Below are 57671 nucleotides of genomic sequence, written 5' to 3' on the forward strand. Positions count from 1 at the left end.
CTAAAACGCCCTTATTTTCAATGCTAATGGCTCCAAAATCTCTCGCCCATGTGTCATTTGTATCAATTCGTGCGGTATTCACATTAGATAAATTTTTTAACCTTTCATAACCGATATTATCGTTAGTATGAACACACACTAAAACCTTTGTGTAATTTGCTATGGTTTGAATGATGTTTAAAAAGCTCTCTCTAGCTTCTTTGATACAATACGCCCAGTCGCCAAACTTGTGGGGAAATGCCATTAAAATCGCTTGGTTTCTTTCAAATTCCGCTAACATTCTTTTCATTGAAAATCCTAATAAGGTATAATTTTAAGAAACTATAACACATTAAAGATAAAAGTAATGATTTTAAGTATTGAAAGTTCTTGTGATGACAGCTCTTTAGCTCTTACTAGCATAAAGAGTGCCAAACTCATCGCTCATTTTAAAAACTCTCAAGAAAAGCACCATAGTCCTTATGGAGGCGTTGTGCCTGAACTTGCATCACGCCTTCATGCTGAGAGTTTGCCAATATTATTAGAACGCATTAAAATGAGCTTGAATAATGATTTTTCTAAGCTTAAAGCCATAGCTATTACGAGCCAGCCGGGTTTGAGTGTAACTTTAATAGAGGGTTTGATGATGGCAAAAGCCTTGAGCTTGTCTTTAAATTTGCCCTTAATTTTAGAAGACCATTTAAGAGGGCATGTGTATTCGCTCTTTATCAATGAAAAGCAAACTTGCATGCCTTTAAGCGTGCTGTTAGTCTCTGGGGGGCATTCTTTGATTTTAGAGGCTAGGAGCTATGAAGACATTAAAATCATGGCTTCTAGTTTAGATGATAGCTTTGGAGAGAGCTTTGACAAGGTTTCTAAAATGCTAAATTTAGGCTATCCGGGAGGTCCTATAGTAGAAAAATTAGCCCTTGATTACTCGTATAAAAATGAGCCTTTAATATTTCCTATTCCTTTAAAAAATAGCCCAAATTTAGCGTTTAGCTTTTCAGGTTTAAAAAACGCAGTGCGTTTGGAGATTGAAAAAAACGCTCACAATTTAAATGATGAAGTAAAAAGTAAGATTTGCTATCATTTTCAAAGTGTAGCCATAGAGCATTTAATCAAGCAAACCAAACGCTATTTTAAAACTAAACGCCCCAAAATTTTTGGCATTGTGGGGGGAGCGAGTCAAAATCTAGCCTTGAGAAAGGCGTTTGAAAATTTGTGTGATACATTTGATTGCAAGCTTGTTTTAGCCCCCTTAGAATTTTGTAGTGATAATGCGGCTATGATAGGGCGAGCAAGCTTAGAAGCCTATAAAAAAGGGCAATTCACCCCTTTAGAAAAGGCGGATATTTCGCCAAGAACGCTGTTGAAAATGAATTAGTAATGCTTTAAGCGTTTTTGTGCGATTTGAAAATATTCTTTTTCTAATTCTGTGCCAATGAATTTTCGCCCTAAGTTTTTGCATGCAACACCAGTTGTGCCACTCCCCATAAAGGGGTCTAGCACAATATTATTAGGGTTGGTGTGTATAGAGATAATTTTTTCCATTAAGGCTAGGCTTTTTTGTGTGGGGTGTTTAGTTCTTTCAATTCCGCTCACTATGGGGCTTTTTAAAATTAAAGAGCGTAAGTATTTTTTATTTTCAGGTTTATTAAAAGTCCATTTAGCTCCCTTTTTAACTGCCCATAGGGCAAATTCAGTATCTTGCACATAGCGCCGATTGATATTTCTAGGCATTGGGTTAGTTTTGACCCATTGGATAAAATCTTTTACTAAAAAGTCATTTTGTTCCAAAGAATCGGCAATATAGCTTATAAATCTATAAGAGCAAAAAATAATCATAGAGCCGTTTTTCTTAACTAGGGGAGAATATAGCCTAATCCATTCTAAAAACTTAAAATCTTTATCCCATTCCCCAAAATCTATGCCCTTTCGCTTAGCGCTATGCATGGTAGAAAAATTATTTTTAACAGAAATGTTATAAGGAGGGTCAGTGATAATAGCATCTACTTTTAAATTTTGTTTTTGAAAATCTTTGATAATTTCAAAAGCATCTGTGTTATAAATTTGTGTCATGTGCTCATGCTTTTTAAAAGAGCTTTACCCAAAGCTAGGGCTAAAAGAGGGGGCACAGCATTGCCGATTTGTTTGCAAATGCTTGTCTTATTCCCATAAAAAATATAGTCATCACTAAAACTTTGTATTCTAGCAGCCTCTCGTGGTGTGATAGAGCGGTGTAATTCTGGGTGTGAATTTGTGCCATTGCTTGGGGTGTCAAATCTTGTGTCTATGGTGGGGCTTACTTTATCCCAACTTAAACGCCCCCATGTGCTTTTAAATTGCTGTTTTCCATGTAGGTTTTTGGGCAAACATTCTTTACCTTGTTCGTTGGGAATAAGTTTTAATTTTTCTAAGGCTATTTCACTATGATTGGTTGCCTTATGATTGTAGAGCTTATTGCTATTTTTTCGCATTAATGCTTGGTAGGTTGATTGGATTGGTTTTGAATAATCACTTTCAAATGCGCCTTCATTGGAATTGAGATAAGCTAAATCGCTAATTGCTTCTTTCACGCTCACGATTTGCAAGGGCTCTAATAAGTTAAAATCAAAATTAAAATACCTAGCCCCTACAATAAAAGCTCTTTCTCTGCTTTGAGGAACGCCATAATCTCTAGCATTTAGAATGTGATAGCTTAACTGATACCCTAAAATATTAAATTTTTCTTTGATTTCTTTTAGAAAATATCCCTTGGCACATGAAATTAAGTTTTTCACATTTTCAATAATAAAAATTTGTGGTTTTATGGCTTTCACAATGTCTATATATTCTAAAAACAAGAAATTTCTAGGGTCTTTTAGACCTAAATTTTTTCCTTTATTAGAAAAGCCTTGACAAGGAGGTCCGCCAATTATCATATTGATTTTTAAATTTTTAGCGTGTTGTATAACTTGCGATTTAATTTCTTGTTCTGTAATGTCCCCACAAACCCCAATGGCATTTTTATGGTTATTTTCAAAAGTCATTAAAGCTTGTTTGTCAAAATCTAGCCCTATTAGAGTTTTAAATTCTTTTAAGTGTTCTAATCCAGTACTAAAACCTCCGGCGCCACAAAATAGGTCTAAAACCTTATAATTCATTTTAGGCTTTCATAAATATTATGAGTAAGCATTGAGAAACTATCTGTGTTAAAACGCAATTTTGCAAACTCTAAATTATCTTTGTTGTGCTTTAAAATATTTTCAATTAATTGCTTTTGATATTCCTCACTACTAGCCCCTTTTTTTAAAGCTCTATGGCAAATAGGGCAAAGCTTGGTTAAATTCTCAAAAACATCTAGTTCTTTGTTTTTACCCAAAGAAATAACATGGTGTATTTCGGTATAGTAGGAACTAGGGTTTTGAGTGATTCTATATAGAGGTATTGAAATAAAACTTCTTTCTTTTATGTTGTAATCATCACAACAAGCACTACAGAGATTTGGGGTTAAAAGACGATATTCGTTGATAATTTTACTATCTCGTTTAAATTCTTCACTATCTTAAATAAAGTCTAATTGTTTTCTTAAGTTTTTAATGCTTTTTTTGTCTAAAACTTTTTGATATACATTCTTAAGATAAAAATGGGTGCGGTTTAAAAAAATACTATCACGATAAGTAGTTGTTGGTTTGGAATTCAGCTTGAAAAAAATGCCATCAATAATAAGGGTGTTGTTAAAAATATGATTAGCAATTTGTGCTTTATAAGGATTAAATAATCCAATATGGTATAAATACCAATCCAAATAAATCCTAAATTGGGGGTTACGCTGATTAATGCCTTGGATATACTCAGGTTGCAGTTCTCTAAAATTAAAATTTAATACTTCATTAGGGATATTAAAGTTATAGGCCAAGTAATTGAGCTTTTTAAATTCTAAAGCGTTATGAAAAAAATAATCTTGAGTCAAGTAATTGCGTCCTGTGTCAATACTGCCCCTACTTTCAAAAAAACCGCTTAAAAATAGTTTTTGATTAGGGGTTATCAAAATAGAATTTTTAGGATTAAAAAAATCATTGTCTATGAGTAGGTTTAAAAGCTTTTTGTAAAACGAACTTTCATCTAAATCTAAATCATTTTCTAAGGCAAAAACAAAAGTGCCTTTAATTTTTGTAAAGCTCTTATTGTTAAATTGCCAAATTTTATGTATGCTTAAGTCATTAAGAGTATTTAAAACTTGTGCGTTGCTTTCTTTGCAATCACTAGCAGATTGTGAAGTTCTATAAGAACACACTCCATAGATATAGCCATTTTTAATTTGGAAACGGCTAAATAGAACTCCTAGATTATAAATGGGTCAATCTGTGAGAAGAAATGAGAAACTAGCATTTTAACCTTTAGCAATGCTAGTTAAAAAATTGTTTTTAGAGAGAGTTACCCCCCCCCCCCCTAATATCGCATAGGGTTGAGAATGCCAATAAGGCATAAAGATATTAGCTTGCATTTAATTACCTCAATTCAAATGCGCTTAGTATAGCCTCATTATCAAGGTTTTAGATAAAAAGTTGAGGTTATTAAAATAGGAATAAAAGATAATAACTAGATAAGAAATATATTTTATAATGTGTAAAATTTATAAAAGCTCAAAGATAAGCAATAAAATTACGAGCTAGATTGCTAAAAGAGGGGCTTTAATAGCTGGTATAAAGATAAGTATTTAATTATGGTTTATAAGATTTTTATTCAGATTTTTTATAAGATTGATTAAGGGCAATTAGGGGTAAAACAGCAAGAAAGAAGAGCCAAAAAAGCTCTTCCAAAAAAGCTCCTTATGGTAAGAGAAATTATCTCTTAGAGAATTGCGGACTTCTTCTAGCCTTTCTTTTACCATATTTCTTACGCTCAACTACTCTTGAATCTCTAGTGAGTAAGCCTTTAGGTTTTAAAATCGCTCTGAAAGCAATGTCATACGCATTCAACGCTTTAGAAATACCATGTCTTAAAGCCTCAGCTTGAGCGCTATAGCCCCCACCAAAAACCACCGCTTTAATGTCTACAGATTGCTCTTGTTTGGTTAAAAGTAGGGGTTGCATGACTTTCATTTTAATCGCCTCATGCCCACCTAACCATTGGTTTAAGCTTTGGTTATTGATAGACATTTCGCCTTTTCCAACGCTTAGCCAAACTTTAGCGATAGCCGTTTTTCTCTTGCCGGTAGCATAGATTTTTTTCATTTAGCGTCCTTTTTGCTGATTTGTGCAGTATGTGGGTGCTTATCATCACGATAAACTTTGAGCTTTTTAATCATCGCTTTTCCTAATTTAGTCTTAGGGAGCATGCCTCTAACAGCTAGGTGGTAGAGTTTTTCAGGGGTTTTTTCTAACATTTCTTGAAGAGTCTTACTCTTAGTGCTACCAAAATAGCCTGAATGAGTGAAATACTCTTTATCTTCTAATTTCATACCAGAGAACTTAACTTTATCCGCATTGATAACTACTACAAAATCCCCACAATCCACATTAGGGGTATAAAAAGGGCGGTGTTTGCCTCTTAAAAGCACGGCAATTTCAGTGATTAAGCGGCCAAAAACTTTGTCTTTAGCGTCTAAGATAACCCAATCACGGACGATGTCATTGACTTTAGCAGTCTTTGTCATAGGACTTCCTTTAATTAATTTAAAAGCAAGCATTATAAGGATATTAGCTTATATTTAGCTGAATTTCAGCAAAAACTAAGCAAAACTCATGGGTTTTCAAGGCTCAAATTTTAAGGTTTGTAGCTAGGATTTTTAAAGCATTTCTAATGAGCGCTCTTGATATTCTAAAAGGATTTTGCCCTCACTCCCAAGAATATAGCGTTTGTCATACTCACGCCTTACCATGCCCTTTAAAACGGTGCGCTGAACTTGGTATTTGTCTTCTTGTAGCATTTCTTCTACAAGCGCATAATATTGTATATCTTGCACGATAATTTCTGAAATTTTAGCGCTCTCTTTATCAAAAAATTCTTCATTAGCGCAATATTCACTCACTAGAACAAGCACACGATTATATACATCAAGGGCAATATTAGAATTAAGGGTTTTTTCTATATAAATTTTTATTTTTTTAAGCTGTTCTTCTAAGTCTTCATTAGCCTTGCTTGCTAGGGCTAAAATACTTAAGATTTGTATAGTGGTGGTAAGTTTGCTATTTAGAGAGCGTGTGCGCCATTTAATAATAAATCGCTTAAGCCAAGAGAGTTTAGTAGATAGGCGACAAGGCAAAGTGTTTTTTTTGGTTTTGGACATGCAATGGTTTCTCTAAAATTTATTTTTATGGTTATTATATACTTATCAAACAAACTAGAGAGGAAAAGAGTATGCAAACATTCAAAAAAGGCGTTGTGTTAGAGGCTAAATCTATTGGTTTGAAAGCTTTAGAGCCTCTTAAAAAATTGGGGGATTTTAGCTTTTATGAAACAACTTTAGCTAATGAAGTATTGGAGCGCTCCAAAGAGGCTGAAATTCTTGTGCTTAATAAAGTGGTGTTAAATAGAGAGCTTTTAAAAAAATTGCCAAAACTTAAACTGATTTGTATTACAGCAACAGGCATGGATAATGTGGATTTAAAAAGCGCCAAAGAATTAGGTATAGAAGTTAAAAATGTGAGCGCTTATTCTACAGAATCTGTAGCCCAACACACTCTAGCTTGTGCGCTTTCTTTGCTAGGTAGGTTGAGCTATTATGATAATTATTGCAAAAGTGGGGAATACTCACAAAGTGATACTTTCACGCATATTGGTGGGCATATGGGCTTAGTAAAAAATAGCCAATGGGGCATTATAGGACTAGGAAATATTGGTAAAAGGGTAGCAAAACTCGCTCAAGCCTTTGGAGCTAAAGTGGTGTATAGCTCTACAAGTCAAGTAAAACGCCAAGAAGATTATGAAGAAAAGCCTTTAGAAGAATTATTAAAAACAAGTGATATTATCAGTATCCATGCGCCATTGAATGAAAAGACCAACAATTTAATCAGTGCTAAAGAGCTTGAGTTATTAAAACAAGGCACAATTTTAATCAACATGGGGCGAGGGGGCATTGTGAATGAAAAGGATTTAGCTCAAATTTTAAAGCCTAAAGATTTATATTATGCGAGCGATGTCTTTACTCAAGAGCCTTTAAAAAAAGAGCATGTGTTTTTAGAGCCTAGCATTCAAAAACATTTGCTTTTAACCCCCCATGTAGCATGGGGCTATAGCGATAGCTTAAAAACTTTAGTAGAAAGAACCAAAGAAAATATCCAATCCTTTTTGGCAAAGTCTTAACCTTGCTTATCAATAGGGGGGTAAATAAAATTATAAATGCTTGGTTTTATGCTTTAAAACTCTAATTGTTAAGCTAAGTGCAATCCCACTAATCAAATGATTTTTAAGTTGTTAGCCTTGTTAGGTGGTTTGTGCTATAGCTTTATTCAAAAGAGTTTTTAATACCTTGCATTAAAGAAAACTCTAAAACTAGAATTTTAAAAGCCACACAGAGACAAAGCAAATATAGGGCTAGGCTTGATTAAATTAAAATGGGTGTTATAGGGGGGAAGAGCGTTTAGTAAAGATTATCAAAGGCTCGCAAGAAAGGATAAAAGTTTTTATAAAAAGATTACTAAAATAAGATTAAAAGCAAAACTAGCCAGCAACCAACAAAGAGATTATAAAATAAGACTGCTAAAAAACTAAAAAGCAACTACAAGATAAGATAATAGTTTAAGGGGCTAAAGCCCTTAAGGGCATTCTAGCGTTAGCTAGAGTGCTAAAATTATTCCTTAATGACATCAATTTTAAAAGTATGGATTTCATTATCTAAAAAGATTTTAACCACAATCACACCGGGTTTTTTAAGATTTTTAGCATTGACAACAATAAAGCCTCCTTTAGCCTTGCTCTCTACATTAAGCGTGTTGTTTTTAAGATAATTGATAGCTAAGATTTTGAGGGCTTGACGGCTTTCTTGCATAACTTGTTGTTCTTCTACATCGTCCATCATCATCATGCCTAGCCCTGGCCCATACATTCCCATACCTCCATACATGCCATTATAAGCGAGAAAGCTCCCTTGTCCGTAGTAATACATAGGCGGAGCAATCACATTCACATTATCAACCGGGGCTTGAGGAACAGAAATATTAAAGCTTTCTAAAATGCTTTCAAAATCAAAACTAGAATTCATCACTTGTCTTAAACTCAAAACGGGCAAATTGATGTTATTGATAGTAACTGAAATTGCCTTGCGGTTGAAAACCACTGAATTACCCTCTAAAAGTTGGGCTGCGACATAAAAAACTAGGGGCGATTCACTAACGCCTTTAAACTTGCTTTGAGCGATTTCTAGCTGGACTTTGGATTTTGTCTGTGTGGAAGTAAGCACTTGAATGCCATTATTGTATGAGCTGACATTTTCAGGCGTGATTTTAAAGCTTGCACACCCACTTAAAGCAAGCAATAGAATAATAAAAGAGGGAATGAGTTTTTTCATGCCTTTCCTTAGTAATTTAAAATCAGTTTAAACAATGCGGTTATTATAGTGTGATTTGGCTTAATTTGACCCCTTAAGCAAATAGGGGGTTATACAAAATTAGCTTAAACTCTCTAGCCATGAGAGGATAGAGGGCTTAATAGTGTGAAGTCTTAGAATTTCTTGATGTTTAACATCTCTTTGGAATAAATCATCAAGGCGCTTGCTAGAGGGGGCATCATAACAACATCTAAGCGTATCTAGTGCGCCTCTATCATTCTTTTGTTGCTTGGTGAGCGCACTTAAAGTGGTGCTTGGGAATTTCTCATAAGAGGCGGTAGAAGAAATGAGCGTTTTTTCTTCACTATGTAGACTCGCATATAGCGCAGTTGCGGTATGTGGGTCAATTAAATAGTGGTGTTCTGCATAAACTTCTTGAATGGTTTTTAAGCAATCACTATCAGAGCAAGAAGCTGAGCTAAAACTCTCTTGCAAGCGTTTTAACTCATTAGGCATTAGATTATAATATTGGTAATCTTCTAAAGATTTCATGCATTCATTCGTGCGCTCAACTCCAAAAAGCGCATAAAGCAAGCGCTCCACATTAGAGCTTTTTAGAATATCCATAGCTGGCGAATAGGTCTTTAATAAAGAGCGAGATTGCAAATTATAACGACCGGTTTGTATAAATTCTTTTAAGACATCATTAGCGTTAGTTACAATTTTAATACTAGAAAGAGGTAAGCCCATCATTTTGGCATAATAAGCCCCTAGAGCATTTCCAAAATTCCCGCTAGGTATGGCTAAAACGATGGGTTCTTTAGCGCTAAGCGCTCCCTTTCTATATAGCTCTAAATAACCCCAAATATGATAGACAATTTGAAAGGCAATGCGCCCAAAATTCACGGAATTTGCCACGCTTAATTCTAGGTGTTGAGCCTTTAAAATCTCTTTAAAATCCTCATCTTTTAAAAGCTCTTTTAAGGCATTTTGAGCATCATCAAAGTTCCCTTCTATGCCAAAAATTTTAAGATTTTTAGCGTTTTGGGTTGTCATTTGTAATTGTTGCACAAGGCTTGTGCCATCTTTTGGATACAAACAAACTACAAAAATATTGGGCATATTCGCTAGGCTTTCTAAAGTTGCTGGGCCTGTATCACCACTTGTAGAGACTAGCACTAAAAAGCGCTTATTCTTTTCTACAGCTAGGCTAGAGAGTAGGCTACCAAAAGGTTGTAATGCCATATCTTTAAACGCAAGGCTTGGCCCATGATAGAGCTCTTGGACAAATAGCCTTTCATTGAGCGCAAAAATAGGGGCGGGGTTAGAGGGGTTATCAAAATTTTCATAGCGCTCTAAAGCCTTTTTTAACATATCTTTTGGCACTTCTAAATTTAAGCATTCAAATACATGCTCTACTAATTGCATATAGCTACAATTCAAACAATATTGCCAATCTAGGGGCTTAAAATCCTCTATAGTATAAAGTCCGCCTTTAGGCGCACTAGGATTTAATAAAGCATCTATAAAGCTTACATCTTTAGCTTTATTAGTGCGAGTGGGGATAAAAGGCATAAATTTCCTTCTTACTAGATTTTGAAATTAGAATGTGTAAGCATACCCTAAAAGGTAAAAATTTAAGCTAAAGCCTAAGTGTGTGAAAAAATTAAAAAATTAAATATACCAAGAGATAAGAAATAATTTTTTAATATATTCTACATTTTTTATATTTCTTGTAAAATTTATATGTTATATGTTATATGTTATATGTTATATGTCGGCTTGATGTCTTTATTACACTTATAGAATTTTTATAGTAGAATAAACAAATGGTTTTTTAAAATTTTATAAGAAAGGATGCACCTTGTTTAAAAATATGGGTATTGGGAGTAAGATTATTTTATGCACCACTATCATTGTTATAGTGTGCGTTAGTTTGCTTGGTATTTCTATCAATACTAAGGTTAAAGAAAATTTAAAAGAAAACGCCATAAGCGCTATGCAAAACAGCTTGCATATTAAAGTTAGAGAAGTTCAAGGCGTTGTGCAAACGATTTTTGCGGGTCTTGATATTATCAAAAATACGCTTGTAGATGATTCCAAAAGAGAAACTAAAATCAAACTTTTAAAGAATTTTATTGCGGGCAATGACCATGTGGCTGGAATCTCTATGTTTTTTAAAGACAGAGAAGATTTGAATGTGATGTTGCTTCAAGATGGCGGTAGTCTCAAAATTGTAGATGCAGATTTAGCCAAAAACGCTCTCATAATGAAAGCCTTGAAAGAAAAAGAGATAGCAAGAAGTAAGCCTTATTATAAAAGAATGCCTAATGGCGCTGAAGTATATGGCGTAAATGTCGCTACTCCTTTATTAGATGAAAACAAGAGAGCTATTGGAGCGGTAATGATTTTTGTCTCTATTGATAGCTTTAGTAATGAAATCACTAAAAATCGCAGTGATTTGTATCTCATTGGTGCTAAGGGTAGGATACTTTTAAGTGCAAATAAGAGCTTGCAAGATAAATTTATCAGTGATATTTATAAAGACGCTAGAGAGGCTGTTAGAGATGTGTTAAACGCTCAAGAAAGTGGCACTAGCTCTATCACAGAATATCTTGACCCCTTTAGTCATAAAGAAAATTTCTTAACCGCAGAGGCGTTTAACTTTTTGGAAAAAGCGGGGCATTCAAGAGATTCCTTGAATTGGTTAGTTGTGAGAGTGGTGGATAAAGATAGTGTTTTTGCTAGTGCTAATGCTGTGCGTTTAGTAGTGATTGTGGCTAGTGTGCTGATGATTATTGCTCTAATTATTGCGATTGCTATTTTGGTGCGCACCATTATTGTGAAACGCTTAGAGGTTGTCTCTGTTACTCTAACTAATTTCTTTAAGCTCTTAAGCAATCAAGCTAAAGCGAGTGATATTAAATTAGTAGAGACTACTAGCCATGATGAATTAGGGCGCATGCAAGAAGATATTAATAAAAATATTAAGCGCACTCAAAGCATTTTGCAAGAAGATAATCAAGCTGTGCAAGATACCATTAAGGTGGTAGAAGTGGTTAAGGGCGGAGATTTCACCGCAAGGATTAATGCTGAGCCAGCCAATCCAGCGCTCACTCAATTAAGAGATGCCCTCAATGGCATTATGGACTATTTGCAAGAAAGTGTTGGTTCGCATATGCCAAGCATTTTCAAGGTCTTTGAAAGCTATCAAGGCTTAGATTTTAGAGGTAGGATTGAAAATGCGAGCGGTAGAGTAGAGTTAGTAACTAACGCTTTGGGACAAGAGATTTCAAAGATGTTAGGGACTTCTTCTAATTTTGCTAAAAGCTTAGCGACTAATAGCGCTAACTTGAAAGAATGTGTAGAGAGTTTGGAAAAAGCCTCTAACTCTCAGCATGCAAGCCTTATGGAAACTTCACATGTGGTAGAAAATATCACTTCTTCAATTCAGAGTGTGAGTAGCCAAAGTGAGGCGATGATTGAGCAGGGGCAAGATATTAAGAGCATTGTAGAAATTATTAGAGATATTGCTGACCAAACTAACTTGCTCGCTTTAAATGCCGCTATTGAGGCTGCAAGAGCAGGCGAGCATGGAAGAGGCTTTGCGGTGGTGGCTGATGAAGTAAGAAAATTAGCTGAAAGAACTCAAAAGTCTTTGAGTGAGATTGAGGCTAATATCAATATCTTAGTCCAAAGCATTTCGGATACAAGCGAGAGTATTAAAACTCAAGTTAAGGGCGTAGAAGAAATTAATGTTTCTATTGATGCTCTAAGACAAGTTACTGAGGGTAACTTAAAAATTGCTAGTGATTCACTAGAAGTTGGTAATGATATTGATAAAGTTGCTAGCGACATCTTAGAAGATGTGAATAAAAAGCAATTCTAAGTTCATTGAATGTTGATACATATTTGTTGTTCGGTGGATAATCTCTATTTTCTAAAAAAGGCTAAAGAGGCGTTTAAGGAAGAAAAGATTATAGGGTTTTTCTATAACCCTAATATCCACCCCTACAGCGAATATCTTTTACGATTGCAAGATGTGAAACGCACTTGCGAAATGCTAGAGATTGAATTAATAGAAGGCGCATACGAATTAGAGCGCTTTTTGGATAAAGCAAAGGGCATGGAGCTTTTAGGCGAAAAAAGTGCGAGGTGCATGGAATGCTTTGATTTGCGCCTAGAAACAACCGCCTTAAAAGCGCTAGAATTAGGACAAGAAAAATTTACTACAACCTTGCTTACAAGCCCTAAAAAAGACCCCTCTCAACTCATCTCTAAAGGTCAAAGCATAGCTCAAAAATATGGCTTAGAGTTTGTTGTTTTTAGAAACGATAATTTTGAAAATTTTAATAGCCAATTAGATTTGAATTTGCAAGGTTTAGCTAGAGAAAATGAGCTTTATAGACAGAATTATTGCGGGTGTCAATTCGCTCTAAAAATTCAAAAAGAATCTCAAAATAGAAGTCCTTTTGAGCTGTATTCACCCCTAAAACGCCAAGTTTTGCCCGCTAGTGTGGAAGAGAGAATGGAAGTTTTTGAAAAACTAGAGAGTGATAAAAAGAATAAAAGTAAGTCCTTTTTAGCCCAAAAGACTATCCAAGCTTATCGTTTATTAAGTGGGGGCGTATGGCTTTCTAAAAATTCTAAACCCTTGAATTGCTACATTCTAGCTCGCTCTAAAAGCAAATCTAAAATCAAAATCAATGATTTGAAATGGATACACTCTCTGCGCTTAAAAACCATTGTAGGCTATAGTCAAAGAGATGAAACGCTTTTTTTAACCTTGCAAGGCATAAACACTCTAGCTAGAAAGTCTTATGCTAATTTAGAAGAGCTTAATGCCAATCCTTTGAGCTATGAAGAGGAGCTGTTTATAAGAGGGCTTGTAGCGGGCTTTGAAAGCATTAATCCTATTATTGTTTTAGAAGAAGAGCAAAAAAGAGTGCTTTTTGTAGAGATTAAAAGCACTTTTCAAGAAGAAAAAGTCTTTTACTTGCTTTAAGGCTATAAGCCTTAAACTAACATGCTTTTTAAGGCGATAGCCCTATTTCTAAATAATTCATTTGTATAATAAAATAATATAAAATTCTAAATAACAATATTTTAATAGGTAATTTTGTCAATTTGCCCTAGAATGCGTTTTGGCTTGCTAGGATAGATTTTAAAAATCAAAAAACGATTTTAGGGGCATTTCAACAAGGGTTTAAAACACTAAAAACCTTTTAAGGTAGAATGATAAGCTGTAGTTTTAAAATGATTTTATTAAAATAAGATAATAAAAAGCACTTAAGGCATTTTGTGCGCTTGATTGGTGTTTTTTAGTGGTTTTAAAAAATATCATTGATAAAAGCTAGTCTTTGATTGCATGAATATTATGGTGTAAAAAGGGGGATAAAAGAGCCTTTAAGAATAAAGGCGTTTAGCTAGTAAGTGTTATTAGAATATCAATCAAGGGGCTAAAATAAATCATAAAATCATAAAAAATTCTCATTTAAAGAAAAATAAAATATATCTTTTATATTGATATAAAATATTGTTTGTTAGAGTTATTAACCATGTTTTAAGATAATAGAATGGTTTGTCAGTAAAATGTTTTAACAGAGCCTAAGATACAAAAAGCATTAAAAAATACTAAATAAGATAATGACCTCAAGGGGCTAAAACCCTTAAAGCCATTTGTTTTTAAGCTTAATATTCTTCAAAAATCTTTTGGATTTCTTCTACATTCTTGGTTTGAGTTAAAGCGAGTTGCAAAAGGATTCTAGCTTTTTGTGGGTTGAGATTATCGCTTGAGACTAAATGATAGGCTTTGTTATCAATCTCGCCCACACTTGTAGTTTCTCCGCTACCCACTCGGCTTGAACGCACGATGATTACGCCTTTTTGACTAGCTGTTTGCATAGCTTTTAAAAGGCTTTCATTCACATTGCCATTGCCAACCCCAGCAATAATAATGCCTTTAGCGTGGTGTTCTAAACTCGCATTAAATAGGCTCACATCGCTATTTACATGCGTATAAATAATATCTACTTTAGGTAATAATACCTTATCTTTAGCTAATTTTTCTAGCTTACTGATAGAAAATTGGCTTTTAGTAGTGTGCTTTCTTAAAGGTTGCATATAATAGCGCACCTTTGCATAATACACACTCCCTATAGCGCCACTATTTAAAGCTTTGAATGCGGAAGTGTGTGTGGTATTAGTCTTAGTAACTTCTCTAGCACTAAAAATGCTATCGTCCATTACAACTAACACGCCTTTATTAGCACTTTCTTTATCAATAGCGACACTTACAGCATTATATAAATTCAATGCGCCATCAGCGCTCAAAGAAGACGCATTACGCATAGCCCCAACTAGCACAATAGGCTTATTAGAATGCACGACTAAGTTTAAAAAATACGCGCTTTCTTCTAAAGTATCTGTGCCATGCGTAATCACTACGCCTTGAATATCCTTGTTATCTAATAGCTCTTGAACTCGTTTAGCAAGTTTAAAAAGCACTTTTTCATTCATATCTTGTGAGCCAATATTTGAAATTTGTTCTCCCTTAATATGAGCGAGCTTTTTGATATTAGGAACGGCATTGATAAGTTTTTCAACGCCTAATTCCCCACTTTTATAACTGCTTGTGCTATCATTAGCGCTACTTCCTGCAATCGTTCCTCCTGTTGCTAAAATTGCAATCGTTGGTAAATGCTCAGCCATTAGTAACCCCTTGAAACAAAAAATCATTAATAAACATTTTAAAAATACTTTCATGGCTATCCTTTTTTGCTAATTAAAGATGCCTTTTAAGTATAGTATTTTGTTGGTAAATTGTAAGAGTAGAGTTTGAAAAATAAAGCTTTTTTTGAGTATAGTTTTAAGCATAGTTAGTTGTTTTATAAAATTAAGTTTAGAAAGGATTAACTATGGATATTGTTTTTCAAATTATAGTGTTACTTTTTGCGCTTTTTTTAGGGGCAAGACTTGGGGGCTTAGGGGTAGGCTATGCGGGGGGTTTAGGTGTGCTTATTCTTTGCTTATTTTTGGGGTTAAATCCGGGTAAAATCCCTTTTGATGTGATTTTAGTGATTATGGCAGTTATAAGTGCCATAAGTGCTATGCAGAGTGCTGGGGGCTTAGATTACTTAGTCAAAATCGCTGAAAAATTTCTAAGAAAGCACCCCAAACAAATTAACTATTTAGCGCCAAGCGTGGCATATCTTTTAACTCTTCTAGCTGGCACAGGGCATACGGCATTTTGCTTGATGCCTGTAATTATTGAAGTGAGTCAAAATCAAAATATCAAACCCAAAGTGCCTTTAAGTTTAGCAGTAGTAGCTAGTCAAGTGGCTATTACAGCAAGCCCTGTAAGTGCGGCAGTAGTATTTATGAGTGGCATTTTAGAGCCTTTAGGGGCAGGCTATCTTACGCTTTTAATGATTTGGATTTCTACAACCTTTCTAGCTTGCATAATCACTGCGTTTTTAATGAGTTTTACGAATTTGAGATTAGATAGCGACCCCATTTATTTGGAGCGTTTGAATAAGGGTTTAACAAAAGCGCCTATAACCCACACCATAACAGAAGTAAGTCAAAGTGCTAAATTATCCGTATGGATTTTTATTTTAGGGATTGTGGCGGTGGTTTTTTATGCGAGTGCGATTTCTAAAAATATCGCTTTAATTGAGCCGGTGATTTTAGGTAGAGATTATGCGATTGTGTGCTTTATGCTAAGTGTAGCTACCTTGATTGTGCTATTGTGTAAGGTCAAAACGAGTGATATTTCTCAAACAAGCGTGTTTAAATCTGGCATGCAAGCATGCGTGTGTGTGCTAGGAGTAGCATGGTTAGGAGATACTTTTGTAAGTAATCACATAGATGAAATCAAGCATTATGCCTCTTTTTTAATCAGAGATTATCCATTCTTGCTTGCTATAGCGCTCTTTTTTGCCTCCATGCTTTTATATTCGCAAGCTGCTACAGCTAAAGCACTTATTCCAAGTGTGATTGTGGCACTAGGCATTAGTGCGAATAATACTGAACACTTGTATATTATCGTAGCCTCTTTTGCAAGCGTTTCAGCATTATTTGTTTTGCCTACTTATCCTACTTTACTAGGAGCGATTGCTATGGATAATACCGGCACAACTAAAATGGGAAAGTATGTGTTTGACCATTCGTTTTTAATTCCCGGAGTTTTAATTGTATTTTTTAGTGTGGCATTAGGCTTTGTTATTACCCCTATACTTTTATAAGCTTTTTGCCATAAGGGGGGTAAAAGTAGCGTGCAAGTTTTTAAGTCAATTTGCATTACAATATGCAAATAAAGTTATTTAAATAAGGATTTAATCATTAGCATGCAAGCTTTAGCATTAAAATATCGCCCCAAGCATTTTAGTGAGCTAGTGGGGCAAGATAGCGTAGCCAAAACCCTATCTTTAGCTTTAGAAAATAATCGTTTAGCCAATGCGTATTTATTCAGTGGGTTAAGGGGTTCGGGTAAAACAAGCTCTTCTAGGATTTTTGCTCGAGCTTTGATGTGTGAAGAAGGGCCAAAGGCTATTCCTTGCGATACATGCGTGCATTGTCAAAGCGCTTTAGAAAATCGCCATATAGATATTATAGAAATGGATGGAGCGTCTAATAGGGGGATTGATGATGTGCGTAATTTAATAGAACAAACCCGCTATAAGCCAAGTTTAGGACGCTATAAAATCTTTATTATTGATGAAGTGCATATGTTTACCACTGAGGCGTTTAACGCACTTTTAAAAACCTTAGAAGAACCCCCTAGTCATGTAAAATTTCTTCTAGCAACTACTGATGCTTTAAAATTGCCTGCAACTATACTTAGTCGCACCCAACATTTTAGGTTTAAGAAAATCCCTGAAAGCTCTGTAATAATACATCTAAAGCATATTTTAGAATTAGAAAATATTGCTTATGAAGAGAGTGCTTTGGAGCGATTAGCTAATAGCGGTCAAGGGAGCTTAAGAGATACGCTCACACTTTTAGAACAAGCTATTAGTTATTGTGATAGCGATATTACGCATAAAAAAATCGCTGAAATGTTAGGAGTGATTGATAGAAGTGTTTTAGAGGAATTTTTCCAAGCTTTGTTGCGCCAAGACAATACTCTTTTAGAGGAACGCTACACTTTGTTAGAAACTTATGAAACAGAGAGTGTGCTAGAAGAGATGAGCTTGTTTTTGAAAAACAAGCTATTAGAAAATTCGCATGCTTATCCTTTGATTTTAATGGAGCGTTTTTTTAAAATCCTTATGGATAGTTTTAGCTTGCTTAAAGAGGGGGCAAATTCTAGCTTTGTGTTACTATTATTAAAAATGAAAATGCAAGAGGCTTTGAAACTTAAAGCTTTAGAAGACGCTATTTTAGAGTTAGAACAAAAAAATCAATCTTCTTTATCCTCATTACAAGCCCCTTTAAACACTCCTTTATCCTTAAAAAGCAATGTTGCTCCTACTTCAATAGAGCCTACACTACCACCAATAGAGCCACAAAAACCTATCTTAAACACTACCACGCCTATGCTATCAGCTAAAGAGCAGATTTTTCATAATCTTTTTAAGCAATTGCAAAATAAGATTTATGAGCGTAATTACGATTTGGGTGTTGTATTTGAAAAAAATATTCGTTTTGTAAGCTTTGAAGATAAGGTGCTAACTTGGGAATCTTTAGCCAAAGATGAGGATAAGGCGCTTTTGAGCGAACATTTTGCTATTTTAAAAAAGCTTATTAGTGAAGTGTATGGCGAGGGAGTGAAAGTTGCTTTAGGCACAAATAAGTCAATGCAAAAACCTGTTGAAGAAAACCTTGAAAAACCTAAAACATTAGAACAACCCACACCTATTGCACCTATAAAAGAACCTAACCCTACGCCTGTAAAAGACATAAAAGAGCCTATTATAGAAGAGGTTAAAGAGCCTAGTGAAACAGCCATTTTGCAAGAGTTTATAGAGGATAACAAAAGCCTTATTGCGGATATTAAAAGCGAGCTTGGCGCTATGAATGTGGAGCTATTATGATACAAGCAAATTTAAATGAGCTAGATAAGATAGCGCATGAAATTTTAAAAGACAATTTTTTAGGGGTAGTGGTTTTAAAGGGTGCTGTTGGGAGTGGGAAGACCACTTTAGTGCAAGCTTGTTTAAAGTATCTTAATTTAGAAGTCCAAGTTACTTCGCCTACTTTTAGCTTAATGCATGCTTATAGTGAAAGTGTGTTTCATTATGATTTTTATATGCGCCCCTTAGAAGAGTGCTTAAAACTTGGCATGCTAGAGTGTTTGCTAGAAGAGGGGGTGCATTTTGTAGAATGGGGCGATGAATTTTTAGAAAAAATTCTTAAAAAACACGATATACCTACTAAAATTGTAGAAATTAGCACCAACAATGATAGCCGTTTTTACACCATAAGGTAGGGTTGTGGATATTTTAAAAGCCGAGCATTTAAGCAAGCAAATTAAAAAAACTAAAATCGTGCATGATGTTTCCTTAGAGGTTAAGAGTGGGGAGGTTGTGGGCTTACTTGGGCCTAATGGTGCAGGAAAAACAACCACATTTTATATGATATGCGGGCTTTTAGAGCCTAGTGGTGGGAATGTCTTTTTAAATGATATTAATTTAGCCACTTACCCTTTGCATAAGCGTTCTAATATGGGTATAGGCTACTTACCCCAAGAATCAAGCGTGTTTAAAGAATTAAGCGTAGAAGAGAATTTAGCCTTAGCTGGAGAGACGACTTTTAAAAATTCTAAAGAAAGTCAAAAAAAGATGGAACAAATGCTTGATGCTTTTAATATCCAAGCTATTAGAGGGCGAAAGGGCATGAGCTTGAGTGGGGGAGAGAGAAGAAGAGTAGAGATTGCAAGGGCTTTGATGAAAAACCCTAAATTCGTGCTTTTAGACGAGCCTTTTGCTGGGGTTGACCCCATTGCTGTGATTGATATTCAAAAGATTATTGAAAGCTTGATTGAATTAAATATTGGCGTATTGATTACAGACCATAATGTGCGAGAGACTCTAAGTGTGTGTCATAGAGCGTATGTGATTAAAAGCGGAACGCTTTTAGCAAGTGGCAATGCTAATGAAATTTATGATAACGCTTTAGTGCGTAAATATTATTTAGGGGAACATTTTAAGGCGTAGATATGGCAATATTACGCACTTCTCTTAGCCCTAAAAACAAGTTAAACGCTACTTTAAAAGGTTGGCTACCTATTTTACAAAGCGAGCTTGAAGATTTAGAAGAGACTTTGCAATCTTATAGTGCTGATAATCCTTTAATCAAAATTGAAAGCCAAAGAATGAAAACCTTTAGCGAACGCTTTGATTTTAAAAAACGCCCTAGCTTGCAAAATCTAAGCGATAAAATTGAAAGTCTAAATATTGCAGAAAAAGGGCTTTATGAGACTTTAGAAGAACAGCTTATCCCCCCATTATTTCCTACTCAGATTTCTTATGAAATTGCATTAGATATTATTCAAGGTTTGAATAATGAGGGCTATTTTGAAGAAGATATACAAGAGAGAGCTAAAGCTTTAAAAGTGGATAGTGAAGTTTATGAGAAGGTGCGTAAACGCTTTAGTTATCTTAGTCCAGCTGGCATTGGGGCAAGAGATATTAAAGAGAGCTTTTTGTTTCAATTAGAAAATAGAGAGCTTAATGATAATGCTTTATACGAAGAAGTTAAAAATATCATTTTGCATTTAGAAAATCATCATCAATTTTCAAAAAATCCTTACTACGAAAAGGCCTTAAAAATCTTAAAAACTTTTAAAAACCCCCCAGCGATTGAATTTTTAGAAAAAGAAAAAGAAGTCATTCCGGAATTATTTATCGTTGAGGTTGATGGCGAAATAGTGGTGCGTTTAAATGATGAGAGCTATCCTAAAATTAGCCTAGAAGAAGAGCGTTTAAAAGATTCTAGCTATTTGAAAGAAAAAATGCGTGAGGCTAAGGATTTGATAGATGCTTTAAATTTAAGAAAAGCGACCATTCAAAAGATTGGCTTAATGCTTTTAGAATACCAATATGATTTTTTTAAGGGCAAGGAATTAAAGCCTTTAAGACTTGTGGATTTGGCTGAAGAATTTAACCACTCCCCAAGCACCATTTCAAGGGCTATTTCTAATAAATATTTGGCATGTGAAAGGGGGGTCTTTCCCATTAAGAGTTTCTTTAGCACCGCTTTAGATAATAGCGATATTTCAAATGCTGTGATTAAAGATTATCTTTTAGAATTAATTAAAAATGAAAATCCAACTAAGCCCTTAAGTGATGCCAAGATTTTAGAAATGATTGAAGAAAAATTTAATCTCAAAATGGTAAGAAGAACCATCACAAAATACCGCCAATTACTCAATATCGCCTCTTCAAGCGAGAGAAAAAAGCTCTATTTAATGCGTGCTTAAAACCTTTTTTGTAAAAAGCATTGATTAAACAAAGCTTTTAATTATCAATGGTTGAAAAAGTGGGGTTTTTAAATTATTTAAAATCCCTAAACAACACCCCTAAATCTAAGCCAAGTAGTTGGGTGTGTGAGCGTAGTTTAAGGATATTTTGAGCGCCATTAATCAAATCAGCGCTAGAAATACCATGCGAAATAGAGATTTTAGCCTCCAAAAAGGCGCTCAAGTGGTCGCACACCTTTAAAAGCTCCCCACAAACGCCTTGATATTCATCTTTATTAAAAGATTTAAACAAGTCTTTGGCATTTTTAGCCACAATGATTTGATTTTGTGTGTCTTTATAGCGGTTAGAAAATTCGTTTTCAGTAAAATACTTTAAATCTTCTTGCACGCTTTTTGAGACAAGCGAATAGACTTTATTTTGCATTTCTTTCTTTTCAATATCTTTTATGCAGTCATCAAGCCCTATTACACTGCGTTTAATGGGGGTAATAATATCTCGTGTAAGAATTTCGGGCAAATCATGAAATAGTCCGCCTAAGAAGTGATTGATACGCATATTCTTACAAGCATTCAAATCAAAGCTTAATAAATACCCCATAATTGCTACGCATAAGGTATGCCCTAAGACACTCGTTTCTGGCACTCTTGGGGTTTGACTCCAGCGCTTTTGAAAACGCAATTGCCCAAACATGCTCACAATTCTTTTTAAATCTTCTCTTTCGCCAAAAAGCCCCTCAAACAAATGCTCGTTATTGCGCAATTCCTTATCAATAGCGTCTTTAATGTTTTTCACACCATACATATTAGGGTTAAATTGATAGATGATTTCAAATTCCCATTTGGAGGCGTAAAAATGAGCGCTCTTTAAAATCTGCGCCTCTAAATTATTGGGGGTTTGGCTCAAATACTCTTGTAAGGTTTCTAAAGAAAAGTAATCCTTAATTTCATCATTTAAATTTTGGGCTACATAATGGGCTAATTCTTTGTTGTGCGTTTTTTTAAGCTCATAAAAAATTGGGGGCTTAATATCTGTTAGCACAATGCGAGCAAAAAATTCAAAGCAAAAATATTGAATCAATTTTTCAAAATCTATCACTTCGCCCCTATCTTCTAAATCTTTAGCAAGCAAATACATAATCATCGCTTTATGGGCTTGTTTGTCTAATTCCACAAATTCTAAAGGGCAAGCTTGGTCATTCCAGCGTCTAATAGAAGCAGATACAAAGAGGCGTTTTAGTAATTTAGGTTTAAGTTTTGGAGTTTTTAGCGAAGAAAAATAGCGAAAAAGATTGATTTTAATAGGGTGTGCGCCATAGGGCATAAATAGTTTTCCTTATTATAGTATTCAAATCATGCCTTATTATACGAGAATTAAGGCAAAAATGAGTTTTTGTTTTGGCGGTTAGCTTACAAAAAGATTTTTTTAAGGTATTTTTGTGGTTTTATTTTGTGTTGATTAGATTCGTGATTGGCTTGATTTTAAGCAAGTATTGAATAATTAAGAATATAAAAATATATTAGTATAATATATTCATAAGTATAAAAATTGTTATAGGGGTGTAACAATCTCCAATTTCTAATAAGATAAATTATCAATGATTGTAAAAAGCTAAGTGTTTTATGGGAGCAAGGGGTTATGCACTTTTAGTGGTTTATTGGTTGGTTTTAAGCTATTTTTGTGTAAATGAAAGATTATTTTAACAAGCTTATTTGTTTAGCAAGGAGATTGTCTAGCGCTTAAGGGGGTTAGGCTGGGTGTCTCTCTTCACCCAACCTAAGTATTTGTATTTGTAAAATCTGTAAAAGGAGTGTTGTAAAAGGAATGCTTAGAAACTCTATGATGTCTTATTAAAAGACATTAACAAAAAGTTTAAAGGCAAAAAGGCTGGCGGACAGGGAGGGATTCGAACCCTCGGTAACCTTACGGCTACGCATCCTTAGCAGGGATGTGGTTTCAGCCAACTCACCCACCTGTCCAATGCAAGAATTGTAGTCAATCTAAGTTGAAAGAAACCTTAAAGATTAACAATTTTTGGAAAAAATTTAATGATTTCTAAACAAAACTAAAGGCTTTTAGTATTAAAATTTTAATTAATAGATTTTAGTTTTTAAAAGGAGAATCGCATGCAATACGCATTATTATTTCCGGGACAAGGCTCGCAATGCGTGGGAATGGGGAAGTCGTTTTATGAAAGCCACTCATTAGCTAAAGAGCTATTTGAGAAAGCCTCTAGTGTGCTTAAAGTGGATATGAAAAAGACACTTTTTGAAGAAAATGAGTTGTTAAATCAAACCGCTTATACTCAGCCAGCCATTTATCTAGTGAGCTATATTGCTTATAAGTTATTAGACCAACGAGTTAGTGGGGGGCTAAAACCTACTTTTGCTTTAGGGCATTCGCTTGGTGAAGTGAGTGCGGTGTCTTTGAGTGGGGCGCTTGATTTTGATAAGGCCATTAAGCTTACGCACCAACGAGGATTGTTTATGCAAGAGGTGTGTCAGGGCAAAGATGTATCCATGATGGTGGTTTTAGGAGTTAGTGAAGAAAAACTTTTGAGCTTGTGTCAAAAAACCAAGAATGTATGGTGTGCGAATTTTAATGGCGGAATGCAAGTGGTCTTAGCGGGGCTTAAAAACGATTTGAAAGCCCTAGAGCCAACTTTAAAAGAAATGGGTGCTAAAAGAGTAGTGTTTTTGGAAATGAGTGTTGCAAGCCATTGTCCGTTCTTAGAGCCAATGACGCTTAAATTTAGAGAGTTATTAGAAAAAAATTTAAAAGACAAGTTTAGTTTTGAAGTGATTTCTAATGCAACCAAAGAGGCATACAGCAACAAAGAAAAGGCAATTGAGCTTTTGAGCTTACAGCTCACTCAGCCAGTGCATTATCAAGATTGTATTAAAGAAAATAATGATAGAGTAGATGCGTTTTTTGAATTAGGCTGTGGAACTATTTTAAAAGGGCTTAACAAGCGCTTAAGCAACAAGCCAACCATGAGTATAGGGGATAACAAAGGGCTTGAAGAGGCGATTGAGTTTTTAGAAGAATATGTGTGAATAAAGGAAAATTTATGCAAAAAATTGGCATTTTAGGAGCTATGAGAGAAGAAATTGCTCCTTTATTGGAATTATTTGGGATTGATTTTGAAGAGATTTCTTTAGGAGGCAATGTCTTTCATAAGGGGATTTATCAAGATAAGGAAATTGTGATTGCTTATAGCAAGATTGGCAAAGTGCATTCTACTTTAACCACTACAAGCATGATTTTACATTTTGGAGTTAAAAAGGTGCTTTTTAGTGGGGTAGCTGGAAGTTTGATTAAAGATTTAAAAATCAATGATTTATTGATTGCTAATAAGTTAGTTCAGCATGATGTGGATTTGAGTGCCTTTAATCACCCCTTAGGCTTTATTCCAGAGAGTGAAGTTTTTGTTAAAACGAGCGAGGAATTAAACGCTTTAGCTAAAGTGGTGGCTAAAGAGCAAGGCATTATTTTAAAAGAGGGGGTTATTGCCTCAGGAGACCAATTCGTGCATAGTAAAGAGCGCAAAGAATTTTTAATCAAAGAATTTAATGCAAGTGCGGTAGAAATGGAGGGAGCAAGTGTGGCGTTTGTGTGTGAAAAATTTAGTGTTCCATGCTGTGTTTTAAGAAGTATTAGCGATAATGCTGATGAAGATGCTGATATGAGTTTTGATGATTTTTTAGAACAAAGCGCTAAAACTTCAGCTCAGTTTTTAAAAAGTATGGTAGATAAGCTTTAAAAATAATTAGAAATTAAGCTATTTTTTAGTAAAATCTCGCCCTTGAAGGATTAGGCGTCATCTCATACATTAGACCTAGCTTTTTTAAAAAGCGTAGGTTCTTATTTTATTGGAGTATTCAATGAAAAAAAAAGCTAACGAAGAAAAAACCCCCAAAAAAGCTACACAAGAAATTCCAGAAACCAAGTCTAAAGAAACCAAGCTTGTAAAAAAACCTAGCGCTAAAAAACTTAGCTTTAATGAAGAATTAGAAGAATTATTTGCAAGCTCTTTAAATAATTGCATTTCTTATGAATCTATTGTCCAGCTTTGTGCGAAAGTTCCTACTTTGGCTCAAGTTAAAAAGATTAAAGAGCTATCCCAAAAATACAAAAAAGAATTGGTAAGCTCTTCAGAATATGCCAAAAAGCTTAATGCGATAGATAAAATCAAAAACACACAAGAAAAGCAAAAGGTCTTAGAAGAAGAATTAGAAGATGGCTATGACTTTTTGAAAGAAAAAGAGTTTTTAGAATGGTCTAGGAGTGATAGTCCGGTGCGTATGTATTTGCGTGAAATGGGACAAATTGTGCTTTTAGACAAAGAAGAAGAGGTGGAATTAAGCAAGCAAATCCGCTTAGGTGAGGACATTATCCTTGATGCGATTTGTTCTGTGCCGTATTTAATTGATTTCATCTATGCGTATAAAGATGCTTTAATCAATCGTGAAAGAAGAGTCAAAGAGCTTTTTAGAAACTTTGATGATGATGACGACAGCTCAAGTTCTGATTCTAAGAAAGAAGAAGAAATAGATGATGAAGAAGAGGGCGAAGAGGGCAAAAAAGTCGTTTCTGAAAAAGACAAAAAGCGTGTAGAAAAAGTCTTAGAAAGCTTTAAAGCTTTAGATAAAGCTAAAAAAGAATGGCTAAAAGCATTAGATGAACCTAGAGATGAAAATGAAGATGAATTAGTTTATTTGCTAACTTTAGCTTATAAGCGTCAAATGCTTAAAGATAGACTTTATGATTTAGGGCCTACAAGTAAGCTTATCAACGAATTAGTAAAAACTATGGAGACCACTTTAAAAAGTGGCGATGGTTTTGAAAAGGAATTAAAACGCTTAGAATATAAGCTCCCTTTATTCAATGATGCGTTAGTTGAAAACCATAAAAAAATCCTTGCAAATATCACCAACATGACTAAAGAGGATATTACTAATCAAGTCCCAGAGGCTACTATGGTTAGTGTGTATATGGAATTAAAAAAGCTTTTCCAAACTAAAGAGGCAAGCGAAGAGGGCTTTGACTTAGACCCTAACAAATTAAAAGAGATTTTAGAACAAATCAAAAGAGGCAAGTTAATTTCTGATAGAGCTAAGAATAAAATGGCTAAATCTAACTTAAGGCTTGTTGTAAGTATTGCTAAACGCTTTACAAGTAGGGGTCTGCCTTTCTTAGATTTAATCCAAGAGGGTAATATTGGCTTGATGAAAGCAGTAGATAAGTTTGAGTATGAAAAAGGCTTTAAATTTTCTACTTATGCGACTTGGTGGATTAAACAGGCTATTAGTAGAGCTATAGCTGACCAAGCCCGCACTATTAGAATCCCCATTCATATGATAGATACTATTAATCGCATTAATAAGGTTATGCGAAAGCATATGCAAGAAAATGGTAAAGAGCCGGATTTAGAAGTGGTGGCTGAAGAAGTAGGGCTTTCATTAGATAAAGTTAAAAATGTGATTAAAGTTACTAAAGAGCCTATTAGCTTAGAAGCTCCTGTGGGTAATGATGATGATGGTAAGTTTGGGGATTTTGTAGAAGATAAAAATGTCATAAGCTCTATGGACCATATTATGAGAGAAGATTTAAAGGCTCAAATTGATGGGGTTTTAGACCAATTGAATGAACGAGAAAAGGCGGTGATTCGCATGCGTTTTGGTCTTTTAGATGATGAAAGCGATAGAACCTTAGAAGAAATTGGCAAAGAATTGAATGTTACAAGAGAGAGAGTGCGCCAAATTGAAAGCTCTGCTATTAAAAAGCTTAGAAGTCCGCAATATGGGCGTATTCTAAGAAATTATCTACGCATTTGATTTTAATGAAGTATTACAAAATACACTTTGTTTGGATAGTGTGCTTGCTTTTATTAGCAAGTTGCACACAAAGAGATTTGAAACTTAAAGATTTATCTTTATCCCAAAACGCATCAAGCTATCTCAAAACAGATTCGCAAACCACCCTAAATGCCCTAGAGATTCAAAAGCTCCAACAAACCCTTAAAGACAACTATTTAAAGGCATGGTATTCTCCATGGATAGATATGAAAGCCAAAAGCAACTTAAAAGAAGTCTTTTGGATGCTCCCTATAGTGCGTAATATTCAAGGTTATGGCGAAGATTTAAAGCTTAACTCCAAAGAGCTAAATAACACCCTCATTGCTAGTATGGATATTAAGCACTACCCCTCAGTCTCTATCAAAGCCATTGTAGTGCGAGACGCACACATAAGGGCTATGCCAACCAATAAGCCTTATTATCGCTCTAAAAAAGGCTATCCTTTTGATAGGTATCAAAATTCGTTAATTTTTCAAGGTACACCGGTTTTAATCACACATTTTAACACTACTAAAACTTACGCTCACATTCAAAGTAGTTTCGTCTATGGCTGGGTTAAAATGAGCGATTTAGCTTATATGCATAACAAGGATATAGAGCTTTTAACACACCTTAAAGATTATGTCATGCCAAAAAGTGATAAAATCCCCCTTTATACTGCTTATGGAAATTTTTATACCAATGCTAGGGTAGGGGAGTTATTTGCTTTAATCCCTCCCAAAAAAGACCCCTCAAAAAAAATGCTTTATCGCACTAAAGAGCCTTTGAAAGCTTATGGCTTTTCTAAAGACCCTAAAGGTTATGCGACTTTACAAAGTATCACTTTGAATGAAAAAGATTTCTTTTTATTTCCTAAAGCCCTAAATAGCGCCAACATGGCTGAAATGATAGATACTATGATGGGTCAAAAATATGGTTGGGGCGGTTTGTTAGAAAATAGAGATTGCTCAGCTTTCACACGAGATAGTTTTGCAAATTTTGGGATACTATTACCTAGAAATTCTTACGCACAAAGCCATTATGCAAACAACTATATTGATTTAAGCAAAATGAATGCTATAGAAAAGGAGCGCTACATCATCGCACATGCTACGCCATTTGCCACGCTTTTGTATCTAAGGGGGCATATTATGTTATATCTAGGTGAATACAATCATCAAGCTGTTGTAGCTCATAGTGTGTGGTCTGTGCAAACCCAAAAGCATTTTAAAACCTTAAGCCATAATATAGGAGGTGTAGTGATTACTTCATTGTGGCTTGCCAAAGAGCATAATGGTGTGTTTTCTAAAAAAAGATTGTTGATTGATAGGGTGCTTGGAATGAGTGATTTACAAGCCTATATACAAACTTCTTTAAAAACCTTAAACACTAATTGACTTTCTTGTATTATTATTACAATTTATGAAGTTGAATCATTTCTTTTAGGGAGATTTAAGATGAGTATGGAATTTGATGCGGTAATTGTTGGTGGTGGGGTTTCAGGGTGTGCGACCTTTTATACTTTGAGTGAATACAGCTCCTTAAAGCGTGTCGCCATTGTAGAAAAATGCCCTAAGTTGGCTCAGGTTAGCTCAAGTGCTAAGGCAAATTCACAAACTATTCACGATGGCTCTATTGAGACTAACTATACTGCAGAAAAAGCCAAAAAAGTGCGCCTATCCGCCAAAAAAACCCGAGAATACGCCTTGAAGAAAGGCTTGCAAAATAAGGCTATCTTTGAAACACAAAAAATGGCAATAGGTGTTGGCGATGAAGAATGTGCGTTTATGCAAAAGCGCTATGAGGCATTTAAAGAGATTTTTGAGGGATTAGAATCATTTGATAAGGCAACCATTAAGGAGCTAGAACCTAATGTTATTTTAGGTGCGCATGGAGTTGATAGACATGAAAATGTGATAGGGCATGGCTTTAAAAAAGATTGGAGCACCATGAATTATGCAAAGCTAAGTGAAAGCTTTGTAGAAGAGGCTATGAAATTAAAGCCTGATAATAAGGTGTTTTTGAATTTTAAAGTCAAAAAGATTGAAAGGCGCAATGAGGGTTATGCACTAATTTCAGAAGATGCTGAAGAAGTGTATGCTAAATTTGTTTTAGTGAATGCGGGTTCTTATGCCTTGCCTTTAGCTCAAAGTATGGGTTATGGCTTAGATTTAGGTTGCTTGCCTGTGGCTGGTAGCTTTTATTTTGTGCCAGATTTGCTAAGAGGCAAGGTCTATACTGTTCAAAACCCTAAACTTCCTTTTGCGGCCGTGCATGGCGACCCTGATGCAGTGATTAAGGGCAAGACTAGAATTGGCCCCACCGCACTAGCTATGCCAAAATTAGAGCGCAATAAGCATTTATTGAAAGGTATTAGCCTAGAATTATTAAAAATGGATTTCAATAAAGATGTGTTTAAAATCATGTTTGATTTGATGAGTGATAGAGAAATCCGTAATTATGTGTTTAAAAATATGGTTTTTGAATTGCCCGCTATTGGCAAGCGCAAATTTTTAAAAGACGCTCAAAAGATTATTCCCTCATTGAGATTAGAAGACTTAGAATATGCAAGTGGTTTTGGTGAAGTGCGCCCTCAAGTATTAGATAGAACCAAGCAAAAGCTAGAATTGGGTGAAAAAAAGATTTGCACTCATAAGGGCATTACTTTTAACATGACTCCATCACCGGGCGCAACAAGCTGTATGCAAAATGCCCTAATAGACTCTCAAGAAATTGCAGAGTATTTAAACGAGAGCTTTGATTTGGAGCGTTTTTATAAAGATTTATCCCCAGAGGAATTAGAAACTTTAAATAAAGAGAGCTAATGCAAGAAAATGAGTCTCTTCAAATAGCTAAAAGAGCGATTAAAATCGTTTTCTTTTGGGGGCTTTTGGTGTTGTTATTGATGATGATAAATATTTATATCCTTATCAATCAGGTTAATGCTACTGCAGAAATAGGCAAGAAGGTTAAGCAACTAGAAAAAGCAACTCAAAATTATGAGCCATAAGTGGCGTTGTATTTGTAAAGATAGAGGGGGATAAATTTGGTTTCCCCATTTTGATTTATTCTGTCAATTATTAATAGTATAAAAAATAGTTTCCTATTGAAAAATTATTAAATGTTTTGTGGATAGAGAAATATTAAGAAGTTTTTCTTAATTTTATTTGGATATGAAGGTATTTTGCAAAAGTTAGTATGATTTAAAAAAAGAGTCTTTTTATTATTTAATACCTAAATATTAATACCAAATAGATGTGTTTATCTTGATGTTTTTATTTCTATAATTTATGTCCATTTACTTTCTGTTAAATATTGTTTCCTATTATAATACGGAATTTTTGGGTAGTGTTGGAAAAGGCGTTGTTTTTTATTCCTCAAGAAGAAATTCAAAGTATTTTCCTATATAAAATCATATGTAATTAAGGATATAGTAAATGAGAAGCAAATTTTTAATTAGCTGTGTGCTTGCTGGCGTTTTAATCAATGTGGCAGATGCGCAAGATTTTAGCGATGCGCCTAGTTCTAGCGCAAGCAATAATCAAGCGTATTTTGCACAAACTAATGGTGTTCGAAAGAATGGTGGTGGGTATAATCATGGGAACAAAGGTCAGGGAATGAATCCTTTTTATAGGATTTACTCTGATAATCATATAGATGTTAAAAGCGTAACCGCAAACGATAACAAAGTAATCTATGACACTACCTATAACGATGTTAATAAAGGCATTATCAACGCTAAAGATATTGCTAGTAAAGATAACAAAGTTATTTATGGCACTACCTATCAAAATGTAGCTAAGGGTTCTACTAATGCTAAAGAAGTGGCTAGTAAGGACAACAAAGTTATCTATGATTCCACTTACAACCATGTAGCTAAGGGTATCATCAATGCTAAAGATGTGAGCCATAAGGCTAATAAGGTATTTTATGATACACATAGCGCACAACAAAACATTATTGATGCTAAGGGTATGGCTAAAGAAGAAAATAAAATTATTTATGGCACTACCTATCAAAATGTAGCTAAGGGTTCTATCAACCCTAAGGAAGTGGCTAGTAAGGATAATAAGGTCATTTATGATACTACCCATAATGAGGTGGATAAAGGCATTATTAATCCTAAAGACATTGCTGATAAAGATAATAAAGTCATTTATGATACCCAATACCAACATGTAGCCAAAGGTGGTATTGACCCTAAAGAAATTACCAAAAAAGATAACAAAGTTATCTATGATACCACTTATCAACATGTAGCCAAAAATCCCATTGATGTTAAGAGTGTAGAAAAAGAGGCTAATAAAGTTATTCATGGCACTACTTATGAGCATGTAGATAAGGGTATTATTAATGCTAAAGATATTGCCAACAAAGATAACAAGGTTATCTATGACTCTACCTATCAAAATGTGGCTAGAAATTCTATTAATCCTAAAGAAGTAACCAATAAGGATAATAAGGTTATTTATGATACTACCCATAATGAGGTGGATAAGGGCATTATCAATCCTAAAGAGATTTCTAAAAACGACAACAAGGTTATTTATGGCTCTACTTATGAGCATGTAGCCAAGGGAATTATCAGTGCTAAAGAAACAAGCCAAAAAGCTGATAAGATTTTCTATAATACCTATAATGATGTAGATAAAGGCATTATTAATCCTAAGGACATTACCGATAAAGATAATAAAGTCATTTATGATACCCAATACCAAAATGTAGCCAAAGGTGGTATTGACCCTAAAGAAGTAACTAATAACGATAATAAAGTTATCTATGGCACTACTTATGAGCATGTGGCAAAAGGTATTATCAACACTAATAGCATAGCAGAACAAGAAAAAAGAAACCAAAAGCTTGGCGATGATATTTATAATCATGTAGATAAGGGTATTATCAATCCTAACGAGGTGGCTAGTAAGGATAATAAGGTTATTTATGATACTACCCATAATGAGGTGGATAAAGGCATTATTGATTCTAAGGGTATCGCTCAAAAAGATAACAAAGTAATCTATGATACCACTTACCAACATGTGGCTAAAGGTATTATTAGTCCTAAAGAAGTCTCACAAAAAGCAGATAAAATCTTCTATGATACCTATAATAATGTAGATAAGGGCATTATTGATTCCAAGAGTATTGCCCATAATGATAATAAGGCCATTTATGACACTATTCATAATAATGTAGATAAAGGCATTATCAACGCAAAAGGTATTGCAAAAGAAGAGAGCAAGATTGCAAAGAACGCCCATGATACCACTAAAGGCATTATCAATCCTAAAGAAATTAGCAATAAAGATAATCAAGTTATCTATGATACTACCCACAACGAAGTTACTAAGGGTATTATTGATTCTAAGAGTATTGCAAGCAACGATAACAAGGTTATCTATGATACTACCCATAATGAGGTGGATAAAGGTATTATAAATGCAAAAGGTATTGCCAATAACGATAATAAGGTTATCTATGGCACTACTTATGAACATGTGGCAAAAGGTATTATCAATGCTAAGGGCATTGAGAAAGAAGAAGAAAAAGCCAGCAAACATATCCATGATGTGAATGATAAGATTACTAAAGGCATTATTAATCCTAAAGACATTACTGATAAAGATAATAAAGTCATTTATGATACCCAATACCAAAATGTAGCCAAAGGTATTATTAGCCCTAAAGAAATTACCAATAAAGATAACAAAGTTATCTATGATACCACTTACCAACATGTGGCTAAAGGTATTATTAGTCCTAAAGAAGTCTCACAAAAAGCAGATAAAATCTTCTATGATACCTATAATAATGTAGATAAGGGCATTATTGATTCCAAGAGTATTGCCCATAATGATAATAAGGCCATTTATGACACTATTCATAATAATGTAGATAAGGGTATTATTGATTCTAAAGATATTTCCAATAAAGATAATCAAGTTATCTACGGCTCTACTTATGAGCATGTAGCTAAGGGAATTATTAACGCCAAAGGTATTGAAAAAGAAGAGCAAGAGGCTACCAAGAATATTCATAGCGTTGCTAAAAATTCTATAAACCCTAAAGAAGTAACCAATAAGGATAATAAGGTTATTTATGATACTACCCATAATGAGGTAGATAAAGGTATTATTAATGCAAAAGGTATTGCCAATAACGATAATAAAGTTATTTATGGCACTACCTACAAAGATGTTACTAAGGGTATTATTAATGCTAAGGGTATTAAAGAGGAGGAGAGTAAAGCTACTAAAAATATTTATGATAGTGCTAAAGGGATTATTAATCCTAAAGACATTGCTCATAATGACAATAAGGTAATTTATGATACCACCCATAATGAGGTAGATAAAGGCATTATTGATTCTAAGGGTATTGCAAGCAACGACAATAAAGTCATTTATGATACCACTTATCAGCATGTAGCCAAAGGCATCATTAACGCCAAAGGTATTGAAAAAGAAGAGCAAAAGCTTGAAAGAAGTGCTCATGTAATTTATAACAAAGTTGCCAAAGGTATTATCAATCCTAAAGAAATTAGCAATAAAGATAATCAAGTTATCTATGGCACTACCTATCAAAATGTAGCTAAAGGCATTATTGATTCTAAGAGTGCAGCTAAGAATGAGCAAATGGCAGTAGCCAATCAAGATGCTCTTGATGCTAAAGACGCTCTAAATCAAGCTAATAGTGTGGCAAGTTCTATGGCTAGTGATAACAAAGCTTTAGCTAAAGATAAGCCTGAATATAATAAACAAACCGGCTTATGGAGTCTTAATAACGCTCAAAATACAGCTCAAAATGATGCTAATGCAGTTACTAAAGACAAAGAAAGCTTAGAGCAAGCTATCAATGATGTAAAAGACGCTCAAAACACTAAAGAATTTAGAAGTGCTCAAAAAGAAGAAATTCAAGCACTTAGCCAATTAGACAATGCTGAAAAAGCCTTTGCTAATTCTCAAGATAGCTTAAAGCAACTATGGAATGACTATAAAGACTCTATGCCTTTATATAACACTGCAGAAAATGATGAAAACATCTTTAATGCAAATGATAGTAAGCTTGCTCATAACTCTAATGCAGAAATTAAAAATGCCTACGATAAAGTCGCTAAAGATATTTATGACTTAAATCATAACACTGGCTCTGGTGTGTATAGATTATCTTGGTGGTTAGCTAACAACGCTTATAACAACAACACTAAAAATGAAATCACAAGCGCTCAAAAAGCTCTTATTAAACAAGAGGAGCAATTCACTAAAGACCAAGAGGCTTTAGAAAAAACTCTTAAAGATGTTATTGCTAAGAATGCTACTAAGGGTATTATCAATCCTAAAGACATTACTAACAAAGATAACAAGGTTATCTATGATACTACCCATAACAAAGTTGCCAAAGGTATTATCAATCCTAAAGAAATTAGCAATAAAGATAATCAAGTTATCTATGGCACTACCTATCAAAATGTAGCTAAAGGCATTATTGATTCTAAGAGTGCAGCTAAGAATGAGCAAATGGCAGTAGCCAATCAAGATGCTCTTGATGCTAAAGACGCTCTAAATCAAGCTAATAGTGTGGCAAGTTCTGTTATTGCAGATAATACCACCTTGCAATTACTTAGCCCCTCATACAGCAGATACACTGATATGAACCAAGTTAATGGCTTGTTTAATAACACCATTAAAGTAGAGGCTAAAAACATTGCTAAAGACAAGCAAGCTTTAGAGCAAGCTATCAATGAAGTTAAGAATGCTAAAAACACTCAAGACTTCAATAAAGCTCAAGAAGAAGAAATTCAAGCTCTAAGTCAATTAACTAACACTGAAAAATCCTTTGAAGTGGCTCAAAATACTTTAGAGCAAAATCTCAAAGATAACAGAAAGACTGAAAGTCTCTATAAGGTGGCAATGAAAGACTTGGCTATTTACAACGCCTATGATAAAGGCATTTATAATGTTTATGATGGCGTGTATGGTTACTTTGAAAATATTGCTAAAGTTATGGTTAATATGGTAGGCAGTGATTTCTCTGGCTTGAACCAATTAACTTGGCTTGTAAATAAGAAACTCCCACAAGTTGGCTTAAATGGTGCTAACGCTCTAGCTAACATTCAAAATAAAGTAGATAAAGCTGAGAATGCTTTAGTTAATGAAGAGCGCCAATTTAATCAAGCACAAAGAGCTTTAGACAAAGTGATTCGCAGACATATTGAATTGCCTAGCGTAGAAGCCAATGCGTTTGAAATGCCTACTATGCCTTCTAAAGAGGAGTTTGAATCCAAGCATTTTGAAGATAACAAAATGAATGATTATCTCAAAGAGGTAAGAATGAATGATAGTCAAGATGATGTAGATGTGGATTATTCTGATAGAATTGATGACTAAAAATTTATGCCTCTAAGGTGGGGGAGTGAGGCATATCTATTTGAATGAGAGGAACTAAAATGAAAGGCTTTCTTAAGGTATTCTTATTGGCATGTTTGGCATTTAGTAGTATGTTTTCTGCAAGCCTAGAGATAGGTCATAACATTAAGCACAATAAGAAAATATATAAATTGAGTAAGAATAATAGTTTAGAAAGAGTAAGTGTCCCTATGCTTAAATTTAACGAATCTTTATCTCTTGGCTCTTATATTGAAATGCCTAAATATTCTAGGAGGCATTTTGGGGGGCGTGTGAATGGGGGATTGATGATGCGCTTTAGATTCTAGTCTTTCTTTTAGTGCTTATAGGAGGGATAAACCAACAATAACTTTCTTAAAAAACCTTTTTAAACAACTTCTTTTAACTTACTTTTTAAATGGGGTCTTTATACCAACATCTTGTTTTTCATATAGGAGCGCTTAGGTTTTTAAATCTTTTATGCTTTTAAAGAATTAGTTTTAGGCTTGTTAAAAGAGGGCTTTGATTAGAGCTTAAAGACTAAAGAGAGGGTTATAATGCGCCTTTTAAGGGGGTTAATGCGAAGATTTCTTGGTATTATCTAGAAAATTATCCATTTTATGTTCTAGTTGAATGGTTTGTTTGATAGATTGCTCAAGCTCTTTGAAAGCTTTAGAGTTTCTTTTATTAACACATGGGATTATTCTCAGGCTTTCATGTTCCAAAACTTGGATATTTGTAAGCAAAGCCCTTAAGTCATCAGTGCTTTTAAAATCCTTTTCAAAATAGTCATAGAATTGTTGCTCTAAGGTTGTGATGCGCCCCAAAAAAGTGCTTTGAATACGAATATTAGCGCTATTTTCCTCTTCTTCTATGCAAGTTTTAAAGGTTTTATTAAGCTCTAAAAAATCATTTTTGGCTTTTAAGAAAGTTTTTGACATGTCTGTAATGATTTCATAATGTCCGGTGCTAATTTCTGCGTTTGTAATGTTTGTTAATAGTAACCCTAATAAAACTTTTTTAACCACTTTTGAACCTTAATATTATAATCTACCATTGGTATGAAAAACTCACGCCATAGCGCCCATTGCCTTTAAAATCGCTAGAGATTTCAGGATAGAGCATCCAGTTTTTAGGCTTGTAGCGTGTGGTAAAAAGATAGGCAAACCCCCAACCTATGAGACTACCTACGACCACTTGCCATATGGTATGCTTTTGAGCGACTACTCTAGATGCGTCTGTAAGGATTGCTAGGGCTAAAACAGGAAGAGCGGGTTTCCACCCATAGCGATAATATACAAACCCCGCCGCACTAAACACACCGCCTGCATGTCCGCTTGGCATGCCCCTATAAGAATCACAGCAAGGGCGTTTAGCAAAGCTTACACTAGCGCCATGCGCATGCGCTTTAGAAAAAGCCCCTTTAATGCCATAAATCACGCCTTGAGACACTAAAGTGCCTATGGCTAATTCGCCTAAGCCCCTATAATCTCGCATAGCCAAGCTAACCGTGCCAACAAAAATTGGCAAGAATCTCAGCACATCACCAATTTCTTCTAAAATATATGCTCCCTCGCTAAGTGGCTTGCTCTCTAAAGTATGAGAGCATAATAAAAGGCTTAAAAACGCACTTCTAAACCATTTCATAATGAGCTCGCTTTTCTAAGAGTTTGACTTGTCTATTGAGGTAGTAATAGCCCCATAAATAACACCCAATAAAGATTAGACCAATTACTATAAGCACAGGAGCATTTAAGCGAAAAAAGGTGCTCATAAGTATAAAGGGTAAGTTGCATAGCACTAAAATAAACGCACACATAGGGTTTGCATACGCATAGGAATGTAATTCTAAGACCTTGAATAAAAGGGTATGCAAATGCAAGTTATCGGGCATAGTAGCTTTTTGGCGTTTTAATTTGCGCCTAAGAATGCTAAAAAGCACTTCAATTACCGGATAAAGCATTAGATTGAGTCCAAAAAACACGCTGATTTTTTGCTCTAAGCTTAAATACAAGAGTAAAATCCCACACACAAATCCTAAAAAATACGCTCCTCCATCACCTAAAAAAATCCGCCCCAAAGGGAAATTAAATACCATAAAGCCAAGCACCATGTAAGCGAGCCAACAGCTCAAGCTTGTAGGCTCTATGTAATGGATAACAAGTAGGGTTAAAAGACAAATTCCTGAGGCTAAGCCATTGAATCCATCAATAATATTGATAGCATTACTAATACCTACAAGCATAAAAATACCAAATAGAAAAGCTAAAAAATAAGGCAAGCTAAAAAGGGGTGAAAAGTCGCTTACGACCAAATGCGCTGAAGTAATCACACAAAGTGCTCCCAAACTTTGCAAAATAAGGCGTATTTTAGGACTAAGTGAAAAATTAATATCTTCTAAAAAACCACTTATAAATACTAATAATATCCCTATGAATACAAGATTGTTTTCAAAGGGTGCTTCTTGTTGTTGTAAATAATAGGCTAGAACAAAAGAAATAAAAATGCCAAGTCCGCCGGCTCGTGGGGTTCTTTCTTTATGAAAACCTTGTATTTTATTGGCATTATCTATAAAAAGCATGGATTTTTTAGACCATAAAATAATGAGAAAGCAAACCAAGCAACTGATTAAGAAATATAGCACAGGTAACACTTTGTAATGATTTTATAAGTGGGTATTATAGCAAATTTATAGAATGGCTTTCTTAAAGATAGGTTGCTAGGGTTTAGGATAAGTTTTTTGTGTTACAATCCAAAAAATATTGTCATCAATGATTATTGAGGAGTTAGCATGCGTTTTGGGTTGAATATTGACCACATTGTTACTTTAAGAGAGGTAAGAAAAACTTATGAGCCTGAGATTTTAGAGGCATTATTGATTGCTAAAAATACTTATAAAGTAGATTTAATTACTATTCATTTAAGAGAGGATAGGCGCCATATTCAAAATGAAGATGTTCTCAAATTGCTTGAAAATAGTCTTTTGCCTATCAATATTGAATGTTCTATTAATGCTAATATCACCGATTTTTTATGTTCTTTAAAAAATAAGCCTAGCAAAGTTACTATTGTGCCTGAAAATAGAGCTGAGATTACTACAGAAGGTGGATTAGATTGCTCTTTAAAAGATTTGCCAAAAACTATAAAGGCATATCAAAATAGAGGCATTGAAGTATCTTTATTTATTGACCCCAACTTAGCGTCTTTGAAGTTTGCCCAAAAGCATGGGGTTAAGCAAGTGGAGTTTCATACCGGAGTGTATGCGAATTTGCACAATGCTTTATATTCTAATGCCAATCATCATATTAATGCCATTAATGCGCTCAGAGAGAAAACCCCTAAGGAGTTAAAAGAAGAATTACAAAATGCGTTCTTGCAATTAAGAAAGATGAGTAAGGAGGCGTTTTTTATGGGGATTGAAGTGTGCGCTGGGCATGGATTGAATTATTCTAATGTGAAAGAAATGCTAAAAATTCCTTCTTTAAGAGAGCTTAATATTGGGCATAGTGTGATTTCAAGGGCTGTTTTTGTGGGGCTAGAAAAGGCAATTTTAGAAATGGCACAACTCATTAAGCGCTAAGTATGCTCAAGAAGAAAATTGCTATTAGTTGTGGGGATATTCAAGGCGTAGGCTTAGAATTGATTTTAAAAAGCCACAAAGAAGTGAGCGAAATTTGTGAGCCACTATATGTAGTTGATAATAAGCTTTTAGTTCAAGCTAACCAATTGCTTAATAATGTCTATGAGGTTAAATCTCTTAACACGCTTAGTTTAGACACTCAAATGCCTCCTTTAAACTCTAGCACAATAGGAAAAGTAGATGCAAAAAGTGGGGCGTATAGTTTTGAAAGCTTTAAAACAGCTTGTGAATTAGCAGATAGTAAAGAGGTGGATAGCATTTGCACCATGCCTATCAACAAGCTTGCATGGCAACAAGCTCAAATTCCTTTCGTAGGGCATACCGATTTTTTAAAACAACGCTATCAAAGGCATGAAATCATTATGATGCTTGGGTGCTCTAAGTTATTTGTAGGGCTATTCACTGACCATGTGCCTTTAAGCAAGGTTTCAAAACTTATTCAAACTAAGGCTTTAATAAAGTTTTTACTAGCCTTTCAAAAAAGCACTCAAGCCAAACTTATTCAAGTGTGTGGTTTTAATCCCCATGCGGGTGAAGATGGCTTGTTTGGAAAAGAAGATAAAAAAATTTTAAAAGCGATTCAACAATGTAATGAAATGCTAGGTTTTGAATGTTTTTTAGGACCCTTACCAGCTGATAGCGCTTTTAGTCATAGAAGAAGAGCTATAACGCCCTTTTATGTGAGTATGTATCATGACGCTGGTTTAGCCCCTTTAAAGGCTCTCTATTTTGATGAAAGCATTAATGTAAGCTTGAATGCCCCGATTTTACGCACTTCCACTGACCATGGCACAGCGTTTGATATTGCTTATCAAAATAAAGCGAGCAATAAAAGCTATTTGAATGCAATTAGTTATTTGGCCATAAGATAAAAACGCTTTGTTAAAAAAAGCGTTTTTATTAAAAAGGGGTTTAATGTTTTAAACTCTCAATTTCTTTGAGCATGGTTTCAAACGCCTCTTTAGTGCCTTCTCGCACATTAGAAAACAAGCTAAATACAACAATACACACACTTGCTACAATAAATCCCGGAACAATTTCATAAATATCTAAAAAGCTTTTGCCAAATTTATCATACAAAATCACCGTGCTAGCCCCTGAGAGCATGCCAGCAATCGCTCCAATTCTTGTCATTCTTTCCCAAAAGAGTGAAAATAAAATCACAGAGCCAAAACTCGCACCAAAGCCAGCCCATGCATAACTGACAATGCTTAAAACACTCGCATTCCTATCGGTTGAGATAAAAAAGGCGATACAAGCCACGCCAAGCACTGAAAGCCTAGAGATAGTCATCACGAGTTTTGCGGGTGCGTCTTTGTGAAAAATGGTGGTATAGAAGTCTTCAGCAATGGTAGAAGAGCTTACAAGAAGTTGTGAACTAGCTGTGCTCATCACAGCTGCTAGAATCGCACTGAGTAAAATCCCTGCAATCCAAGGATTAAAGAGCAATTGACTCATCACAATAAAAATCTTTTCAGGGTCTTCTAAGCTTAGATTGAATTTTTGCGCATAAGCAATACCTAAAAGTCCCATAGAGCATGCCCCAATAAGCGAAATTAGCATCCAAGAAATACCTACGCTAGTTGCTTTAGGAATTTCTCTTACAGAGCGAATAGACATAAAGCGCACTAAAATATGAGGCTGTCCAAAATAGCCTAAGCCCCAAGCAAGACTTGAAATAATGGCAACTAAGCTAGAGCCTTGTAAAAAAGAAAGGTTTTCAGGTTTGATTTCTCTAATGATTTTTAAACTCTCTTCAACGCCTCCAATCTGAGTAACCATAACAATTGGCACGACAATTAAAGCGCTCATCATCAAAAGCCCTTGAATTAAATCCGTCCAGCACACCGCCTTATACCCCCCTAAGAAAGTGTAAGAGACAATAATAAGAGTGCCAATGCTTAGGGCATTAGCGTATTTAATTCCAAAAGTTGCTTCAAAGAGTTTAGCCCCACTCACTAGCCCTGAAGAAATATAAAAAATAAAAAAGATTAAAATCACAAAGGCTGAAATTAAGCGCAAGATGTGTTTATCATCGCTAAAACGAGTCTCAAAATAATCTGAAATCGTAATAGAATTTGCAATCACGCTTGTATAAATACGCAAGCGTTTAGCGATAAAAACCCAATTAATCAATGCTCCTAAACTCAATCCTATAGCAATATGTGAGTTGATTAACCCTCCCACATACAAGGCTCCGGGTAAGCCCATTAAGAGCCACCCACTCATATCACTTGCTCCCGCACTCAAAGCGCTAATCACAGGACCCATAGAGCGATTGCCTAAGAAGTAATCTTCGGTGGTTTCATTTTGTCTATAAAAATAAAAACCAATATAGAGCATTAAGAGTGAATAGGCAACAAACATTGTAATTATAGGGGTGCTTAAAACAACTTGTTCCATAGTATCTCCTTATTAAATACAATATTTATCATTAATGACAGCATGATTTATGACACGTTTTTTGTTCTAAAGCTCTTGAGCCTAAATTCCCATAGCGATGATAGGAAATGCTGACTGAACGCTCCAAATGATAATAAAGCAATTCAAAACGCCCATTTAAGCAAGGCTTAGTAGTGGCTAATACAAGCCCCAAAGAACTCGCTTTTTGGTGTAATAAATCTAGTTTGTGATTCAAATAACGCACCCGATTAAATTCGCTTAGTTTCTCGCTAAATTCTTGCAAGCTTTCATAAAAAATAGGGGCATTCATTCTAAGAGCGTCTAGGCATTCCAAGAAAAAGACTAGATTTTTGTTTGTTTGCTTGTTTTCTATACTAAGAGTTAAAGGGATTTGAGCGATTAAACACGCTAGAGCAATACCTAGCATATCACTTAGGCTATCATTCTCTGTAATGCGATAGCCTACGCTTTTAACCTTAGTGTAAGAAAAGAGATTGTCTTCGCCCCTAATTTTGACATAATCTTTGGCTTGACTAAATTCATGCTTATAATGGTAAGCATAGCTTTTTGCCATAAAAATCGCACGATTTAATTCATGGGTATGCTCGTCATAGCCTTTTTTGGTTAGGCTCTCTAGACATTCACTCAAATTACTCTCTAAAATATTATCATCTTCTTTTTCTTGATGAATATCCACAAACTGCGTGATATAGTTAAAAATCCCTACCTTTCTTCCAAACCCTACGGCGGATTTTTTAATCCCCCCAAAAGGCTGGCGTAAGACTATCGCTCCTGTGGTAGGCTTATTGATATAAATATTACCCGCTTCAATACGCTCTAAATAATGCTCCCATTCCCTTTCATCTAAAGACTCTAACGCACTCGTAAGACCATAGCCGGTGGAATTAACTATCGCTATGGCATCATCTAAATTCTCAGCTTTCATTACAGATAGTATAGGGGTAAAAAGCTCTGTTAGGTGTGTGAAATCGCCCTTTTTGGTGCCATATTTTATGCTTGGTTTCATCAAATAGGGGTTATCATTCACAAAAGAAACAGGAATTTCATAATGCTCGTGTTTTTCTAATTCGCTCATCGCTTTTTTGACCTTTTCATTAGGCTTATCTGCTAGAGTGCCGATTTTATTTTTGAAATCAAACGGGTCGCCCACATTAAGACTCAAAGTAGCGTCTATTAAGGTCTTTTTGAAATTTTCATCTTCATAGACTTCTTTTTCTAACACTAGAAGCGAAGTGGCGGAGCATTTTTGTCCGGAATTACTAAAGGCTGAATGGACAATATTTTTAATGGCTTGGTCTCTGTCTGCCATTTTGCTTACAATGGTGGCATTTTTACCACCGGTTTCTGCGCTCAAGGCTAAAGTAGGGTTAGCTTCTAGCATTTTATAAGCGGTGTCTTCGCCCCCTGTGAGAATAGCAAACTTTATGCTCTCATCTTTTAAGAGATACTTGCTAATATCACTCCCTTTAGCGGGTAAGTAAATGAGTGCATCTCGAGGCACACCCGCATCCCAAAAGCATTCACAAAGTTTGTAACCAGTTACGCTAGATAAACTTGATGGTTTGTAAATCACACGATTTCCAGCTGCTAGGGGGGCGGCAATGGTGCCTACAGAAATGCCTACAGGAAAATTCCAAGGGGCAATCACTACGCCCACACCTTTTGGGGCGAATTGTGTTTCTTTGTTTTGCTCTTGTAACACTCTTAAGCTATAAGGATAAAATTCTAAGAAATCAATCGCCTCACTCACTTCAGCGTCCGTTTCTACAAAGGTTTTACCCACTTCTAAAGCAGAAATACCTATTAAATCGCCCCTTCTTTCTCTAAAAAGTTGAGCGGTTCTACTCATTAAAGCATGGATTTCTTCAAAACTTTTTTGACTAAAATGGCTTTTATCGCTTTTGGTTACTTCTAAGGCTTTTAAAATCGCCTCTTCATCAGCTAGATGCACGCTTGCGATTTTTTTATGGAAGATTTTGTCAAAGACTTCTAAGGGGGTTAGATTAGGGTTTTCAAAACGCCCATCAATCTCTGGGTAAAGCTCCAAAATAGGGGCGTTATACATTTTCTCACGCACTTTTTTAGCCCACTCTCTGTTGGCTTTTAGGATAAAATCCGTATCGCTTTCGTTTTTAAATGAATTGTTTTTATAGGTGGTATGCCCACTTTGTTTGGCGTTTCTATCTTGGGTTCTCTTTGTAGAATTGTTTAAAGTAGCAATGCCCTTAAGGCTGTCTAAAAAGCGCTGTTCTTGGTCTTTCCATTCTTTGGTGTCTACTTTGAGATTGAAGAAAGCTTTCATAAAGTTATCACTTGATGTGTTCTCATCTAATCTTCTCACCAAGTAAGCAATCGCATTGTTAAAATGCGCTTCATCACAGACTGGAGCGTATAAAATGAGTTTGTGCATATCTTTTAATTCTAGGCTTGCTTGCAAACTCATGCCTTCTAGCATTTCAAAGGTGAAATGCTCTAATGCGATAGGGTCATTGATTGCATGAATGCGGGTGTATACATAAGCGATTTCAAAGATATTATGACTAGCTGTGCCGATGTGAATGTATTTATAATTGTCGTCTTCTAAAATAAAATCTAGCATTTTATTGTAGTTAGAATCGGTATCTTGCTTACTAGAGAAAGTAGGTAGTTCCCAGTCTTTTACGGACGCAATGGTCTCTTCGCTCTCCATATTCGCTCCCTTAACAAAGCGAATTTTGATGGGTTTTAATCCTTTTAAAACCCTTTCTTTAGAAAAGGCGTGCAGTTTTTTCAAGTATTCATAAGAATCAGGAATATAGGCTTGCAACACAATGCCCGCATTCAAATCAAACTTAGAAATGCTTTCCATAAAAGACTCCACCGTGAGTTCTAAGTCTCTAAATTCTTCCATATCCAAGTTGATAAATTTGGGAATGCCTTGCTTTTGCTCTTCTTCTAAAGCTAGGGCATAAAGAGCGTCTAAGCGTTTGACTATTTCTTTTTTGGAGTATTCAAAATCAAGGATATTGATTTGAGAAAAAATCGTAGTGATTTTAATGGAGATGTATTGAATGTAGTTAGATTTTAAAGCCTGTGAGTATTTTTCAAAGCGTGCGTTGGCTTCTTCTTCGCCCAAAACTTCTTCGCCAATAAAATTCACATTCAAAGTGATTTTTTCGTTTTTTCTAGCTAAAATGCGTTCTTTTAGCTTGCTTTCTTCTTGCTCTAACACCATAGCTTTAGTGTCGCTTCTAATCTTACTCACAAAGAATGGCACACTCATATTGGGGAGCATTTTTCCAAAGCTTAAAAATCCCATTAAAAGTAGTTTCTCAAAGGAAGAAAAAATCTCACGGCTTTTATATTTGTCTAAAACATGCTCAATCATTTCAAAGCGAGCTTTATTATCTTCACATCTAAAACTCCTATCCATAAGCTCTATGAGCATGACCTTGTTTTCGGGGTTACTCAAAAGCTTTTGCATTTTAGAATGAAAGGCTTTTTCTTGTTCGCTTAGATTATTACTGATACTATTTTGCAATTTTCTAGCTAACTCTAGTGTGTCATCAATGATTTTTTGCATAGCTATCTCCTTAGAATTTGCTTTGATTGTAGCATGGTTTTAGTTACTAATTTCATTTAATAATGCTTATCGTAAGTGATTGGACTTGCAAAAATACTTAATTAGGTAGCTTATTCACATTTTTAAGAATGATAGAATTTAAAAGATAGGAGATAGTTAAAATAGGGGGCTTAAATAAAGGCTTTTAGCCTTTATTTAAGTTTTTAATTAGAAGTTTTAGTCTTCAATTTTGCCACTTTTCATGCGCTTATTATAAATCTTTCTTAATTTGCGAATGTCTTGTTGCACTTCAAAGACCCCATGCCAATGCGAATAATCTGGTGCTCCCATAAGTCCGCCATGGCGCATTCTGCGACCCTCATGATGCCATAAGTGGTAGAATGTTTTTTGGAACTCATCACTCCATGGGTCTTTTTCTAATAAGCCTTTTTTCTTAAGCTCATCACGCATTTTTACAGCCTCATCATAATAAGTGTTAAAGAGCATAACATTCTTATCACCCATTGTAAAGACATTTTCTACATGCTTAATGGTGTGGCAATCTTTACATACCGCTTTCATTTCTTCTCTTGCAGCCTCTACGCCTTTAGGATTGCCCGCTAAGATATTACCCTTAGTGATTTTAAAGCCATTAGCCCAATCTTTTGCTGCTGTCTCTAAGCCACCGGTTCTTAACTCACTTCTTGGAGCAAACATGTTCCATTTTAAGCGGCGGCTTACATTATGGGTAACATCAGATTTAGAATTACCGCTCATATGGCATGTCGCACAAGTGGGCGCTCTATAATCAGCTACTCCCCAAGTTCCGGGTGCGGCGTCAAAATTCCATTGATTACCCTCAGAGTTGAAGATATGTCCATGCATGGAGTTGTTATAAATTTCAATATCTGGATGGTCAGGCCCCATATGACAAGACGCACATGCTGCAGGTTTTCTACTTTCTGCGACACTAAATTTATGCGCACTATGACAGCTCGCACAATTTCCTACAGAACCATCGGGGAAAGCTGTGCCAATACCATAAGTAGGCCAAGTTTCTGGGGTTGGTCTGCGGTTCTTATCTAATTTAATCACCGTTCCATGACATTGAAAACATCCAGTAGCCTCTGGGGCTTGTTGTAAATCAGGGTGATTTCTGCCCTCAATCATGCGCATAAGTTCTCGCATATTCCCTTTAGCTAAAGGTTGCAAAGCTCCCCTTGAATGCCCACTATTATGAAATTCTTTAACCTCTTTTTCATGGCATTTTCCACAAGTATTGGGTGAAACCAATACAGAAATAGGGGTTTTAGAGCCTTTATGTCCATCCATAGTGAGCATGGGTGAATCTTTGGTTGTTCCATGGCAATCAATACAGCTTACACCTGCATGCGCATGCCTAGATTTACGCCAATCATTCACCACACCCGGATTTTCTTTGGCATGGCATTCAATACAGCCTTTTGCCTCAGGCTTTAACTCACGAAAGACCTTTAGTTGCACATTAGTTTGTAAGCCCGGGGCATTAACATTACTTCCGCCCTTACTGCTTGTATCTGCGTGCAAGCTAACCAAAGTCAAAAAGACCAAACTCAATCGCTTAAACATTGTTGTTACTCCTTTGTATTGGGGTGGGTTGTTTTTAAAGCCTCTTGTTTTAAAGAATTCTCAGGATAGGGACGATAATCCTTTTTGAGATAATCCTTTAAGTGTTGGCTCAAGTTTTGATGCCCAACTTTATTGATGTGGCATTCCACGCAAGTTTTTTTAGTGTATTTTTCAAAATAGTCCCTATGAGGTAAGAATGACTTCAAGTTGCTTGAAGTAGCATTTCTCAAATTGGTATGACAATGCAAGCAACCAGAATCAAACACATATTCTTTAGCTTTTTTACGCCTTTCTTCCCAATTTACATGGGTTTTAGGATTAAAAAAGACATTTCCAATGATGTCATTTAACCCTGAGCGAGCTTTTTGAATAACATAATGTGTAACGCTATCATGGGGCAAGTGGCAATCCACACATTTAGCTTTGAAACCGACTTTGTTATTTCCACCATGAGAGTCTTGTAAAAAAGCTTTAACTTCAGGTTGCATAATATGGCATGAACCACAAAATTTGTCATCAGCGGTTTTTTCTATAAACTCTGCACTAATAAGTGAGAATACCATACCAACAATGCCCCCCAAGACAAAAATCAATAACACGAGATAGCGGTTTTTTCTAATCAATTCTTTCAAGGTCATCCCCTAATTAGATTTCGGCTAAAGCGACACTCAAAAAAGAGTGATACAAACTACAAATTCCCATTAAATTATGATATTTGATTATCACAAACGAGCGAATTTTAGCAAAAATATTAGTTACTTTTTGTTTATGGTTATAATTAGGTAGAGGTAGAGGTAGAGGTAGAGGTAGAGGTAGAGGTAGAGGTAATAATTTTATTTACTATTCATTTAATAAATATGGATACCATTCAAAAATAATCTAAAAATTACACAACTAAACAAATATTTTTAGAAATTTAAAAATTATAGGATAAAACAATGAAAACAATTAGAAATAGTGTTATAGTAGGAGTTTCTTTATTGAGTGGGTGTGCCCATTTTGATACTAAGCATTTGGTGCATAATGGCTTTTCTTCATCAAGCGACAAAGAAAGCGTGCGTTATATGCCTAAGGATTTTGGTGATTCCTATTATACTAACCAAACGCATTGGGATACAAGATATTAGGTCAAGTTTTGCATAAATAAAATACAATAGAGTTAATAATAAAAGATAGTGATTTTCTCAATCCAATCTCTTAGAATGTTTTGGGAAAATCTTCTTGCAATCTCAATTCTACATTTTATCTTTGATAGTAAGTAATTTTTACTTATATTTTTAGGAATAAGTGATAAATTTCATTCACATAAGACTTTTAAATTGCAAGAGAGATGAGCTATTGCATTACTTTTGTGCATTATCTTAAGCAACTGCCTAGTGATTACAATATGAACTTAAAAAAGGATTTGTTAGACAAGTATTTCAAGCAACGCCTAGTTTATGCCTGCAATCAAGAAAATTTGAATGCAATAAGTAGCTCAAGCGAAACACAACACCCATTGGATAGGTTCAACGCACGCTTTATTGATATGCTTAGAGATGATATAGTGGATTTTAGGCTTTTTAGTCTATAAAAAACAATATTTTGTTTTTAACAAAAAATCGCTTTAAGCCATTTTTAATACAACTAGGAATAAAAAGAAATATAAGACTGCTTGAAAGGGCAAAATTTTCTATTTATCTTAAAATTCTGTTTTTGGTGGTTTGTATAATAAGGTGGGTTAAAGAGGGGGACAAAAAGGGGGTTAAGCCCTTTTGTTTTTAGAGATTCTTTGTAATTAAGCGAGCGATTTTTTCACGCAAATCTAATAAGCTTTCTGAGTTATTAGCTAAAGCTTTTATGCAAAGATTATGGCTTGCCATTTCACTCACTGCGCCATTAATCCCACTCTCTTCAATTAAAGCTCGCACACTAGATAACTCTATGGGGCAATTAATGATAATAAGATTGAGATAATGCGTATATTTATCAAACATGCATAGATTAGACATTTGGGTTTTAGAGGGGTCTAAAATCGTGTTATCGTAATAGATAGGCTTATTGCCTAAAAGCACAGAAATTTTAGTGTGCAAGCGATTGAATTTAAACAATTCTTCTCTAGCTACCCGCCCAGCTACAATAATTTCACTATAGAGCAGTTGGCTGGTAGCATGTAAAGAAATGGTTGTATTACCTTTGAAATGAGCGTTTTCAAAAGGGATTAAGGGGAAAGGTGCAAAGTCTAAAAAAGCGTTTTCTCCCACTACAATATCCATATCTCTAGTAGCAAAACCATCTTCGGTGTTATGGATTTTTTCAAAAGATTGAGAGGTGATTCTAAGTTTGCAATCTTGACCGATATTTAATTGTATATCTTGCGAATCACCTTTCATCATGCCCGGGCTTACTGCTAAAAGCATGATTTCTGCCAAATCATTTGTTGGGTAGAAAGGCGCCATTAGCTTGAATGGAGGCGTGAAGAAATTATCCTCAATAATACACTTGCCATTAGCTCCAATTTTGGTTTTTAATCTAAGCTTAGATGTTTCAGCGTAAGTATTCATCAATCTTCCAATAAAGCGTGGTGTTTAATCCAATTCACTACATCATCTAGCCCCTCTTTGGAACGAATATTAGTGAAAATAAAAGGCTTTTCGCCACGCATTTTTTTAGAATCTCTTTCCATTACGCCTAAATCTGCCCCCACATAAGGAGCTAAGTCAATTTTATTGATAACCAATAAATCTGAGCGAGTGATTCCTGGCCCACCTTTTCGTGGGATTTTATCGCCCTCTGCCACATCAATTACAAAAATCGTAAAATCCGCTAATTCAGGGTTAAAAGTTGTAGAAAGATTATCTCCACCACTTTCAATTAAAAGCAATTCTAAATTAGGAAAACGCTTTTGCATTTCTTCAACCGCCTCTAAATTCATAGACGCATCTTCTCTAATAGCTGTATGCGGACAACCACCGGTTTCTACACCAATGATTCTCTCTCTTGGCATAACAGAATTTTTACACATAAATTCTGCATCTTCTTTAGTGTAAATATCATTAGTGATAACTGCCATATCATAATCTTTTGACATATGGCGTGTTAATGCCTCAATCAACGCTGTTTTTCCACTTCCTACAGGGCCACAAACTCCAATTTTTACCATTAAAAAATTTTCCTTTCTTTACTAAAATTAAGTTAAGACATATAAAGCCGAGAGTATAAACTCTCATGTTGCATAGCTTTAATATCGTTTTGAATACTTGCTACACACAAATAATCTTTGTCAAGCTCTAAAACTTCATCTAGGAGATGATTAAAATGTTTTTGTAAGCTTAATAAGATTTTTTGCCCATCATTTTGAGGCAGGGGAACCGTTTTAACACAATTGATTACCATATTAGAGGTTTGGGCATAAAGATAATGCCTCAAAGCCACCTTTAATTCAATGCCTAAACTTGCAGAAAATACGCCATAGCTAGTGGCATGGGTTGGGTCTGTAGTCTTTTTTGCATAAGCATTAAAAAATGTTCCCATATCTAATTCATTCATAGCTTGCAAGGTCTTAATGAAACGATTGCCTAATTTTTGATTAGCCAAGCGTAACTCCATAGGGCTTGTAGAAAGCATGATGATTTCTTCAATTTCTAAGATTTTTTCTAAATCATTTTTCAAAGTGCTTTCATAGGCTAATTTTAAGCCTAACATTTCAGTATAGAGAAATTGGCTAGACAAATTAGCTTTTAGATATTCTAAAGCGCTTTTACTGTCTTTTACAAGGTGTTGTTGGATATAGGTTTCTAATCCAAAAGAATGCGTGTAAGAGCCAATAGGAAACACCGCATCATTAACTTGTAAAATTAAAAAATCCTTATCCACATCACAAGAATGTGCACCACAACTTGGTATATCTTTATGGGCTTGTTTTTTAGCATTACTAGATTTCACTTGCTTTCCTTCCATTATCTTAAATATCTTAAAAATACTTCACTTCTTCATAACCACTTTAAAGTCATCTGCTAGTGAAACCTTAAAATTAGGCTCACTATGAGGCATACTAACAGTTAGTCGTTGGAACGAATCTAATCTTGAACTTAAAACGCTATTTGTTACGCCTAGTTTCTCTAGCAAGGCTAATATAGGTTTTTCAAATGGTGTTTTAAATTCAAATTGACTATCGCCATAATACAAAGCTGCATGACGATTGCCTATCTCATAACAAATCTTAGCTACTTCAGCAATGCTTTTCGCCTCAATTTGAATGACTTCAGAGGGGAGGATATTGATAGCGACAATATCCTTACCCTCTTTTAACAAAATATCCCCATGGGAGAGTCCTAATTTAGGAGCGTCTTTAAGGCGCATAGCAATGTCTTTGCCTTGCTTGGTTTTAAATCTAGCAATTTTTTTTCTAGTATCAAACCACTCTAGGTCTATATAGTCAATGTTAAAATCTAAAGGATTTAAATCCCTTAGATTGCCTTCTAAACGCTCTATAATCATAGAATCACGCCCAATGTTGGATAAAGAGCAACCAAGCAGGAATCCAAGCAGTAAAGATACCTTCAATGATTGCAAGCCAAGGAGTGAATTTCCCTAAAGGAATTTTTAAGATGTTTTCAATGAAAGCTGTAAGCCATAAAACACCCCAAGCTAACCAGATAATCGCCCACCAATCACCCTCAGTAATACCTAATACTTTGTGGTCATTTAAAGTATCGCTATAGTGAGACAAAATCGCTGCAGGGATAGTGTTAATCGCTACAAAGAGGCTATACCAAGAGAATGGTCTCCAATCAAGATTGAAAGTGTGGTTAATGGCTGCATACAAATAAGTGAAACCAAACAATAATCCAGTAGCAGGCCCATAGAAATTAGTCAAGTGGTGAGCTACTTGTGCAACATCTTCAGAACCCTCTACAGGAGTAAATGGTTGTAGAGTGAAATATGCGATTGCAATAGTGTTACATACAATAGATAAGCCACCTACAAAAAAGTTCATAACCGCTGTGCTTTTTGGGTCAACTTTGGTTAAGCCACAGATACCGTTACTAATTAAAACGATACCAACATATAACAATACAAGTCCTAGCATTGCCTTATCCTTCCAAAAATATATTTTCACAACAAATGTGTGCCAACCTTTGTTGCTAAGTTAATGATAAAAAAAAATAGTAAATATAAAAAAAATAAAATAGGCTCTCTAACATTTTTATTGCTAAAAAATTAGAGAGCCTTGCAACAACTATTAAAGTCTTAAAGAGGGAAAGAAAACCCCCTCCAAAAAACCTTAGAAAATATTAAAGAGTTGTGCCAAGCTTACCTCAGTAGCGGCTTTAGAAGTTACTTCTTTGCCATCTACATGCACATGGTAAGTCTCAGGGTTAACTTCAATATGAGCGGTAGTGTCGTTAAATTGCATATCTTTTTTAGTGATATTTCTGCAATTTTTAACCGGCAATACTTGTCTTTCAAGTCCTAACTCTTCTTTAATACCATTTTCATAAGCTGCTTGAGATACAAAAGTGATATTTGCATCATACTTAGCTTTACCATGATGAGCAAACATCTCTCTGTAATATACAGGTTGAGGGGTAGGAATAGAAGCGTTAGCATCACCCATTTGAGAAAGAGCAATGAAACCACCCTTAATAATCATGTTTGGTTTAACACCAAAGAATGCTGGGCTCCATAATACTAAGTCAGCTACTTTGCCTACTTCTACAGAACCAACATACTCACTAATACCATGAGCAATCGCTGGGTTAATAGTGTATTTAGACAAATAGCGCTTGATCCTAAAGTTGTCATTATCGCCTGTTTCTTCTTTCAAGCGGCCAAACTCTTTTTTGTTCTTATCAGCAGTTTGCCAAGTTCTAGTGATAACTTCACCTACACGCCCCATAGCTTGTGAGTCAGAACTTGTGATGGAGAAAATTCCCATGTCATGCAAAGCATCTTCTGCTGCAATAGTTTGAGGGCGGATTCTAGAATCTGCAAACTGAACATCTTCTTTAATGCTTTTATCTAAGTGGTGGCAAACCATTAACATATCCATATGCTCTGCCTCAGTATTCACTGTGAAAGGAATAGTAGGATTAGTTGAAGCAGGTAAAATATTATGCTCACCAGCTACTTTAATGATATCAGGAGCGTGTCCTCCACCAGCACCTTCAGTGTGGAATGTGTGCATTGTGCGTCCAGCAATGGCAGCCATAGTGTCTTCTACGCAACCTGCCTCATTCAAAGTATCAGTATGGATAGCTACTTGAACATCATATTTATCAGCAATGTCTAAAGCATGGTTGATTGCAGATGGAGTTGTGCCCCAGTCTTCGTGGATTTTAAAGCCAATTGCGCCCGCCTCAATTTGGTCAGCTAAGCATGCGTCATTAGAGGCATTACCTTTACCTAAGAAACCTAAGTTCATAGAATATTCTTCTGCAGCTCTAAGCATCCACTTTAAATTTCTTCTGCCTGGAGTAATGGTTGTAGCGTTTGTTCCATCAGCAGGACCAGTTCCTCCACCAATCATAGTGGTTACACCGCTTGCAAAAGCTGTAGGGATTTGTTGAGGAGAGATGAAGTGAATGTGAGTGTCAATTCCACCAGCAGTTACAATCAAACCTTCAGCAGCTAGAGCTTCAGTAGCAGGACCTACGCAAAGATTGTTCTTAACACCATCTTGCATGTCTTTATTTCCGCCTTTACCAATACCAGTGATTTTACCATCTTTGATACCAATATCAGCTTTATAAATACCGGTGTAATCTACAATTAAAGCGTTAGTGATGATTAAATCTAATTCTTCCTTGCTAGGATTGTTAGATTGGCTCATGCCTTCTCTTAAAGTTTTACCGCCACCAAATTTAAGCTCTTCACCATAGATAGTAAAGTCATGCTCTACTTCAGCAATAAGTTCTGTATCACCCAATCTTACTTTATCGCCTGTAGTTGGGCCATACATTGATGCGTATTCTTTTCTTGAAATCTTTTTCATGTCTTACTCCTTAATTGTTTTCACATAATTGTCATCGCTTTTAGCGCCGTGAAAACCACGCTCTTTGGCTCTATGTAAAGCGATTTTCTTGCTTTCGCTATCTGCTTGTCTATCAACTAATGCGTTAAATCCAAAGATTCTTCTGCCACCACCAATTTCAATTAATTCAACAGATTTTTCTTCGCCGGGTTCAAATCTTACTGCGGTTCCACTAGCAATATCTAAGCGCTTGCCAAAAGCTTTTTCTCTATCAAAGTCTAAGCATTTATTAACTTCAAAGAAGTGGAAGTGTGAACCAATTTGAACAGGTCTATCACCAACATTCTTAACTTTAAGGCTAATAGCTTGTTTGCCTTCATTGATAGTGATGTCTTCATCTTTTAAGAACAACTCACCGGGAACAAGCTTGCCATTGCACTCAATTGGGGTATGAACAGTTACTAACTTAGTTCCATCAGGGAACATTGCTTCAATACCTACTTCATGAATCATGCTTGCTACACCATCCATAACATCATCAGCTTTTAAAAGAGTGCGTCCTTCTTGCATCAAATCAGCCGCACTTTTTTTACCAGCTCTTGCCTCTTCCATAATGTGAGCGCTGATAAGTGCTACAGCCTCTACATAGTTGAGCTTAATACCTCTTTCTTTGCGTTTCTTGGCTAATTCTCCAGCATAGTGGAGCATCAACTTATCTAACTCTTTTGGGGTGAGTTTCATCTCATTCTCCTTCTTTTAGTATTTTTCCTTGAAGTTTTTAAATGCAATCAAGGTTGGGAGAATTGTAGCAATCTTTTGATTAACCAAGATTAACGAGAGTCTTTTGTTAACTAAATATTATTTATTTGTAGTTAGTATTATCCTTTTTTGATAAGCTTAAGAAGTGTGTGTTTTAGGTACTTTTATGGTGTTAATAATGCTAGATAAAGTTTAACTTTTGAGCTAATTTAGAAGTGTAAAATTTGTTATTAATTTTTTAAAAACGATTGTTTATTTTTAATATCTTAACAAAAGAATTACCCTTGCAGTTTATCAAGAAAAGGTCAATGTAGATTAAATGAATTAAAATGTAATAAAATATTAAAGAATTAAAACTTAGGGCAAAAAATATAGAGTAAGAATGAATAATGGTGGCCACGACTGGACTTGAACCAGCGACCACTACCATGTCAAGGTAGTGCTCTACCAACTGAGCTACGCGACCTTTTAAACAACAAGGGCTTAATTATGCCCTAAAGTTGTTTTGTTTTTGCTTAAAAATTCTTTTAAAATTAAGAGACCTACGCCAATATCTATCATCACATCAGCAAAATTAAAAATGGCAAAATCAAATCCATAATGATAATACACATAATCCACCACGCCCCCATGCACAAATCTATCTAAGATATTAGACACACCAGCTCCAAAGATTATGCCAAATTCTATGCTATAAGCTTTAAAAAAAGTTTTTTGACGCACTAGAAAAATAAAAAGCCCTATGATTAAAAGGATTTGTAGGTATTTTAAATATTCATCTAAAAAACTTAACAGTGAAAATGCTACGCCTTTGTTATAGACTAGAACAATATCTATAATAAAACTTTCAAAGCGAAACCCTTGCAAGATAACATATTTAATCAATTGGTCAAGCCCTAGAATAAGGGCAAAAAAACCTATAAATATTAAAGAAGTTTTTTGAGATTTTAACAAAGTTGTCCTTCAAAAAATTCTTTTAGCTCTTGCATTTTAGTTTCTAGGGTTTTTTCATCTTTGCCCTCTAAAAGAATGCGTAATTTATTTTCTGTCCCACTATAGCGAATGAGATGACGGATTTGCAATTTTTCTAACTCTTTAATGAGATTATTATAGCCTTTTAGACTTTCTAGGGTGGGCTTTTTTTGCACGCTTAAATTCACAAGACTTTGAGGGTATAATTCAAAGGGATTAAGAGTGGTTGAACTTGGTTTTTTACTTTCTAAAACTAATGCGCTTACTTGTAGGGCGCTCACTAAGCCATCGCCGGTTTTTGCATAATCACTAAAGATAATATGCCCGCTTTGCTCGCCTCCAAAATTAGCATTATTTAAACGCATGCACTCGCTTACGAATTTATCGCCAATCGCACAATACTTTAATTCTAAATCTTTTGTGTGTAGATATTCTTTTAGTGCAAGATTGCTCATATTAGTCGCAACAATCACTTTAGAAGAAAGGGCATTTTTAGATTTTTGATACGCTCCTAACACCCCAATAAGCTTATCCCCATGCACAATATTTCCTAAATTATCTACGACTACCAATCTATCAGCATCGCCATCTAGCGCAAAGCCTAAATCCGCACGATATTTTCTAACTTCTTCGCCTAATTGTGTAGGATAGAGCGCTCCGCATTGATGGTTAATGTTGCACCCATTAGGCTTATCATTGATAATGACCACATCAGCTCCAAGCTCACTAAAAACAACCGGAGCGACCTTATATGCTGCACCATTAGCTGTATCTAAAACTATACGCATGCCTTGTAGGTCTAAATGCTTGGGAAAAGAGTGTTTTAAATGCACGATGTAGCGTCCTATAACATCATCAATTCTTTTAGCATTACCAATATTTTCGCCTACCTTGTAGCTAGAGTGCAACAATTCTTCATTTTGAAAGATTTCTTCAATGGCTTTTTCATCATCTTGAGTAAGCTTATAACCAAAAGAATTAAAGAATTTTATGCCATTATCTTCAAAGGGATTGTGGCTCGCACTAATCATAATGCCTGCATCACAGCGCATATTTTCTGTCAAAAAGGCAATTGCGGGGGTAGGCATAGGACCAATTTGAATCACATTGTAGCCTATAGAAGTAAGAGCACTCACTAGAGCATTTTCTATCATATAACCGCTTTTTCTTGTGTCTTTGCCAATTAGAATTTTATTAGTGCGTGAAGTTTTTCTAAAATAGAGTCCCGCAGCAATTCCTAAGCGCATAATAAACATTGGGGTGAGATATGCTCCAGCCTTACCTCTTACGCCATCTGTGCCAAAAATTTTCATTATTCGTTTTTACCTTAAAAATCTTGTATAAAGTAGCCTAAAAACAAAAATTTAAACTACCTTTAATCAATTTTAAGCTAAAATTATGCCAAAATTTAAATTACAAAGGGATTAAAGTAAGGCTATGGCAAATCATAAGTCCGCAGAAAAAAGAATCAGACAGACGCTCAAAAGAACCGAGCGCAATAGGTTTTATAAGACCAAGATTAAGAACATTATCAAGGCAGTGCGTGAGGCCGTTGCAATTAATGATGTAGCAAAAGCTCAAGAGCGTTTAAAAATTGCTAATAAAGAGTTGCATAAGTTTGTAAGCAAGGGCATTTTAAAGAAAAATACTGCCTCTAGGAAAGTCTCAAGACTTAATGCTTCAGTGAAAAAAATTGCTCTTGCTTAAGGGCTGTTTTTTGACTTCTTTCTAGCTCAATAACGATTTTTTAGTTGTTATTGAGTGTTTTTATAACTAAATTTTCTTTTTAGGTAGTTTCTATGTCCATTTTAGTAGAAAAGCTTTCTTCTATTCTCAAACGATACAATGAAATCACGGCGTTATTAAGCGATAGTGAAATTATTAGCGATGTCAAAAAACTCACAGAATTAAGCAAAGAGCAAAGCTCTATTGAAGAACTTTCAATGGCGAGCAAGGAGTATTTGAGCGTTTTAGAGAGTATCAAGGAAAATAAAGAGCTTTTAGAAGACAAAGAGTTAAGCGAACTAGCCAAAGAAGAATTAAAAATCTTAGAAGTTAAAAAAGGCGAATTAGAAAGCACTATTAAGCAACTTCTCATTCCTAAAGACCCCAACGATGATAAAAACATCTACTTAGAACTAAGGGCTGGCACAGGGGGCGATGAAGCGGGTATTTTTGTGGGGGATTTGTTTAAAGCGTATTGCCGTTATGCAGATTTGAAAAAGTGGAAAGTAGAAATTGTAAGCTCTAGTGAAAACAGCGTAGGGGGCTACAAAGAAATCATCGCTCTTATTAAGGGTAAGGGCGTGTATTCAAGGCTCAAATTTGAAGCTGGCACACACAGAGTCCAAAGAGTTCCAGAGACAGAATCTCAAGGGCGCATCCATACTTCCGCTATCACGGTGGCGATTATGCCTGAAGTAGATGATGTGGAAGTTTCTATCAATCCTAGTGATTTGAGAATTGAAGTCTTTCGTGCCGGAGGCCACGGAGGACAATGTGTAAACACCACAGACTCCGCCGTTCGTATCACGCATATTCCTACTAATATCAGCGTGAGCATGCAAGATGAAAAATCCCAGCATAAAAACAAGGACAAAGCCCTAAAAATCTTAAAAGCACGCCTTTATGAAAAGCAAATTGAAGAACAACAGCTCACTAACGCTAAAGACAGGAA

At 35.2% G+C, this 57671-nt stretch carries 49 protein-coding genes, 2 tRNA genes and 1 pseudogene (2 of these 52 running past the window's edge); 23 read left to right on the forward strand and 29 right to left on the reverse strand.

All coding sequences use genetic code 11. The features are described from left to right. Nucleotides 1–289, reverse strand: partial view of an agmatine deiminase family protein gene (locus HCW_RS02240; RefSeq protein WP_014660604.1) — the 5' end (the start) only. The gene continues 704 nt to the left of window position 1, outside the view; only the first 289 of its 993 coding nucleotides appear in the window; it begins with the start codon at nucleotides 287–289; its stop codon lies beyond the left edge, outside the window. Between the two features lie 57 nt (nucleotides 290–346). Here HCW_RS02240 and tsaD point away from each other — a divergent pair, with 57 nt between their 5' ends. Beyond that, a complete protein-coding gene (gene tsaD / locus HCW_RS02245) occupies nucleotides 347–1366 on the forward strand; it encodes a tRNA (adenosine(37)-N6)-threonylcarbamoyltransferase complex transferase subunit TsaD (RefSeq protein ID WP_014660605.1) in 1020 nt (339 codons plus the stop codon). On the opposite strand, the gene HCW_RS02250 is transcribed toward tsaD, so the two are convergent. From HCW_RS02250 to HCW_RS02275, 6 genes and pseudogenes are all read right to left on the reverse strand, one after another. Beyond that, nucleotides 1363–2061: a DNA-methyltransferase gene (locus tag HCW_RS02250; protein ID WP_014660606.1), complete on the reverse strand. Its 699-nt coding sequence runs from the start codon at nucleotides 2059–2061 to the stop codon at nucleotides 1363–1365. The two genes, tsaD and HCW_RS02250, sit on opposite strands and share 4 nt — an antisense overlap. Continuing rightward, nucleotides 2058–3125: a DNA cytosine methyltransferase gene (locus HCW_RS02255; protein WP_014660607.1), complete on the reverse strand. Its 1068-nt coding sequence runs from the start codon at nucleotides 3123–3125 to the stop codon at nucleotides 2058–2060. The genes HCW_RS02250 and HCW_RS02255 overlap by 4 nt, the downstream gene beginning before the upstream one ends. Then, nucleotides 3122–4353: pseudogene (locus HCW_RS02260) on the reverse strand (HNH endonuclease). Before HCW_RS02260 ends, HCW_RS02255 begins: the two are co-directional and overlap by 4 nt. Before the next feature lie 455 nt (nucleotides 4354–4808). Beyond that, nucleotides 4809–5198: a 30S ribosomal protein S9 gene (gene rpsI / locus HCW_RS02265; protein ID WP_014660608.1), complete on the reverse strand. Its 390-nt coding sequence runs from the start codon at nucleotides 5196–5198 to the stop codon at nucleotides 4809–4811. After that, entirely contained in the window at nucleotides 5195–5620 is a 426-nt protein-coding gene (gene rplM / locus HCW_RS02270) for a 50S ribosomal protein L13 (protein WP_014660609.1), read from the reverse strand. Before rplM ends, rpsI begins: the two co-directional genes overlap by 4 nt. Before the next feature lie 132 nt (nucleotides 5621–5752). Then, nucleotides 5753–6253: a hypothetical protein gene (locus HCW_RS02275; protein WP_014660610.1), complete on the reverse strand. Its 501-nt coding sequence runs from the start codon at nucleotides 6251–6253 to the stop codon at nucleotides 5753–5755. A gap of 71 nt (nucleotides 6254–6324) precedes the next feature. On the opposite strand from HCW_RS02275, the gene HCW_RS02280 reads away from it, so the two are divergent. After that, on the forward strand, nucleotides 6325–7269 hold the full coding sequence (locus tag HCW_RS02280; protein ID WP_014660611.1) for a D-2-hydroxyacid dehydrogenase: 945 nt from the start codon (nucleotides 6325–6327) through the stop codon (nucleotides 7267–7269). Nucleotides 7270–7756: 487 nt separating this feature from the next. Here the strand turns inward: HCW_RS02280 and HCW_RS02285 are convergent, their stop codons facing one another. Then, nucleotides 7757–8473 (reverse strand): hypothetical protein, encoded by a 717-nt coding sequence (locus tag HCW_RS02285; RefSeq protein WP_014660612.1) that lies wholly within the window; start codon nucleotides 8471–8473, stop codon nucleotides 7757–7759. A 99-nt stretch (nucleotides 8474–8572) separates the two neighbouring features. Continuing rightward, a complete protein-coding gene (gene thrC, locus HCW_RS02290; RefSeq protein ID WP_014660613.1) occupies nucleotides 8573–10027 on the reverse strand; it encodes a threonine synthase in 1455 nt (484 codons plus the stop codon). A 289-nt stretch (nucleotides 10028–10316) separates the two neighbouring features. Here thrC and HCW_RS02295 point away from each other — a divergent pair, with 289 nt between their 5' ends. Continuing rightward, a complete protein-coding gene (locus tag HCW_RS02295) occupies nucleotides 10317–12341 on the forward strand; it encodes a methyl-accepting chemotaxis protein (RefSeq protein ID WP_014660614.1) in 2025 nt (674 codons plus the stop codon). Between the two features lie 9 nt (nucleotides 12342–12350). Then, the gene (locus tag HCW_RS02300) at nucleotides 12351–13457 is read left to right on the forward strand and encodes an epoxyqueuosine reductase QueH (RefSeq protein WP_014660615.1); all 1107 of its coding nucleotides are present in this window, start codon (nucleotides 12351–12353) and stop codon (nucleotides 13455–13457) included. Nucleotides 13458–14143: 686 nt separating this feature from the next. Here HCW_RS02300 and HCW_RS02305 read toward each other — a convergent pair. Beyond that, nucleotides 14144–15217 (reverse strand): type II asparaginase, encoded by a 1074-nt coding sequence (locus HCW_RS02305; protein ID WP_043902582.1) that lies wholly within the window; start codon nucleotides 15215–15217, stop codon nucleotides 14144–14146. A 152-nt stretch (nucleotides 15218–15369) separates the two neighbouring features. Between HCW_RS02305 and HCW_RS02310 the strand changes: the two genes are divergently transcribed. The 5 genes from HCW_RS02310 (at nucleotide 15370) to HCW_RS02330 (ending at nucleotide 20876) form a co-directional block, all read left to right on the forward strand. Further along, nucleotides 15370–16698, forward strand: coding sequence for an anaerobic C4-dicarboxylate transporter (locus tag HCW_RS02310; protein ID WP_014660617.1), 1329 nt, complete (start codon nucleotides 15370–15372; stop codon nucleotides 16696–16698). Between the two features lie 102 nt (nucleotides 16699–16800). After that, nucleotides 16801–18489, forward strand: a complete 1689-nt coding sequence (locus HCW_RS02315) for a DNA polymerase III subunit gamma/tau (RefSeq protein WP_014660618.1) — start codon at nucleotides 16801–16803, stop codon at nucleotides 18487–18489. Then, entirely contained in the window at nucleotides 18489–18884 is a 396-nt protein-coding gene (gene tsaE / locus HCW_RS02320; RefSeq protein ID WP_043902743.1) for a tRNA (adenosine(37)-N6)-threonylcarbamoyltransferase complex ATPase subunit type 1 TsaE, read from the forward strand. Before HCW_RS02315 ends, tsaE begins: the two co-directional genes overlap by 1 nt. A 4-nt stretch (nucleotides 18885–18888) precedes the next feature. Beyond that, entirely contained in the window at nucleotides 18889–19611 is a 723-nt protein-coding gene (gene lptB, locus HCW_RS02325) for an LPS export ABC transporter ATP-binding protein (RefSeq protein WP_014660620.1), read from the forward strand. Between the two features lie 2 nt (nucleotides 19612–19613). Further along, the gene (locus HCW_RS02330; protein WP_014660621.1) at nucleotides 19614–20876 is read left to right on the forward strand and encodes an RNA polymerase factor sigma-54; all 1263 of its coding nucleotides are present in this window, start codon (nucleotides 19614–19616) and stop codon (nucleotides 20874–20876) included. 73 nt (nucleotides 20877–20949) lie between these two features. On the opposite strand, the gene HCW_RS02335 is transcribed toward HCW_RS02330, so the two are convergent. Both HCW_RS02335 and HCW_RS02340 read right to left on the reverse strand, forming a co-directional pair. Then, a complete protein-coding gene (locus HCW_RS02335; RefSeq protein ID WP_014660622.1) occupies nucleotides 20950–22197 on the reverse strand; it encodes an HD domain-containing protein in 1248 nt (415 codons plus the stop codon). Between the two features lie 565 nt (nucleotides 22198–22762). Continuing rightward, a tRNA-Ser gene (locus HCW_RS02340) sits at nucleotides 22763–22853 on the reverse strand. A 147-nt stretch (nucleotides 22854–23000) separates the two neighbouring features. Here HCW_RS02340 and fabD point away from each other — a divergent pair. From fabD to HCW_RS02380, 8 genes are all read left to right on the forward strand, one after another. Then, nucleotides 23001–23930, forward strand: a complete 930-nt coding sequence (gene fabD, locus HCW_RS02345) for an ACP S-malonyltransferase (protein ID WP_014660623.1) — start codon at nucleotides 23001–23003, stop codon at nucleotides 23928–23930. Nucleotides 23931–23944: 14 nt separating this feature from the next. Further along, a complete protein-coding gene (locus HCW_RS02350) occupies nucleotides 23945–24637 on the forward strand; it encodes a 5'-methylthioadenosine/adenosylhomocysteine nucleosidase (RefSeq protein WP_014660624.1) in 693 nt (230 codons plus the stop codon). A gap of 121 nt (nucleotides 24638–24758) precedes the next feature. Further along, on the forward strand, nucleotides 24759–26711 hold the full coding sequence (gene rpoD / locus HCW_RS02355) for an RNA polymerase sigma factor RpoD (protein ID WP_014660625.1): 1953 nt from the start codon (nucleotides 24759–24761) through the stop codon (nucleotides 26709–26711). Nucleotides 26712–26731: 20 nt separating this feature from the next. Further along, a complete protein-coding gene (locus HCW_RS02360) occupies nucleotides 26732–28108 on the forward strand; it encodes an SH3 domain-containing C40 family peptidase (RefSeq protein ID WP_081478673.1) in 1377 nt (458 codons plus the stop codon). 60 nt (nucleotides 28109–28168) lie between these two features. Then, on the forward strand, nucleotides 28169–29536 hold the full coding sequence (locus tag HCW_RS02365; RefSeq protein ID WP_014660627.1) for an FAD-dependent oxidoreductase: 1368 nt from the start codon (nucleotides 28169–28171) through the stop codon (nucleotides 29534–29536). Continuing rightward, nucleotides 29536–29721: a DUF5408 family protein gene (locus HCW_RS02370; RefSeq protein WP_014660628.1), complete on the forward strand. Its 186-nt coding sequence runs from the start codon at nucleotides 29536–29538 to the stop codon at nucleotides 29719–29721. The genes HCW_RS02365 and HCW_RS02370 overlap by 1 nt, the downstream gene beginning before the upstream one ends. A 427-nt stretch (nucleotides 29722–30148) precedes the next feature. Further along, nucleotides 30149–35098: a hypothetical protein gene (locus HCW_RS02375; protein WP_014660629.1), complete on the forward strand. Its 4950-nt coding sequence runs from the start codon at nucleotides 30149–30151 to the stop codon at nucleotides 35096–35098. 59 nt (nucleotides 35099–35157) lie between these two features. Continuing rightward, nucleotides 35158–35424, forward strand: a complete 267-nt coding sequence (locus HCW_RS02380; RefSeq protein WP_014660630.1) for a hypothetical protein — start codon at nucleotides 35158–35160, stop codon at nucleotides 35422–35424. 246 nt (nucleotides 35425–35670) lie between these two features. On the opposite strand, the gene HCW_RS02385 is transcribed toward HCW_RS02380, so the two are convergent. Genes HCW_RS02385 through HCW_RS02395 form a run of 3 tightly spaced genes read right to left on the reverse strand, consistent with a single transcriptional unit; the run spans nucleotide 35671 to nucleotide 37748 of the window. Next, nucleotides 35671–36123 carry a hypothetical protein gene (locus HCW_RS02385; RefSeq protein WP_014660631.1) on the reverse strand — a complete coding sequence of 151 codons (453 nt, stop codon included), beginning with the start codon at nucleotides 36121–36123 and terminating at the stop codon, nucleotides 35671–35673. A gap of 22 nt (nucleotides 36124–36145) precedes the next feature. Then, the gene (locus HCW_RS02390) at nucleotides 36146–36742 is read right to left on the reverse strand and encodes a phosphatase PAP2 family protein (RefSeq protein ID WP_014660632.1); all 597 of its coding nucleotides are present in this window, start codon (nucleotides 36740–36742) and stop codon (nucleotides 36146–36148) included. Beyond that, the gene (locus HCW_RS02395) at nucleotides 36729–37748 is read right to left on the reverse strand and encodes a glycosyltransferase family 4 protein (protein ID WP_081478652.1); all 1020 of its coding nucleotides are present in this window, start codon (nucleotides 37746–37748) and stop codon (nucleotides 36729–36731) included. Before HCW_RS02395 ends, HCW_RS02390 begins: the two co-directional genes overlap by 14 nt. A 138-nt stretch (nucleotides 37749–37886) precedes the next feature. On the opposite strand from HCW_RS02395, the gene pdxJ reads away from it, so the two are divergent. Together pdxJ and pdxA are read left to right on the forward strand one after the other, a co-directional pair. Beyond that, a complete protein-coding gene (gene pdxJ / locus HCW_RS02400) occupies nucleotides 37887–38675 on the forward strand; it encodes a pyridoxine 5'-phosphate synthase (protein ID WP_014660634.1) in 789 nt (262 codons plus the stop codon). Nucleotides 38676–38677: 2 nt separating this feature from the next. Next, a complete protein-coding gene (gene pdxA, locus HCW_RS02405; protein WP_014660635.1) occupies nucleotides 38678–39607 on the forward strand; it encodes a 4-hydroxythreonine-4-phosphate dehydrogenase in 930 nt (309 codons plus the stop codon). Nucleotides 39608–39647: 40 nt separating this feature from the next. Here pdxA and putP read toward each other — a convergent pair whose 3' ends face one another. The 4 genes from putP to HCW_RS02425 all read right to left on the reverse strand — a co-directional run bounded on the left by putP (nucleotide 39648) and on the right by HCW_RS02425 (nucleotide 46940). Beyond that, nucleotides 39648–41138 carry a sodium/proline symporter PutP gene (putP, locus tag HCW_RS02410; RefSeq protein ID WP_014660636.1) on the reverse strand — a complete coding sequence of 497 codons (1491 nt, stop codon included), beginning with the start codon at nucleotides 41136–41138 and terminating at the stop codon, nucleotides 39648–39650. A 31-nt stretch (nucleotides 41139–41169) separates the two neighbouring features. Next, complete coding sequence (locus HCW_RS02415; RefSeq protein WP_014660637.1) at nucleotides 41170–44721, reverse strand: bifunctional proline dehydrogenase/L-glutamate gamma-semialdehyde dehydrogenase; 3552 nt, start codon at nucleotides 44719–44721, stop codon at nucleotides 41170–41172. Nucleotides 44722–44937: 216 nt separating this feature from the next. Beyond that, nucleotides 44938–46308 carry a multiheme c-type cytochrome gene (locus HCW_RS02420; RefSeq protein WP_014660638.1) on the reverse strand — a complete coding sequence of 457 codons (1371 nt, stop codon included), beginning with the start codon at nucleotides 46306–46308 and terminating at the stop codon, nucleotides 44938–44940. A 5-nt stretch (nucleotides 46309–46313) separates the two neighbouring features. Next, on the reverse strand, nucleotides 46314–46940 hold the full coding sequence (locus HCW_RS02425; protein WP_014660639.1) for a cytochrome c3 family protein: 627 nt from the start codon (nucleotides 46938–46940) through the stop codon (nucleotides 46314–46316). Nucleotides 46941–47246: 306 nt separating this feature from the next. Between HCW_RS02425 and HCW_RS02430 the strand changes: the two genes are divergently transcribed. Both HCW_RS02430 and HCW_RS02435 read left to right on the forward strand, forming a co-directional pair. Beyond that, nucleotides 47247–47435, forward strand: coding sequence for a hypothetical protein (locus HCW_RS02430; protein ID WP_014660640.1), 189 nt, complete (start codon nucleotides 47247–47249; stop codon nucleotides 47433–47435). 203 nt (nucleotides 47436–47638) lie between these two features. Then, entirely contained in the window at nucleotides 47639–47881 is a 243-nt protein-coding gene (locus HCW_RS02435; protein ID WP_014660641.1) for a hypothetical protein, read from the forward strand. 187 nt (nucleotides 47882–48068) lie between these two features. Here HCW_RS02435 and HCW_RS02440 read toward each other — a convergent pair whose 3' ends face one another. From HCW_RS02440 to glmM, 10 genes are all read right to left on the reverse strand, one after another. Beyond that, on the reverse strand, nucleotides 48069–48851 hold the full coding sequence (locus HCW_RS02440) for an urease accessory protein UreD (RefSeq protein ID WP_014660642.1): 783 nt from the start codon (nucleotides 48849–48851) through the stop codon (nucleotides 48069–48071). Next, nucleotides 48851–49450 (reverse strand): urease accessory protein UreG, encoded by a 600-nt coding sequence (gene ureG, locus HCW_RS02445; RefSeq protein ID WP_014660643.1) that lies wholly within the window; start codon nucleotides 49448–49450, stop codon nucleotides 48851–48853. The genes HCW_RS02440 and ureG overlap by 1 nt, the downstream gene beginning before the upstream one ends. A 32-nt stretch (nucleotides 49451–49482) precedes the next feature. Beyond that, complete coding sequence (locus tag HCW_RS02450) at nucleotides 49483–50250, reverse strand: urease accessory protein UreF (protein ID WP_419470987.1); 768 nt, start codon at nucleotides 50248–50250, stop codon at nucleotides 49483–49485. A gap of 21 nt (nucleotides 50251–50271) precedes the next feature. Continuing rightward, entirely contained in the window at nucleotides 50272–50787 is a 516-nt protein-coding gene (gene ureE, locus HCW_RS02455) for an urease accessory protein UreE (protein ID WP_014660645.1), read from the reverse strand. 4 nt (nucleotides 50788–50791) lie between these two features. Beyond that, nucleotides 50792–51379, reverse strand: a complete 588-nt coding sequence (locus tag HCW_RS02460) for an AmiS/UreI family transporter (RefSeq protein WP_014660646.1) — start codon at nucleotides 51377–51379, stop codon at nucleotides 50792–50794. Between the two features lie 195 nt (nucleotides 51380–51574). Beyond that, nucleotides 51575–53284, reverse strand: coding sequence for an urease subunit beta (gene ureB, locus HCW_RS02465; RefSeq protein WP_014660647.1), 1710 nt, complete (start codon nucleotides 53282–53284; stop codon nucleotides 51575–51577). A 3-nt stretch (nucleotides 53285–53287) separates the two neighbouring features. Next, the gene (gene ureA / locus HCW_RS02470) at nucleotides 53288–54004 is read right to left on the reverse strand and encodes an urease subunit alpha (protein WP_014660648.1); all 717 of its coding nucleotides are present in this window, start codon (nucleotides 54002–54004) and stop codon (nucleotides 53288–53290) included. Between the two features lie 408 nt (nucleotides 54005–54412). Then, nucleotides 54413–54488, reverse strand: a tRNA-Val gene (locus tag HCW_RS02475). Between the two features lie 17 nt (nucleotides 54489–54505). After that, complete coding sequence (gene lspA / locus HCW_RS02480; RefSeq protein ID WP_014660649.1) at nucleotides 54506–54976, reverse strand: signal peptidase II; 471 nt, start codon at nucleotides 54974–54976, stop codon at nucleotides 54506–54508. Then, nucleotides 54970–56307: a phosphoglucosamine mutase gene (gene glmM, locus HCW_RS02485; protein ID WP_014660650.1), complete on the reverse strand. Its 1338-nt coding sequence runs from the start codon at nucleotides 56305–56307 to the stop codon at nucleotides 54970–54972. The genes lspA and glmM overlap by 7 nt, the downstream gene beginning before the upstream one ends. Nucleotides 56308–56431: 124 nt before the next feature. Between glmM and rpsT the strand changes: the two genes are divergently transcribed. Both rpsT and prfA read left to right on the forward strand, forming a co-directional pair. Beyond that, complete coding sequence (gene rpsT, locus HCW_RS02490) at nucleotides 56432–56701, forward strand: 30S ribosomal protein S20 (protein ID WP_014660651.1); 270 nt, start codon at nucleotides 56432–56434, stop codon at nucleotides 56699–56701. A 92-nt stretch (nucleotides 56702–56793) separates the two neighbouring features. Continuing rightward, nucleotides 56794–57671, forward strand: partial view of a peptide chain release factor 1 gene (prfA, locus tag HCW_RS02495; RefSeq protein WP_014660652.1) — the 5' portion only. It continues 181 nt past the right edge of the window; only the first 878 of its 1059 coding nucleotides appear in the window; the start codon lies at nucleotides 56794–56796; its stop codon lies beyond the right edge, outside the window.

The sequence above is a fragment of the Helicobacter cetorum MIT 00-7128 genome (genome assembly GCF_000259255.1).
In the GTDB taxonomy this organism is placed as follows: Bacteria; Campylobacterota; Campylobacteria; order Campylobacterales; family Helicobacteraceae; genus Helicobacter; species Helicobacter cetorum_B.

Coding starts and splice junctions, on each gene's coding strand:
- thrC (WP_014660613.1), bottom strand. CDS start 10,027: ATGCCTTTTATCCCCACTCGCACTAATAAAGCTAAAGATGTAAGCTTT.
- rpsI (WP_014660608.1), bottom strand. CDS start 5,198: ATGAAAAAAATCTATGCTACCGGCAAGAGAAAAACGGCTATCGCTAAA.
- HCW_RS02310 (WP_014660617.1), top strand. CDS start 15,370: ATGGATATTGTTTTTCAAATTATAGTGTTACTTTTTGCGCTTTTTTTA.
- HCW_RS02435 (WP_014660641.1), top strand. CDS start 47,639: ATGAGCTATTGCATTACTTTTGTGCATTATCTTAAGCAACTGCCTAGT.
- HCW_RS02300 (WP_014660615.1), top strand. CDS start 12,351: ATGTTGATACATATTTGTTGTTCGGTGGATAATCTCTATTTTCTAAAA.
- HCW_RS02415 (WP_014660637.1), bottom strand. CDS start 44,721: ATGCAAAAAATCATTGATGACACACTAGAGTTAGCTAGAAAATTGCAA.
- fabD (WP_014660623.1), top strand. CDS start 23,001: ATGCAATACGCATTATTATTTCCGGGACAAGGCTCGCAATGCGTGGGA.
- HCW_RS02305 (WP_043902582.1), bottom strand. CDS start 15,217: ATGAAAGTATTTTTAAAATGTTTATTAATGATTTTTTGTTTCAAGGGG.
- HCW_RS02375 (WP_014660629.1), top strand. CDS start 30,149: ATGAGAAGCAAATTTTTAATTAGCTGTGTGCTTGCTGGCGTTTTAATC.
- HCW_RS02365 (WP_014660627.1), top strand. CDS start 28,169: ATGAGTATGGAATTTGATGCGGTAATTGTTGGTGGTGGGGTTTCAGGG.
- HCW_RS02255 (WP_014660607.1), bottom strand. CDS start 3,125: ATGAATTATAAGGTTTTAGACCTATTTTGTGGCGCCGGAGGTTTTAGT.
- pdxJ (WP_014660634.1), top strand. CDS start 37,887: ATGCGTTTTGGGTTGAATATTGACCACATTGTTACTTTAAGAGAGGTA.
- ureB (WP_014660647.1), bottom strand. CDS start 53,284: ATGAAAAAGATTTCAAGAAAAGAATACGCATCAATGTATGGCCCAACT.
- tsaD (WP_014660605.1), top strand. CDS start 347: ATGATTTTAAGTATTGAAAGTTCTTGTGATGACAGCTCTTTAGCTCTT.
- HCW_RS02430 (WP_014660640.1), top strand. CDS start 47,247: ATGAAAACAATTAGAAATAGTGTTATAGTAGGAGTTTCTTTATTGAGT.
- HCW_RS02280 (WP_014660611.1), top strand. CDS start 6,325: ATGCAAACATTCAAAAAAGGCGTTGTGTTAGAGGCTAAATCTATTGGT.
- HCW_RS02460 (WP_014660646.1), bottom strand. CDS start 51,379: ATGCTAGGACTTGTATTGTTATATGTTGGTATCGTTTTAATTAGTAAC.
- HCW_RS02370 (WP_014660628.1), top strand. CDS start 29,536: ATGCAAGAAAATGAGTCTCTTCAAATAGCTAAAAGAGCGATTAAAATC.
- HCW_RS02335 (WP_014660622.1), bottom strand. CDS start 22,197: ATGCCCTATGGCGCACACCCTATTAAAATCAATCTTTTTCGCTATTTT.
- HCW_RS02380 (WP_014660630.1), top strand. CDS start 35,158: ATGAAAGGCTTTCTTAAGGTATTCTTATTGGCATGTTTGGCATTTAGT.
- rpsT (WP_014660651.1), top strand. CDS start 56,432: ATGGCAAATCATAAGTCCGCAGAAAAAAGAATCAGACAGACGCTCAAA.
- HCW_RS02330 (WP_014660621.1), top strand. CDS start 19,614: ATGGCAATATTACGCACTTCTCTTAGCCCTAAAAACAAGTTAAACGCT.
- HCW_RS02390 (WP_014660632.1), bottom strand. CDS start 36,742: ATGAAATGGTTTAGAAGTGCGTTTTTAAGCCTTTTATTATGCTCTCAT.
- rplM (WP_014660609.1), bottom strand. CDS start 5,620: ATGACAAAGACTGCTAAAGTCAATGACATCGTCCGTGATTGGGTTATC.
- HCW_RS02420 (WP_014660638.1), bottom strand. CDS start 46,308: ATGTTTAAGCGATTGAGTTTGGTCTTTTTGACTTTGGTTAGCTTGCAC.
- HCW_RS02350 (WP_014660624.1), top strand. CDS start 23,945: ATGCAAAAAATTGGCATTTTAGGAGCTATGAGAGAAGAAATTGCTCCT.
- putP (WP_014660636.1), bottom strand. CDS start 41,138: ATGGAACAAGTTGTTTTAAGCACCCCTATAATTACAATGTTTGTTGCC.
- glmM (WP_014660650.1), bottom strand. CDS start 56,307: ATGAAAATTTTTGGCACAGATGGCGTAAGAGGTAAGGCTGGAGCATAT.
- pdxA (WP_014660635.1), top strand. CDS start 38,678: ATGCTCAAGAAGAAAATTGCTATTAGTTGTGGGGATATTCAAGGCGTA.
- ureE (WP_014660645.1), bottom strand. CDS start 50,787: ATGATTATAGAGCGTTTAGAAGGCAATCTAAGGGATTTAAATCCTTTA.
- HCW_RS02440 (WP_014660642.1), bottom strand. CDS start 48,851: ATGAATACTTACGCTGAAACATCTAAGCTTAGATTAAAAACCAAAATT.
- ureG (WP_014660643.1), bottom strand. CDS start 49,450: ATGGTAAAAATTGGAGTTTGTGGCCCTGTAGGAAGTGGAAAAACAGCG.
- HCW_RS02250 (WP_014660606.1), bottom strand. CDS start 2,061: ATGACACAAATTTATAACACAGATGCTTTTGAAATTATCAAAGATTTT.
- ureA (WP_014660648.1), bottom strand. CDS start 54,004: ATGAAACTCACCCCAAAAGAGTTAGATAAGTTGATGCTCCACTATGCT.
- HCW_RS02315 (WP_014660618.1), top strand. CDS start 16,801: ATGCAAGCTTTAGCATTAAAATATCGCCCCAAGCATTTTAGTGAGCTA.
- rpoD (WP_014660625.1), top strand. CDS start 24,759: ATGAAAAAAAAAGCTAACGAAGAAAAAACCCCCAAAAAAGCTACACAA.
- HCW_RS02285 (WP_014660612.1), bottom strand. CDS start 8,473: ATGAAAAAACTCATTCCCTCTTTTATTATTCTATTGCTTGCTTTAAGT.
- HCW_RS02275 (WP_014660610.1), bottom strand. CDS start 6,253: ATGTCCAAAACCAAAAAAAACACTTTGCCTTGTCGCCTATCTACTAAA.